This window comes from Gordonia sp. ALPHA1B1 (assembly GCF_005502615.1).
In the GTDB taxonomy this organism is placed as follows: Bacteria; Actinomycetota; Actinomycetes; order Mycobacteriales; family Mycobacteriaceae; genus Gordonia; species Gordonia hongkongensis.
Genome location: NZ_SCOC01000038.1, coordinates 1 through 44,114, shown reverse-complemented (window position 1 = coordinate 44,114; position 44,114 = coordinate 1). Strand labels below are relative to the sequence as shown.

Genomic DNA, 44,114 nt, shown 5'->3' with positions numbered 1-44,114 from the left:
GGGTGCGGGTGGTGAATTTGTATGGGCCGACTGAGGCGGCGGTGGATGTGACGTCGTATGTGGTGTCGGGTGGTGAGGTGGTGGTGCCGATTGGTCGGGCGGTGCCGAATGTGTCGGTGTGGGTGTTGGATTCGCGGTTGCGTCCGGTGCCGGTGGGTGTGGTGGGTGAGTTGTATCTGGGTGGTGTGCAGGTGGCGCGGGGGTATGCGTCGCGGGCGGGGTTGACTGCGGAGCGGTTTGTGGCGGATCCGTTTGGTGGGGTGGGTGTGCGGTTGTATCGGACGGGTGATCGGGTGCGGTGGAGTGGTGTGGGGGAGTTGGAGTATGTGGGTCGTGTTGATTTTCAGGTGAAGTTGCGGGGGCAGCGGATCGAGTTGGGGGAGATCGAAACCGTCCTCGGCACCACGCCGGGTGTCGCCCAGGTGGTGGTCTCGGTCATGGAACTCGCTGCGGGAGAACAACTCGTGGCTCACGTCACCGGAGCGGATGTCGACGTCGAGAAGCTGAGCGCGACGGCTGAGCAGCTACCCGCGTACATGCGGCCCACGTCCTGGGTCGTCCTGGACGCGTTGCCGTCGAACACCGCGGGCAAGGTGGACCGCAAGGCGCTGCCCGCGCCGGATTTCGTCGCCGCCGAACGCGTACTCCCCGAGACCGACGCCGAAGTCGCGATCGCCGGTGTCTTCGCCGACGTGCTCGGGCTGTCTGCCGCGGACTCGGTGTCGGTGACCGACAGCTTCTTCGATCTCGGCGGCAACTCGCTGGCCGCGACCCGACTCGCGGCCCGCGTCTCCCGGATGCTCGGCGTCCCGGTACGGGTGCGAGACGTCTTCGACGCCCCGACGGTCCGGGATCTCGCGCGTCGAACTCAGGCGGCAGACATCGCCGGGGCCGGAACCGCAGTCCCGGATCGGTCGACTGCACCGGCCCGTCCGTCGGTCTTGCCTCTCTCGAGCGCCCAGCGCCGCATGTGGTTCATCAACCAGTACGAGCCGGCGGTGGCGTCGTACATCATCCCGTTCGCATTCCGACTCCGCGGCACGGTCGAGGTCGAACATCTCCGTCGAGCGCTCGCGGACGTGGTCGCGCGTCACGAGGTTCTCCGGACCACCTACCCGGTGTCCCGCGACGGACGCCCCGAGCAACGAATCCACGACGTCGATCCGGAGAATCCCGGATTCGACTGGGCGGTGGCGGATTCCGAGTCCGAAGCGCTGGCCGTCGCCGCCGAGCCATATGACCTGACCCGTGACCTGCCCGTGCGCGCCCGTGTGTACGTCGACCCCGGCACGAGTGCGCTGCTGGCCGTCAGCATCCATCACATCGCCGCCGACGGCGAGTCGGGCCGGGCGCTGTCGCGCGATCTGCTCACCGCGTACTCGGCACGACGCGACGGTCGGAGCCCGGACTGGCCGCCGCTCCCGCTCCAGTACGCCGATCACGTCCTACGGGCCGCCGGACGAGCGGACGAGCACCGGCAGTGGTGGGCCCGCCGGCTCGACGGCGCCCCGGTCTTCATGGATCTGCCCACCAGCTACCCACGTCCGGCCACGCCGACGATGCGGGGCGCGACCGTCGAGTTCGTCATCCCCGGACGCGTCGCGCAGGGGGTCGGCATCCTCGCCCGCGCCGGCGACGCCACCGCATTCATGGTGCTCCACGCCGCACTCGCCGCGGTGCTGGGTCGGCTGTCGGGGAGTCGCGACGTCGTCATCGGGACCGCCGCCGCGGGCCGCGACGGCGACACCGACGACTTGATCGGCATGTTCGTCAATACGGTGGCGCTGCGGACCCCGATCGTCCCCGCACAGCCGTTCGCCGACCTCCTGCGGGTGGTGCGCGAGGTGGATCTCGACGCCCTCGATCACGCCGGCGTGCCCTTCGATGACGTCGTCGACGAACTCGGGGTGGCCCGCACCGCGTCCCACGCGCCACTGGTCCAGGTGCTGCTCACCACGTCCGATCTCGCCGCCCCCGGCGCCCTTGATGGGCAGGTCGCCGGTCTCGACGTCGAACCCGTTGCCGTCGAGGACAACTCGGCAAAACTCGACCTGACCCTCGGTGTTCTGACGGACCCGGCCGAGGGGGCTCCGTGGCGCGGTTCGCTCACCTACGCAACGGACCTCTTCGACGAATCCGCCGCACGCCGGCTCGCGGACCGATTCGTCGGCGTACTGACGTCCGCGGTTGGCGACAGCACACTGCCGGTCGGGGACCTCGAGCTGCTGACCCCGGACGAGGAGATGATCCCGCTCGTCTCGGGCGACCCCGATCCCGCCCCGGGCCTCCTCTCGGACCTGCTCACCGACGCGGCGCGGATGCGTCCGACCCACCCGGCCGTCGTCGACCCCGCCGTAGCGGACCCCGAACACGTCTGGACCTATGCCGAACTCGATTCGGCGAGTTCGCATCTCGCGACGGTCCTCATCGACCGCGGTATCGGTCCGGAGGACGTGGTCGTCAGCGCGTTCCCGCGTTCGGCGACGGCGCAGCTCGCATTGTGGGCAGTGGCCAAGACCGGTGCGGTGTACTGCCCGATCGACCCCCGCTACCCGGCGGAACGCATCGCTCGGGTCCTGGACGCCGCGAACGCCGGGCTGGTGCTCACCGACGGGAGTGTCGAGGGGCCGACCGCCGACACGGCCTCCACGTGGCCGCCGCGACTGCTGCTCGACGCGGCGCTCGTCGCCGACCTGCGCAGACGCCCGGCGCTCGACCCGCCGCGTCGCAAGCGGCCGGTGGCACCCGACTCCGGCGCCTACATGATCTTCACCTCCGGATCGACCGGGACGCCGAAGGGGGTGCTCGTGACGCACCGCGGCCTTGCGGGTGTCAGCACGGTGCTGCGCGACCGGCACCGATCCGGGTCCGACGCGCGCTGGCTGGGGATCAGCTCGCCCGCGTTCGATGCCGCCATGCTCGAGGTCCTCGGTGCCTACGGCAGTGCTGCGACGCTCGTCGTCGCGCCTCCCGAGGTGTACGGGGGCCGCGAGCTCGCCGACTTCATCACGACGCACCGCACCACCCACGCCTTCCTGGTGACGTCGGTGGCGGCGTCGTTGCCGGATCCCGGCCGCCTGCCCATGACCGACGTCCTCGTCGGCGGCGAGGCCGTCCCCGACACGGAGAAGGACCGGTGGGCCGCGCACGTGGCGTTCCACAACGGTTACGGACCCACCGAGACCACGATCATCAGCGTCACCTCGCCCCCGATCGGCGTCGACGAGCCGGTCCACCTCGGCAGCCCGGTCCCCGGCGCGAGCGCCCATGTCCTGGACGAGCGGCTGCATCCGGTGCCGCCGGGGGTCGTCGGGGAGCTGTACCTCGCCGGTCCCGAACTCGCACGCGGTTACCACGGACGGCCGGCGCTGACCGCCGAGCGCTTCGTCGCCGCCGTCGACGGGGCACCGGGCACGCGGATGTACCGGACCGGGGATCTCGTGCGCCGGGACCGCAGTGGCGGATTGGTCTACGTCGGCCGCGCCGACTTCCAGGTCAAATTGCGCGGACAACGGCTCGAACTCGGTGAGATCGAGGCCGTCCTGACCGCACACCCGCAGGTGCGGACGGCGGCGGTCATCGGGGTCGGGAACCCGGTGACCTCGCTGGCCGGTTACGTCGAACCCGTCGAGCCCGGACGGCCGGTCGAGATCTCCGCCCTCCGTGAACATCTCGCGACCCATCTGCCATCGCACATGGTCCCGGCGGCACTCACGGTGCTCGACTCCATGCCGCGCAGCCCGATCGGGAAGATCGACCGCGCCGGCCTCCCCGCCATCGAGCCGTCGAAGGCCGACGCCGAACGCGTTCCGCCGTCGACGCACACCGAGCGGTTACTCGCGGCCATCGTCGGCGAGGTTATCGGACTCGACGACGTGTCGGTGACCGCTGACTTCTTCGTCATCGGCGGCAACTCGTTGTCGGCCACGCGTGTGAGTGCCCGCGCGGGGGACGCCTTCGGGGTCCGCGTCGGTGTCCGTGACGTCTTCGAGGCGCCGACGGTTCGCCTGCTTGCTCGTCGCGTCGACGCAGCTTACGACGACGCGTCACGACCGCCGCCGCTGCGCCGTGTCGATCCGCGGCCCGCGCACATTCCGCTGTCGTATGCGCAGCAACGGATCTGGTTCCTGAACCGGTTGGATCCTAATTCGGGGGCCTACACCATCCCGATGGCCGTCCGCCTCCGCGGCCGGCTCGACCGGGGTGCGCTACGCGCCGCCGTCGTCGACCTGCTGGACCGCCACGAGATCCTGCGGACCGTGTTCCCGGCGCCGGGTGGTGAACCGCGGCAGCACATCTTGCCGATCGACGAGGCCCGGGCCCGCCTGCGGTGGGAGGACATCGCGGCTCCGCGGGAGCCCGCCGACCCGGCCGCACTCGTCGGTGATGCCGCCTTCGACATCACCACCGAACTGCCGCTGCGTATTCGCCTGTTCGCGGTCGGCGACGGTGGGATCGACACCGACGACCACGTCCTCGTCGTCGTACTGCATCACATCGCCGCCGACGGTGAGTCGATGAGGCCGCTCGTCGCCGATCTGTGGGGGGCCTATCTGGCGCGTGCCGCGGGCCATGCGCCAGCGGCGGCCGCGCCGGCGATCCAGTTCGCCGATCACGCACTGTGGCAACGGGAGACGCTGGGGGACATCGACTCGCCGGAGTCCGTTCTCGGTCGCCAGGTCGGCTACTGGGTGAATCGACTGTCGGGGATCCCCGACCTCCTCCCGCTGCCCACGGACCGGCCGCGACCGGCGGTCGCGTCGCAACGGGGCGGTCGCGTCATCGCGGCCATCCCGACCGAACTGACACAGCGGATCGCGGACACGGCCCGCGCCCACGGGGCCACCGAGTTCATGGTCGTCCACGCCGCGCTGTCGATCGTGCTGGCCAGGCTGTCCGCGACCCGCGACATCGTGATCAGCACCCCGGTTGCCGGACGGGGCCATGCGCGTCTCGACGACCTCGTGGGAATGTTCGTCAACACCGTGGTCCTGCGCACCGACGTCGACCCCCGGACCCCGGTCGGGGACTTCCTCGAACGGGTGCGCATCGACGACATCAACGCCCTCGCCCGCGCCGATGTGCCGTTCGAGTACCTGGTGGACCGGCTGTCCCCGGTCCGGTCGGAGGCGTTCGCCCCGATCAGCCAGGTGATGCTGTCGGTGCTGCACGATCAGGACACCGGAACCGTCGGGACCGACCCCTCGGGATCGGCGAAACTGACCTTCGAACCGATCGAGGCGTCCACCGGCACCACCCAGCTCGACCTGACCGTGGCGGTGACGATCCGTCCCGAAGGCGCGTGGGACGTCGAGATCGTTTATGCCACCGACCTGTTCGACGAGCGGACCGCGCGCACCGCGATCACCCGCCTGACCAGGGTCCTCGAGGCGGTCGTCGGTGCCGACGACATGGCTGTCGGTGCCATCGACCTGACCGACGCGTCCGAGCGCGCGCGGATCGCCGAACTGGTCGTGGGCCCCGATCTCTCGGTGCCGTGGTCGACGGTCACCGATGCGATCGAGGCGGCCGCGCGACGCTCACCGGAGTCGACGGCCCTGGTGGCCGGTGCGCGATCCGTGACCTACCGCGAGTTCATGGACCGGATCACCCAGCTGGCCGAGACGATGTCCGCACACGGCGTGGGTCCGGAAGTGGCCGTGGGCGTGTGTATCCCGCGGTCGGTGGAGCTGGTGCTCGCGATCCACGCGGTGGTGATGGCCGGCGGCAGCTATGTCAGCATCGACCCGTCGACTCCGTCCGAACGAGTGGCCGCGATGGTCGACGCCGCGTCGATCGCGGTCATCCTGACCGCTGAGGTGACCCCGTCCGCGCTGTCCGGTCTGTCGGTACCGACCCTCGTCGTCGACGGAAACGCCCCGCCGGAGGACCGCTCGGGTCCCCGGCCGGAACTCCGTCGCCCGCGTCCGGGCAACGCCCTCTACACGTTGTTCACGTCCGGCTCGACCGGAACGCCGAAGGGAGTCACGGTCAGTCACGGCGCCGTACTCAACCGACTCGCATGGATGGCGGTGCGTTCCCCGCTGCGTCCCGACGATGCCGTTCTGCTCAAGACGCCGGTCACCTTCGACGTGTCCGTCCCCGAGTTGTTCGAACCGCTGATGGCCGGGGCCCGCCTCGTCATCGTCGAGGACGGCCGCCACATCGACCCGGCCCATGTCCTCGCCGAGATCGAGCGGCATCGGGTCACCTCGGTGCACTTCGTGCCGTCGATGATGGCGGCGTTCGTCGAGTACATCGGCGACCACCCGCGGAGGCGCGCGGCACTGTCGTCGTTGCGGCGTGTCAACGCGTCGGGCGAGGCACTGCCGGCCGCCACCGCCGAGGCCATGGCGGCGCTCGTGCCGCAGGCGGACCTCGACAATCTCTACGGGCCGACGGAGGCGGCCGTCGAGGTGACGGCCTACCGCTTCGCCCCCGGCGACGTGATCGTGCCGATCGGGCGCCCGAACGCGAACACCACCACGTGGGTGCTGGACGACGGGTTGCGCCCGGCGCCGGTCGGGGTGGTCGGCGAGCTGTACGTCGGCGGCGATCAGCTGGCGCGCGGCTATGCCGCCCGGCCCGACCTCACCGCCGAACGGTTCGTGGCCGACCCCACCGGCCCGCACGGAGGGCGCCTCTACCGGACCGGTGACCTGGTGCGCTGGAACGCCTCCGGTGCGCTCGAATACCTCGGCCGGGCAGACTTCCAGGTGAAGTTGCGCGGACAGCGCATCGAGCTCGGGGAGATCGAGACCGTCCTCGCCCGCGTCGACGGCATCTCGCACGCGGCGGTCACCGTCCGGAGCGGTCCGGCGGGTGATGCACTGGTCGGATACCTCGCCGGCCGTGTCGATCTCGACGCGATCCGTGAGCATCTGCGGCAGGCATTGCCGCAGTACATGCACCCGACGCAGTGGGTGGTCCTCGATTCGGTTCCGGTGACCGCGACCGGCAAACTCGACCGCCGGGCCCTGCCCGCGCCGCGGAGCGAGCCGGTCGAGATGGTGCCGCCCGCCGACGCCGTCGAAAGGGCGGTGGCCGTCGTCGTCGCCGACGTGCTGGGACTCGACGAGATCTCGGTGACGACGCCGTTCTTCGATCTGGGCGGCAACTCGCTCGCCGCGATGCGGGTCGTCGCCCGGATCGGCGAGCAGCTCGGGACCGACCTCGATGTGCGCGACCTCTTCCGCACCCCGACGGTCCGCGAGCTCGCGCAACTCGTCACGCGTCGTCGGGTCTCCGACCATCCGCTCGTCGCCCGGCCCCGGCCCGAGCGCATCCCGTTGTCGTACGCGCAACAACGACTGTGGTTCATCAACCAGTTCGACGTGACGTCCCCGACGTACAACATGCCGATGGCATTCGACATCCGGGGATTCCTCGATGTCGACGCACTACGCGCCGCGGTCGCGGCTGTGATGACGCGACACGAACCGCTGCGGACCGTCTACCCGCTCGGCGACGACGGGGTGCCGCTCCAGCACATCCTCGATCCTTCGGTCGCGGCGGCCCGACTGCGCTGGGAATCGGCCGGGACGCCCGAGGACGCGATGGCATTGTGCGCGGAGGGATTCGACGTGACGACGCAGCTGCCGCTGCGTGTGGTGACATCGCTGGTATCAGCCGAGGGTGCGGCGCCGCCGGTGTGTCGAGTCGTGCTGGTACTGCACCACATAGCCGGCGATGCGGCGTCCCTGGCGATCCTGGCCGCGGAAGTCCTCGGTGGGTACCGCAACGGTCGACGCCCCGAAGACGGGTCGATCGAGGTACCGGAGATCGCATACGCCGATCACGCGCTGTGGCAACGCGATGTGCTCGGGGACCTCGACGACCCGACCTCACCGATGGCGGCGCAGTACTCGTTCTGGACCGAGACGCTGGCCGACGTTCCGGCCGCACTGGAGATCCCCGGTGACCGTCCGCGTCCACCGATCGCCGACCCCACCGGTGGTCGGCTGCCCCTCGAGATCGGCGAGGAGCGCAGCGCGGCGGTGGCGGCGACCGCACGCGTGCACGGGATGACCCCGTTCATGGTCTGTCACGCCGCCTTCGTCGCCGCACTCGCCCGTGTGGCCGATGTGCGGGACATCAGCGTCGGCGCCGCCATCTCCGGTCGCGGGCACGCGGCCACGGCCGGGCTCATCGGGATGTTCGTCAACACCGTGGTGCTCCGCACATCGGTGCACTCCGAGGACACGATCGAGGACCTGCTGCGCCGGATTCGTGACGCCGATCTCGCGGCCTTCGCGCACGCCGACATCCCGTTCGAGACCCTCGTCGAGCACCTCACCCCGGTTCGGTCCACCGCCCACGCGCCGCTGGTGCAGGTCATGATCAACTACCTCGGCGAGTCGTCCGGGACATCGACGTTGCCCGGTATCGGCGCGGACGCCGAGCCGCTCATCGTGGACGGTCTCGAGGTCGTGACCGTCGAACCGGGGCCGCCGCCGGCGAAGGTCGACCTCACCCTCGGTCTCGCGGAGCGGTCCGTCGGTGAGGCTGTCGAGTTGGTCGGCGAGATCGACTACGCCGCAGCGCTGTTCGACATCGAGACGATTGAATCGATACGCGACGTCTTCCTACGCATGCTCGACGCCGTGACCGGTGACATCGACACGGTGCTGGACGAGGTCGATGTGACCGGTGCCGTTGACGGTGCGTCGCTGATCCTCGACAGCGCGAGCCGGGCGGCACCGGCGCGGGTGCCGGGAGAGCTGTACGAGCGCGCGGGAGACGGTTCGCTGATCGCGACGGGGATGTGGGCGCGGTGGATCGACGCCTCGATGACACGACCGGAGATCCTCGGGCCGGTCGAGCGTCACCCCCGGATCGGCGGGCGGCGAGTGGATCTCGATGCGGTGGAGGCGGCACTCAACGCGGTGGCGGGCGTCGCCACTGCGGCGGTCGTGGCGCCGGCGTCCGACGGTCAGCCGACGGATGACGGAGTCGAGGTGGGGGCCTGGGTCGTGGCCGACCGCGACGGCCCCGGCGCCCCCGACCTCCGACGCGAGCTGTCGAGAGTGCTGCCCGCACACTGTATTCCGACGGTGATCAGCGTCGTCGACGCCATCCCGGTCGGCGCGGACGGCCGACCCGGACGCCGCGAGGCCGCGGCGCTCATGACCGCAGCCGGTGGGGGACGCGAGGACGCCGAGCCCGCGGCCCCGACCAGCCGCTGGGAAGTGACGGTCGCCGAAGCGATGTCGGAGATCACCGGGACTGCGGTGACCGACGCGGACCAGGGTTTCTTCGACCTCGGCGGGACCTCGCTGTCGGCGGTTCGGCTGGTGTCGCTGCTGCGACGACGGACCGGACTGCCCGTCGAGGTCGCATGGATCTTCGCCGGACCCACACCGCGCGATCTCGGCGCCCGGCTCGCTGCTCAGGCGACGCACGAGGAATCCGCCGACACCGCCGCCACGCGGGGCCAGGTCGTCGTGCCGCTACGGGCGGACGGCAGCCGCGAACCGGTCTTCTGCGTCCACCCCGCCGATGGGTTGGCGTGGCTGTTCGCCGGTCTCACAACGTATCTCGACGACCGGCCGGTTTTCGGTCTGCAGGACCCCTTCGTGGTGGCCGGCGACACGGCCGCCACGTCGATCCGCGAACTCGCCGCGCGGTATGTGGCCGAGATCCGGGCGATCGTCCCGCAGGGGCCCTACCACCTCGTCGGTTGGTCCCTCGGCGGGCTCATCGCCCAGGAGATGGCGGCCGAATTACATTCGCAGGGTGCCGAAGTCGGGTTCCTCGGCCTCCTCGACAGCTATCCCGCGACCGGTGACGAACTCGAGACCGGCGGTGAACTCGAGACCGACGGGGCGCCGGCGCGCGCCGAGGCGTCCGCGGAAGATGCGCGAGCCACGGTCGCGGACCTGCTCGGCGGGTGGCGAGCGGTCATCGACATCGACGCGGTGACCGCCTCCGACGATCCGGCCGCGATGGCGGCGGCGGTCCGCGAGCGGGTCGTCGGACTCGGACTCCTCGACGGACCCGCGTTCGACCGCATGCTCCAGCGGATGGCGACGTCGGCCCGACGCACCGTCGACCATCGGCCCCGAACCTACGACGGCGACGCGATGCTCGTCGTCGCGGCGGCGGGGGAGGCCGACCCGGACAGCACCGCCGGACGCTGGACACCGTTCCTCCGCGGGCGGGTCACCCGTGTCGACGTCGATGCCGATCACCTCGGGATCGTCGGTACCGACGCGCTCGAGGTGATCGGACCGCGGATCGACGCGGCGATCCGCGAGGCCGAGTCGCGCGGCGACAACGCCTGAGGTACGCGTTAACCCCGCTCCCCAATCCGAAAGAAGCGCATAACCCCTGGTCTCGAGCCCAAGGGGCCTTGTGAGCCATTACTCCCTGATCCGAAAGAACGGACACGACCATTGCTCCCTGAGGTGCGAGGAGCGTTAGCCGCCGGGCCGAGCAAGCGACGAAGGAGCGCGTCGAGGTCGACGAGCCACGAAGGGCCTGGTGAGACGCGTTGCTACACCCTTCGTGGCTCGCTTCGCTCGCACCTCAGGGAGCACAGAGTTCGGACGTTCACGAGTGTTCTTTCGCAGTCCACTACGGCCGCCAGGTCGCATCAACCGGGAGCGGAGCGGGGATCGCGCGCTCCTCAGCCGGCCGGCAGATCCGCGAGGGCGTCGGGGAGGTCGCCCCGATGGACGACGACGAGTCGCTGGGTCGCCCGGGTGAGGGCGACGTACAGGTCGCTGAGCCCGCGTGGTGACTGGTCGATGATCGCAGCGGGCTCGACGACGATGGTCGTGTCGAACTCCAGGCCCTTACAGCTCCGCACCGTGTACACCCGGGGCGGTTCCCGGTCGGGGAGCGTGAAGCTATCCGGCGCCAGCGCCGCATGGATCGCGTCGTGCAGGTGATCGGGGACCACGACGGCGGTGAGGCCGTCGGGTTCGGCGAGCCCGACGGCTCGGAGGACGGCGTCGGCGATGCTCCCCGGGGAGTCGTTGTCCGCCCGCAGCGCCACCGGCTCGATCCCGTTGCTGCGCAACGAGGTCGGGGCCTTCTCGCCGTTGCCGATCTCGTCGAGGACCCGTGCCGCGTACTCCATGATCTCGCTGGGGGTCCGGTAGTTGACCGACAGCTCCTTGAACTGCCAGCGCTTCGCGACGTAGGGCTCCAGGACGTCGCCCCAGGAGCGCGTGCCCGCCTCGTCGGACGTCTGAGCGGTGTCGCCGATGATCGTCATCCACCGATTCGGGATGCGTCGCATCACCATCCGCCAGGCCATGGCGGAGAGCTCTTGGGCCTCGTCGACGATGACGTGGCCGAACGTCCAGGTGCGGTCGCCGTAGGCACGTTCGGCCGTCGTGGCGCGTCGTGTCTCGGTCTGGCGGGACGCGAGCTGTTCGGCGTCGATCAGGTCGTAGGCCATCAGGATCTCGGGATCGAGTTCGTCCTCGAGGTCCTGCGGCGCCGAGCCGGTCAGGATGTCCAGTGCGTCCTGCGCCTCGGCCAACTGGCGACGCCAGCGTGCGCGTTCGGCCCGCTCCGCGTCCTCGGTGCCGTAACCGATCAGCTCGGCGAGCTCATCCAGCAATGGGACGTCGGCAGGTGAGAAGTCCGCACCCGACGTCGTGGCCGGGCGCGACGGACGGTGCAGCGCAGCACGATCGGCGTCCGTCCAACCCGGGGTGGCCTTGCGGATTGCGCGTTCGTCGCCGAGCAGGTCGCGGAGGAGGGCCTGCGGGGTCAGCGTCGGCCAGTAGCGCAGCAACGCGGCACGGATGTCGGGATCGCGGCTCATGTCGTCGCGGATGTCGGCGATGTCTGCGGGGCTGAGCAACTGCGAACCGTCGAGCAGGCTCGATCCGATGGTCGCCGCGTGCCGCGCCGCGAGTTCGGCGAGTCCCGCCTTCAGGAAAGTGTTCTGCGAGAGGTTGTGGGCGCGTCGGGTCGCGCGGGCCTTGGCGCGTGCGGCCTTGACCAGAGCCGAGTCGATCTCGACGGTGTAGCTGTCGAAATCGACTGACTCGGGCCGAGACGGCAGCGACTGCTGGGCGCGCACCGCCCGCTTGAGGACGTCGACCATGCGCAGCCCGCCCTTGACCGCGGCGGTCGTCCGCGGGTCGGCGGTGCCCGCGCGGACGCCGGGGAACAGGTCCCCGATGGTCGAGAGGAGCACGCCGGACTCGCCCAGGGAGGGCAGCACCTGGCCGATGTAGTTCAGGAAGTCGTCGTTGGGTCCGATGATGAGAATGCCGCTGCGCGACAGGTTCTCGCGATGTGTGTAGAGCAGGTAGGCGGCTCGGTGCAGCGCCACGGCGGTCTTGCCGGTTCCGGGGCCGCCCTGGATGACGGTGACCCCGCGATGCGTCGACCGGATGATCAGGTCCTGCTCGCGCTGGATCGTCTCGACGATGTCGGTCATCTCGCCGGTGCGGGCGGCGTTGAGGGCCGCGACAAGAGCCGACTCGTTGACGACGTCGCCGTGTCCGAAGTCGTCGAGCAGCGCATCGCCTGCGGTCAGGGACTCATCGCTCACCCCGCGGACCTTGCGGCTGCGGGTCCGGATGTGGCGACGGCGCGCGACGTCCTCGGGCGCGGCGGGCGTCGCCAGATAGAACGGCCGGGCCAGCGGCGCGCGCCAGTCCAGCAGCAGGGTGGCGTCGGTGGCGGTGGCGTCGAGTTCGCCGTCGTCGGCGAAACCGTCGTCGAGGACACCGATGCGTCCGATGCGCCGGATCTCGCCGTCCTCGAGGTCGAGACGACCGAAATACAGATTGTGTTCGGCGGCATCGAATTTGGCGAGATCCTCGTTGTACATCCGCTCGTAGGACTCGCGTTCGGACAGCGCCTGCGGTGTGCCGCCGCGTTCGGAGAGCGTCGACGACAACCGACGCTGGGTGGTCCGACGCATCCGGTCCAGCCTGCCGTACACGCGGTCGAGGTGCCGTTGTTCCTCGTCCACGCGGGGGTCGGTGTCCGGCGAGAGGGCGGTCATCGGCCGTCCCCGATCGACAGCGGTGCGCGGGACCCGTGGGACCGGGCCAGTCCGGCGGCCCGGATGCGGGTGGTCATCGCCCGGGGGTCGGTGGACAAGCGGCTGCAGACCTGCGACGCCGGGTCGGCGAGTGTCTCGTCGTCGAGTCGGCGGGACAGCCACTCGAGAACGTCGGTCTGTGCGCCGAAGGGGACGGGGTCACCGGTGACCGGGTCGGCGAGGACGCCGTGCCGGGACACGTACAGGTCGAAGGTCGCAGGCGGGGTCCACTCGTCCGGAAGGAGGGGAGAGGGACGGCCGAGAACGGGGTGGTCGCGCGTAGTCACTGTCTGTCGATCATAGTTGGGTTCGGTGGCGTCGAGAGCATCGATGTGGGTGGGACCCAGCCAGGCCGCGGTCGTCGTGATCGCGCCCTCACCTGCGAGGATCGGTGCGGCCGGGATGTATCCCCGGGCCGCGACATGGGCGGAATGGCCGACTGTGATGTTCGCGACGCGGACCGTGCGGAGGCAGATCCGGTCCGTCGACGGAACGTGGGCGAGCTTGCGACGTAGAACGTCGGGGGCGGCATTCGACCCGACTGCGATCACGAGCCGCGAGCCGGCCGACGGGACCGTCCCGAACGGCGGACCCGTGAGCGTCATCTCGTGCAGCGAGGCCTCTCTCAGCGCCGCGGACGCGGGCACCCAGGGATAATCCTCTGGCGGGTGCTCCGCGTCCGTGGTCGTGAGATCGGTTGTGCTCAGGGTCGTGCTCGTATCTGTTGCTCGTGCGCGTGGAGACCCCGAGGGATCAGCGACGTGCCTTGCGCAGACGCTTGCGACTCTGCTCGGCGGAGTCCTCGGCAGCTGCGGCGAGCTGGCGTGCGGTCTCGGCGAGCTCGGCCGACCGTGCGCGGGCGACGTCGGCGAGTTCGGCGGACCGATCGCGTGCCACGTCGGCGAACTCCGGTGCGCGCTTGCGGGCGGTGTCGGCGAGATCGGACGCGCGGTCGCGGGCCGAATCGGCGATCTTCGGAGCCTTCTTCTTCGCCTGCTTCTGCGCCTTCGCGGCCTGCTTCTGCGCCTTCTCGGCTCGCTTCTGCGCTTCCTTCACGAGCTTCGGGCCCCGCTTGCGCGCGGTCTCGGCGAGATCAGACGAACGCGCGAGCGCCGTGTCGGCGAGCTCCGACGACCGGTGGATAGCCGCGTCGGCGACGACCGGGGCGCGGTCCTTGATGCGATCCGCGACATCGGAGGCGGTCTCGGCGGCCTTGCCGGCCAGCTCGAGGGAGCGCTTCTGCGCGGCTTCGGCGATCTCGGGTGCGTGCTCGCGGAACTTCGCCGCGGCGTCGGCGGACCGCTCGGAGACGATCTCGGCGCCGTCGTGGGTGCGCTCGACGAGGTGCTCCCAGGTCGACGACCCGGCGGCGGCACCGATCGGCAGCGCCGCGGCGACAGCGGATGCCTTCTGGCGGCCGCGCCACGCGAGCGACGGCTTGCCCTCGGTGTCGACGGCCGCCAACAGGACTCCGCCGAGCAGGCCGACGTTTTTGATGAACGCGTTGCGCTGGGCTTCCTTCTTGGCCGGGTCGGCCTCGTTCCAGAAGTCGGTGCCGGCTGCGGTCGTGGGGATCAGGGTGCCGGCCAGGACGACGGACGCGACGCGCGGGAACTTGCCGGTGGCGAGCAGGATTCCGCCGCCGATCTGAGCGGCGGCGTTGATCTGCACCAGGGTCTCGGTGTTCTCCGGGATCCGGCCGGCCACCTCGGGCGGGAGCGACGACCGGGCCTTGTCCACGACCGGCTCTGCGGACTGCGCGATCGGTTTCGGGCTCCGGATGGCGTCCACGCCGCTGGCGACGAACGCCGAGGCGAGGAGCGGACGGGCTATACGGCGGAGAATCATCGGTCACAACCTTCTTCAGTCGGGTTTGGCTATCGAGATCCGTCGGGTGAAGCGTGTTTCTGGCCCGTTCAACGCTACCCTGTCGCAACGAATCTGCAGGTCACTCGGCGTGCCGTGACCGGTTTGCGCACCTACGGGGCATCGCGGGTCACGACTCGCCGAACGATCCGAGGAACAGGTAACCGCCCGCGACGGAGACCAAACACTCGGGAGTCGACCGGCGTCGCCCGCCTCCGTATCACCAGCGGCGCTCACGCCATTCGGGGAGTGACCCGCGCTCGGCGCCCAGGGTCGTGTCCTTGCCGTGGCCGGGGTAGACGACGGTCGAGTCGTCGAAGCGGTCGAACAGCTTCGTCGAGACGTCCTCGAGGAGGGTGTCGAAGTCCTCCGGCTTCCAGGTCTTGCCGATCCCGCCGGGGAAGAGGCAGTCACCGGTGAAGAGGTGCACGGTTCGCTCGCCGCTGTCGTCGACGTCGGTGAGTGCGAGAGCGATCGATCCCGGGGTGTGCCCGACGAGATGGATTGCCTCGAACGTGAGGTCGCCGACCTCGAGGACGTCACCGTCGTCGACGAGGCGGTCGGGGGTGACCGGCAGTTCACCGGCGTCGAGGCGCCCCGCCGCGGTCGGCACCCCGGTGGACTCGGTGACGGCGGCCAGGGCCTGCCAGTGATCGAAATGCTGGTGGGTCGTGAAGATGAGCTTCGGTGTGCCCTCGACCGCCGACAAGACCTCGGTGATCGTCTCCGCGTCGTTGGCTGCGTCGATGATCAGCTGATCGCCCGTCGCACGCGAGGTCACCAGGTAGACGTTGTTGTCCATCGGGCCGACGGACAGCTTGACGATGGTGGCCGACGACAGCGTGCGGCGCTGTGGGGTCTTCGACTCGGAGAGGTCGCCGGTGTAGTCGTCGCTGATCGGTGTCGCTGGGGAGGTCATGCCGACAGGCTATGACAGCGGGCAGCCGGAATGTGACGGTCGCGACCATGAAACCCGGCGTGGCGCGCGTATCCTGGACCATCGGTTCGACGATGACACGCGGGCGGCGAGACCGATCGCCCGGTCGTCGGACTCCGAATCTCCCGGGGCGAGTGCATGGCGACGTTTCTGTCGGTGGCCGTCGGTACTGTGCCCGTGCGCCGTCTGTGCGCCCTGTGACTCGAGAATGTAAGGACTGCAGTGGTTGATCGTCTGATCGTCCGAGGTGCCCGCGAACACAATCTGCGCGGCATCGATGTCGACCTGCCCCGGGACAGCCTCATCGTCTTCACGGGGTTGTCGGGATCGGGCAAGTCGTCTCTCGCCTTCGACACGATCTTCGCGGAGGGGCAGCGGCGCTACGTCGAGTCACTGTCCGCCTACGCGAGGCAGTTCCTCGGGCAGATGGACAAGCCGGATGTGGACTTCATCGAGGGCCTCTCGCCCGCGGTGTCCATCGATCAGAAGTCGACCAACCGCAATCCCCGGTCGACCGTCGGCACCATCACCGAGGTCTACGACTACCTCCGTCTCCTCTACGCCCGCGCCGGCAAGGCGCACTGCCCGATCTGCGGCGAGCCCATCGCCAAGCAGACACCCCAGCAGATCGTGGATCAGGTGCTCGCGATGGACGAGGGCACGCGCTTCCAGGTGCTCGCGCCGGTCGTGCGTACCCGCAAGGGAGAGTTCGTCGATCTCTTCGCCGAGCTCCAGACGCAAGGTTTCTCCCGCGCCCGCATCGACGGCGTCGTCCATCAGCTGACCGATCCGCCGAAACTGAAGAAGCAGGAGAAGCACGACATCGAGGTGGTCGTCGACCGCCTGGTCGTCAAGTCCAGCGCCAAGCAGCGCCTGACGGATTCGGTCGAGACCGGTCTGCGTCTGGCCGACGGCATCATCGTGCTCGACTTCGTCGACCTCGAGGAGGACGACCCGGAACGCGAGCGCCGCTTCTCGGAGCGGATGGCCTGCCCGAATGCGCATCCGATCGCGATCGACGACCTCGAACCGCGGTCGTTCTCGTTCAACTCGCCGTACGGCGCCTGCCCGGAATGCGACGGGCTCGGCATCCGCAAGGAGGTCGACGAGGAGCTTGTCGTGCCCGACCCGGAGATGTCGCTCGCCGAGGGTGCGATCGCGCCGTGGTCGACCGGCCACAATGCCGATTACTTCCTCCGGTTGATGTCGGGTCTGGCCGATCAGATGAAGTTCGACATCAACACGCCCTGGAAGAAGCTGCCGATCAAGGCGCGTAGGGCCCTGTTGAACGGCAGTGACCACCAGGTCCACGTCAAGTTCCGCAACCGGTACGGCCGCACCCGCTCGTACTACACCGAGTTCGAGGGCGTGCTCTCGTTCCTCGCGCGTCGCATGGACCAGACCGAGTCCGAGCAGATGAAGGAGCGGTACGAGGGCTATATGCGGGACGTGCCGTGTCCGGCCTGTCAGGGTGCGCGCCTGCGCCCGGAGATCCTCGCGGTCACGCTCGACCACCCGGAGTTCGGGCCGAAGTCGATCGCCGAGGTGTGTGCCCTGTCGGTCGCCGACTGCGCCGACTTCCTCGACCAACTGCGGCTCGACTCCCGGCAGGCCGCGATCGCGGGACGGGTCCTCAAGGAGGTCCAGGCCCGCATCCGCTTCCTGCTCGACGTCGGACTCGAGTACCTGTCGCTCGAGCGCGCCGCGGGTTCGCTGTCGGGTGGTGAGGCGCAGCGCATCCGCCTGGCCACCCAGATCGGTTCGGGTCTTGCGGGCGTGCTCTACGTCCTCGACGAGCCGTCGATCGGTCTGCACCAGCGCGACAACCGCCGACTCATCGACACGTTGACGCGGCTTCGGGATCTGGGCAACACACTGATCGTCGTCGAACACGACGAGGACACCATCCGCGCCGCCGATTGGATCGTCGACATCGGGCCCCGTGCCGGGGAGCACGGCGGACACGTGGTGCACAGCGGCAGTTACAAGGACCTACTGAAGAACCGGAAATCGCTGACCGGTGCGTACCTCGCCGGTCGCGACACCCTGCCGGTGCCGGACATCCGGCGGCCGATCGATCGCAAGCGCCAGCTGACGGTCGTCGGTGCGCGGGAACACAACCTCCGTGGCATCGACGTGTCGTTCCCGCTCGGTGTGATGACCGCGGTCACCGGTGTCTCGGGGTCGGGCAAGTCGACGCTCGTCAACGACATCCTGGCCACCGTGCTCGCCAACAAGCTCAACGGCGCGCGTCAGGTGCCCGGGCGTCACACCCGCATCAAGGGTCTGGACAACCTGGACAAGCTCGTGCAGGTCGACCAGTCGCCGATCGGGCGCACCCCGCGGTCGAACCCGGCCACCTACACCGGTGTCTTCGACAAGATCCGCACGTTGTTCGCGGCGACGACCGAGGCGAAGGTGCGCGGCTATCAACCGGGCCGGTTCTCGTTCAACGTCAAGGGCGGCCGCTGTGAGGCGTGCACCGGTGAGGGCACGATCAAGATCGAGATGAACTTCCTGCCGGATGTGTACGTCCCGTGCGAGGTCTGCCACGGCGCGCGGTACAACCGCGAGACCCTCGAGGTGCACTACAAGGGCAAGACCATCTCCGAGGTGCTCGACATGCCGATCGAGGAGGCCGCCGACTTCTTCGAGCCCGTCACCTCGATCCATCGCTACCTGAAGACACTCGTCGACGTCGGTCTGGGCTATGTCCGGCTCGGGCAGCCGGCGCCGACGCTGTCCGGCGGTGAGGCACAGCGCGTGAAGCTGGCGGCCGAATTGCAGAAGCGGTCGATGGGCCGGACGGTCTACATCCTCGACGAGCCGACCACCGGTCTGCACTTCGAGGACATCAAGAAGCTGCTCGCCGTGATCAACGGTCTGGTCGACAAGGGCAACACGGTCATCGTGATCGAGCACAACCTCGATGTCATCAAGACCGCCGACTGGGTCATCGACATGGGACCCGAGGGTGGCGCGGGTGGTGGAACCGTGGTCGGCGAAGGTACTCCGGAGGACATCGCCGCGACCCCGGGCAGCCACACCGGCAAATTCCTGGCCGAGATCGTCGACATCGACCACGCGGTGGCGTCGGTCGGCTGAGTCGCCGAACGCGAATCGCCACTTCCGTTGTAGCAGCGCTGGTTTGCGAGTGGCGCGCGTCAACGGGAGTGGCGATTTGCGTGTTCGGAGGGGGAATGCGCGGCGGGGGAGTGTGCTACGAACCCATCGATTTGCGGATCTCCTCGAGTCGCTTCTTCGCGGCCTCGTCGCGTTTGCGCATCATCTCGTCGACGGACTGGCCCTCGGCGCTCGTCTCCGCCAGCTCCTGCGACCCGATCGCGGTGGTGATGCGGTTCTCGATCTTGTCGCGCACGAAGTCGAAGGTCGGGACGCCGCTGTCGGAGTAATTCGGATCGGGAACCGCTCCGGGCACCGGGCCGGTCGGCACGATCTCCGCATCGATGATCTCGTCGGACCGTCCGGGCTCCTCGGCATTCGTCATGGGTCCAGCGTAGGCCCTCCGCTGGTCGAGTAGCGCCGGCCGAGCGGAGCGAGGCCGCCGCGTGTCGAGGCCACTACCGCCGAGGCGCGCGAACCGGGCCGGTGTACTTCTCGCCCGGGCCCTCGCCGGGTTCGTCCGGGTATGCACTGGCCTCCCGGAACGCCAGCTGCAGGCCCTTCAGGCCGTCGCGGATCGGTGCGGCGTGGATGCCGAGATCGGCTTTCGACGCGTCGACGATGCCGGCCAGGGCGGTGATCAGGGTGCGGGCCTCGGGCAGGTCGATCCGGTCGGCCGGGGTCCCCTCGGCCAGGCCGAGCTTCTCGGCCGCCGCGCTCATCAGCATGACGATGGATCGGGTGATGACCTCGATGGCCGGAATATCGCCCAGGTCACGGACGTTGTCGGGATCGGTGTGCGCCGCATCTCCCAGGTCGGCGCCATCGCCCGTCGCACCCTCCGGGGGTAACGGTGCAGGTGACGAATAGGAGTTCTCGGCCATGGCTGTTAGACTCCCATAGCACGACCGCCCTGGTATGCGCCGGGGTCGTAAGTGGAGTTCCGCTCCCACCGTTCGACGCGAGGTTCTCGCAGTTGCACGGTCCGGTTCACGCCGATCGTCGCAGATCGCATCTCTCGATGCTGAGCTGTATGTCCTCGGCAGCGTGTGTCAGCACTGGCACGCGTGGACGAACCGGTCGGTATCGGAGCCCCGCGGACATCAGTCCCGGGGCTTCCTTGCTGAGGTGTCCCGCAGGTTCTCTTGCATACGTCCCTCGCCACGACGCGACGGTTACCACTGCAGGATTGAACAAGGAGGCCCCATCAGCACTGAGACCCGCATCAACGAGCGCATCCGCGTCCCTGAGGTCCGACTCGTCGGACCCAACTCGGAGCAGGTGGGCATCGTGCGTGTTGAAGATGCGCTTCGCTTGGCCTACGAGGCCGATCTCGACCTGGTCGAGGTGGCCCCGGACGCCCGTCCGCCGGTCTGCAAGATCATGGACTACGGCAAGTTCAAGTACGAAGCGGCCCAGAAGCAGCGCGAATCGCGTCGCAACCAGCAGATGACCGTCATCAAGGAGCAGAAGCTCCGTCCCAAGATCGACGACCACGATTACGAGACCAAGAAGGGTCACGTCATCCGGTTCCTCGAGGCGGGATCCAAGGTGAAGGTCACCATCATGTTCCGCGGCCGCGAGCAGTCCCGCCCCGAGCTCGGCTACCGACTGTTGCAGCGCCTGGGCAACGATGTCGCCGACTACGGCTTCGTCGAGACCTCGGCCAAGCAGGACGGCCGCAACATGACGATGGTCCTCGCGCCGCACAAGGGTGCGAAGACCCGGCAGAAGGCGCAAGAGAGCCGTGAGCGTTCCGGTGGCCCGAAGGCCGCCCCAGACGCGAGCTGATCCGCGAGAACTGAGCGGACGAGAACTGAGTCGATCGGCCGGGCGAGAGTCCGAACCGCTCCGGCCGAGATCACGACACGCGAACACGGGTACACACCGGACCTCGCCGGGTCCGGTGCCCGAGTTCGCCCGAGAAAAGGAAGAACATGCCGAAGAGCAAGACCCACAAGGGCACCGCGAAGCGCTTCAAGGTGACCGGCAGCGGAAAGATCGTCCGCCAGAAGGCCAACCGCCGCCACCTGCTCGAGCACAAGTCGTCCCGGCGCACCCGTCGTCTCGACGGCACCACCGTCGTCAGCGAGAACGACGCCCCGCGCATCAAGCGACTGCTCAACCGCTGACGCCAGCGACCCCAGACATCTGACAAGCAAAAGGATCTAACACATGGCACGCGTGAAAAGGGCCGTCAACGCCCAGAAGAAGCGTCGGTCCACCCTCGAGGCCTCCAAGGGCTACCGCGGACAGCGGTCGCGCCTCTACCGCAAGGCGAAGGAGCAGCAGCTCCACTCGCTGAACTACGCCTACCGCGACCGTCGCGCGCGCAAGGGTGAGTTCCGCAAGCTGTGGATCTCGCGTATCAACGCCGCGGCCCGCGCCAACGACATCACCTACAACCGCCTCATCCAGGGCCTCAAGGCCGCGGGTGTCGAGGTCGACCGCAAGGTGCTCGCCGACATCGCCGTAACCGATCCCGAGGCCTTCACCGGTCTGGTCGAGGTCGCCCGCAAGGCACTGCCGGCCGACGTCAACGCGCCGGCTGCCTGATTGCGCACCAGCACCCACGACCCGCGAGTCGCGCGGACGAACCTCCGATGACGGAGGTGCTGTCCGAGCGATCCTCGCGGGTCGTGTCGTATGCGAAGCTGCATCGCGCCGCCGAGCGGCGCGAGCAGGGCCGCTTCCTCGCCGAAGGGGCGAATGCAGTCGCGTCGGCGCTCACCGTCGGCCGGATCGAGACGCTCCTGGTCGCCGACGAGGAGCAGTTCCGTCACCGCGATCTCGTCGAGACCGCCGCGGCGGCCGGCGTCCCGGTGTCGGTGATCACCGGCCGCGCCGCGTCGAAGCTGGCCGAGACGTCCACGCCCGCGGGCATCTTCGCGATCTGCCCGTTGCTCGACGTGCTGCTGGACGCCGTTCTCTCCGCCGGGCCGCGACTCCTCGCGATCGCGGTCGAGCCGCGGGAGCCCGGGAACGCGGGCACGCTCATCCGCTGTGCCGACGCGATGGGCGCCGATGCGGTGATCCTGCTCGGCGATGCCGTCGACCCCCACAACGGCAAGTGCGTCCGTGCGAGCGCGGGGAGCGTGTTCACGGTGCCCGTGGTGCGTGAGCGCGCCGTCGACGACGCCCTCGACGCCATCCGGGGGTCCGGCATCAGCCTTTTGGCGACCGCGGCCGATGGCGAGGTCGCCCTGGACGCGGCGGGCGACATCCTCTCCGGCCGCGTCGCATGGCTCTTCGGCAACGAGGCCCACGGCCTGTCGGTCGAGGTGCAGCGCTCCGCCGACCACCGCGTGTCGATCCCCATCCGTGGCCGCGCCGAGAGCCTGAATGTCGCTGCCGCGGCGGCCATCTGTCTGTACGAGAGCGCCCGTGTCCACGGCGCGGCGGGTCGCGTCTGACCGCTGTCCGAGTCGGCCGGTAGGGTCGGCGATCGTGTCAGAAACTGTGTCACCCGACTCCGCGCCCGAACCCGCACCCGCGACCCCCGGCTCGCCGGCCGCTGCACCCCAGACGGTGCCCGCGCCCGATCCTGCGGTCGTGAACTCCCGCATCGCGTCGGCGATCGCGACCGAACTCGGGGTGGGCGCCGGTCAGGTGCGATCGGCGATCGAGTTGCTCGACGGGGGATCGACGGTTCCGTTCGTCGCCCGATACCGCAAGGAGGCCACCGGCGGCCTCGACGACGCGCAGCTGCGTACCCTCGACGAGCGTCTCGGTTACCTGCGCGACCTCGAGGCCCGACGCCAGGCCGTCCGCGAATCCATCGCCGCGCAGGGCAAACTCGACGCCGCACTCGATGCGCGCATCCTCGAGGCCGACACCAAGGCGCGCCTTGAGGACATCTACCTGCCCTACAAGCCGAAGCGCCGCACCAAGGCCCAGATCGCACGCGAGGCCGGACACGAGCCGGTGGCCGATGCGCTGCTCTCGGACCCGACGACGGACCCGGCGACCTTCACCGCCGAGCAGCTCGACGGTGCCCGCGCGATCGCCGTGGAGCGGTTCGCCGAAGACGCCGACCTGGTCGGCGAACTCCGTGAGCTGATGTGGCAGACCGGAGTGCTGCGCACGGCGGTTCGCGACGGCAAGGAGTCGGCCGGCGCCAAGTTCGCCGACTACTTCGAGTTCTCCGAGCCGTTCACCTCGCTTCCGTCGCACCGGGTGCTGGCCGTGCTGCGCGGCGAGCGCGAGGAGATCCTGTCGGTCACCCTCGACGCCGATCCGGAAGCGGCCGACCGGCCCGCCGGCCCCGGACCGTACGAGCAGCGGATCGCCGCCCGGTTCGGCATCGCCGATCAGGGGCGTCCGGCCGACCGGTGGCTCACCGACACGGTGCGCTGGGCATGGCGGACCAAGCTGTTCGTCGGGCTGTCCCTCGACGTCCGGATGCGGCTGCGTCAGGCCGCCGAGGCCGACGCGGTGGCGGTGTTCGCGACGAACCTCAAGGACCTCCTGCTGGCCGCGCCCGCCGGGTCCCGAACGACGATGGGGCTCGACCCCGGTCTACGCACCGGCGTGAAGGTCGCAGTGGTGAACGCGACCGGCAGGGTCGTCGACCACGCGACGATCTATCCGCACGAGCCCCGGCGCGACAAGTCCGGCTCGCTCGCCGTGCTCGGCGCACTCGTCGAGAAGCACGGCGTCGAACTCATCGCCATCGGCAACGGCACCGCCTCACGCGAGACCGACGCGCTCGCCGGCGAACTCCTGTCGGCGATCAAAGAGGCCGGCAAGAAGCCGCCGACGAGCGTCGTCGTGTCCGAGGCGGGTGCCTCGGTCTACTCGGCGTCGGCGTACGCGTCGAAGGAATTGCCGGACCTCGACGTCTCCATCCGCGGCGCGGTCTCGATCGCCCGCCGGTTGCAGGATCCGCTCGCCGAGCTCGTGAAGATCGATCCGAAGTCGATCGGGGTGGGGCAGTATCAGCACGACATCTCCGAGACCCTGCTCGCGCGCTCACTCGGGGCGGTCGTCGAAGACGCGGTGAACGCGGTCGGCGTCGACGTGAACACTGCGTCGGTGCCGCTGCTGTCCCGCGTGTCCGGCATCACCGCGGGCCTCGCGGAATCGATTGTCGCGCATCGTGACACCAATGGCGCGTTCCGGGATCGCAAGCAGATCACCGCGGTGCCCAGGCTCGGCCCCAAAGCTTTCGAGCAGTGCGCCGGCTTCTTGCGCATCGCCGACGGCGACAATCCGCTCGACGCGTCGAGCGTGCACCCGGAGGCGTACCCGGTCGTCACACGCATCCTCGAGAAGGTGGGCACCGATGTCCGGTCGCTGATCGGCGACACCGCGACCCTCACCAAGTTGCGACCCGAGGAGTTCGTCGACGAGACGTTCGGTCGTCCGACCGTCGTCGACATCATCGCCGAACTCGACAAGCCCGGGCGCGACCCGCGGCCGGAGTTCAAGACCGCGACGTTTGCCACGGGCATCGAGAAGGTCTCCGACCTGACCCCGGGGATGGTCCTCGAAGGTCAGGTCACCAACGTGGCCGCCTTCGGCGCATTCGTCGACGTCGGCGTGCACCAGGATGGCCTCGTCCACGTCTCGGCGATGGCACACCGCTTCGTCTCCGACCCCCACGAGGTCGTCAAGTCCGGCGACATCGTGAAGGTCAAGGTCATGGACGTCGACATCGACCGCAAACGCATCGGGTTGTCGCTGCGGCTCGACGACGAACCGGGCAGTGACGGCAAACCCTCCCGCGCGCCTCGCGGGCAAGGGCGGGAGGACAGTGCTCGTGGCGGCGGCAATCAGCCGCGGAGGAACGAGCAGCGTGGCGGCGGACGGGGCAACCCGGGCGGCCAGGGCCGGGGCGCTCAGGGGCAGGGCAACCGAGGCGGGAACCGGAACGATCGACGCCCGGCACCCAGCGGGGCGATGGCCGACGCGCTCAAGCGAGCCGGCTTCGACAAGTAGGGTCGCGGCCCGGGCGGGCCGGTTGTGTGTTCGCGGATGCGGGGATTGCCGACCCCGAGCGAGTAGTTTCCCTCAGGCCGTCCCGGTCGCCGCGGTCGAGACTCGACGCCATGCCCAGCATCGTCTCGGGACGGCCGGCGTCGACCGGTCTGCCCACGCCTCGTGAACTCGCCGCCCTCACCGGGGACCGCGACCGCGTCATCGACCTGATCCGCATCATGTCGCTGGCGGTCGTGGTCGCCGGTCACTCGATCATGCTCACCGTCGACGTGACCGACGACTCGATTCATCTCGGCAACACACTCGGCGACGTGCCCGCACTGCAGCCGGCGACCTGGCTGCTGCAGGTGCTGCCGCTGTTCTTCTTCGCCGGTGCCGCCGCGGCGACCCGCGGCTGGACCTCGCGCGGCGACGGTGACACACCGACCGCCGGGCAATGGCTCGTCGCCCGGACACAACGCTTGATGCGGCCGGTGTTCTGGTACCTCGGAGCCGTCGCGGCCGTGTACACCGTCCTGTCCGGCACCGGTGCCACGGCGGCGGCCGACGTGGTCGCGCGTCTCGGGGTGCAGTTGCTGTGGTTCCTCGGCGCCTACCTGCTCGTACTGGCGGTGGTCCCGTTCCTGCAGCGCCTCCGGTCCGTCGGTGGTGTGCTGGCCGCCCTGGCGGTGTGTTGGGGGAGCACGGCGATCGTCGACGCCGTCCGACTGACGGACGGCCCCGCAGCGCTCGGCTACCTGAACTTCCTCGCCGTGTGGACGATCCCCGCGGTCCTCGGGGTCGCGTACGCCAAGAAGATCCTGCGGCCCGGGCTCGCCGTCCTCGCGGCCGCCGGTGCGCTGGCAGCCGACCTCGTCCTCGTCACGTGGGGACCCTACGAGGTCTCCCTCGTGACGGTTCCAGGCCAGCACCTGTCCAACATGAGTCCGCCGAGCCTGCTGCTCGCCGGCCACGCGATCGTGTTGTGCGCGGGCGCGATCGCGGTGCGCCGATTCCTCGCGGTCGTGGCCGACCGTCCGCGCGTCTGGTGGTGGGTGGTGCTGGGCAACCGGGGCGCGATGACGCTGTATCTCTGGCATCTGCCGGTGCTCGCGGCGATCATCGGTCTGTGCGCCGCGGCCGGCATCGACCGCGGCGACGTCGGCGCGGCGTCCTTCCCGATGATCGTCGGGGCGCAGACCGTGTTGCTGCTCGCGGGCATGGTCCCGGTGGTCGCGATCCTGTCCCCACTCGAGAACCGGTCCCTGCCGTGGTGGGACGAACCGGTCGCCCGGCGCAGCGGACCGGTGCGGAACGCGGCCCTGCTGACGGCGCTGGCCGGGCTCGGCGTGGCAGTGCTGATGCTCGCGCGCGGCGGTCTGACCGGCGACGGTGTGTGGTGGCTGATCATGGGCCTCGCCTGTGCCACCTGCTCGCGTTGCCTCGCGGTTCCCGCCGGTCGTCCGACGGCAGCGCCAGGGCTTCCCGGTGACGACGCCTCCCTGCAGGTCAGCGCCCCGCGGTAGTCGACTACCCTCGACGGGAGTCATCGTCGGCGCCGGAGGTGTCCGTCGGCCCGTTGGGTCGGCGTGCACAGCGCGACGACGATGCCGACCATCCATCGATCGACGCACGAGGAGCACGCCCACCGTGGCCACTTCCGCCGACGCAACGGCATTCCCGGGACCCGACGACCTCGAGGCGGCCGCGACGTCGGCCATCGAGGACTTCGAGGCGGCGGCCGACCTCGATCAGCTCGCCGCGGCCAAGTCGGCGCACCTCGGTGATCGCTCGCCGATCGCACTCGCCCGGCGCGCGCTGGGTTCCCTCCCCAAAGAGGGGCGTTCCGAAGCCGGCAAGCTGGTCAACCAGGTGCGCGGCCGGGTGTCGGCGGCCCTGGAGGCGCGCACCGCCGTCCTCGACGCCGAACGGGACGCGGCGGTCCTCGTCGCCGAATCGATCGACGTGACGTTGCCGAGCGGCCGGCGTCCGGTGGGTGCGCGTCATCCCATCACCGTCATCGCCGAGCAGGTGGCCGACGTGTTCGTCGGTATGGGCTGGGAGATCGCGGAGGGCCCGGAGGTCGAAACCGAGCACTACAATTTCGACGCGCTCAACTTCCTGCCCGACCACCCCGCCCGGTCGATGCAGGACACCTTCTACATCGCGCCCGAGGGATCGCGGCAGGTCTTGCGGACGCACACCTCGCCGGTGCAGGTGCGCTCGATGCTGAGCCGGGACCTGCCCATCTACGTGGCGTGCCCGGGCCGGACGTTCCGGACCGACGAGCTCGACGCCACCCACACCCCGGTCTTCCATCAGATCGAGGGACTCGCCGTCGACAAGGGACTCACACTGGCGAACCTGCGGGGCACCCTGGAGACCTTCGCGCGGGCACTCTTCGGCCCGGAGACGACGACCCGCATGCGGGCGAGCTACTTCCCGTTCACCGAACCCTCCGCCGAGGTCGACGTGTGGTTCCCCGCCAAGAAGGGCGGACCCGGCTGGGTCGAGTGGGGCGGCTGCGGCATGGTCAACCCGAATGTGTTGCGCGCCAGCGGTATCGACCCGGATGTGTACTCCGGATTCGCTTTCGGCATGGGCCTGGAGCGCACCCTGCAGTTCCGCAACGACATCTCCGACATGCGGGACATGGTCGAGGGGGACATCCGGTTCACCCTCCCGTTCGGTCCGGCCGCCTGACCGGCACCGCGCAGATCCCGCCCCGACGACTCCTCACGACGCGACGAAAGTAGTTGATACACAGTGCGTGCACCACAGTCCTGGTACACCGAGGTACTCCGCGCCGGCGACCCGCAGTGGTCGGCGACCACCGATGAGATCGACGCCGGTTTCGTCCGTGTCGGGTTCGAGATCGAGGACATCGAGGCGTTCCCGGAGATCACCGGACCGCTGGTGATCGGTCGAGTAGAGACGATCGAGGAGCTCACCGAGTTCAAGAAGCCGATCCGGTTCTGCACGGTCGCCGTCGGTGAGGATGAGCCCCGCGGAATCGTCTGTGGTGCACGCAACTTCACCGAGGGTGATCTGATCGTCGCCGCGCTGCCGGGGGTCGTGCTCCCCGGTCCCTTCGAGATCGCCTCGCGCAAGACCTACGGCCGGGTGTCCGACGGCATGATCTGCTCGGTCTCCGAGCTGGGTATCGGCACCGATCACAGCGGCATCCTCGTGCTCGCGCCCGGGACCGCCGAACCGGGCGCGGACGCCCGCGAGGTGCTGGGACTCGCCGACGCGGCGATCGACGTCAACGTCACCCCCGACCGCGGCTACGCGTTCTCGGTGCGCGGCCTGGGCCGCGAGCTCGCGGGCAGCTTCGGGGTCCCGTTCGTCGATCCCGGACTCCGGGCCGCGGACCTGGCGGACGACGGGTCGGCCCCGGCGTGGCCGGTCGCCATCGACGAGAACTCTGGGGCGATCCGCTACACCGCTCGGGTCATCACCGGTGTGGACCCGACTGCGATCTCCCCGTGGTGGATGCAGAAGCGGCTCATGGTCGCCGGTATCCGCCCCATCTCCGCGATCGTCGACATCACCAACTACGTCATGATCGAACTCGGTCAGCCGCTGCACGCCTTCGACGCCGACCGTGTCACCGGAGCCGTCACGGTCCGGTCGGCCCAGCCGGGGGAGAAGCTCACCACCCTCGACGACACCGTTCGCATCCTCGACCCCGAGGATGTGCTGATCGCCGACGAGACCGGACCGATCGCCCTCGCCGGTGTCATGGGCGGCGCGAGCACCGAGGTGGGTCTCGAGACGACGACGGTGCTGCTGGAGTCGGCGACCTTCGATCCGGTTCGGGTCTTCCGCACCGCGAAGCGCCACAAGCTGACCTCCGAGGCCAGCAAGCGGTTCGAGCGGATCGTCGACCCCGAGATCACCGCGGTGGCCTCCGACCGCGCCGCCCGGCTGATCGTCGAGATCGCCGGCGGACGCATCGCCTCACCGCTGTCCGAGACCCATGTCCATACCCCGATCAGGTCGACCATCGCCATCGCTGCCGACGAACCGGACCGGGTCGCGGGCGTCAGCTATCCGCCGGGAACCACCCTGACGCGGCTGACCGAGGTCGGTTGCGTGGTGACCGGGACCGACGAGCTGGACGTGTTCCCGCCCTCGTGGCGACCCGACCTGCGGCAACGCGCCGACCTGGTCGAGGAGGTCCTGCGCCTGGAGGGCTTGGAGGACATCCCCGCCGTGGTTCCGCGCGCGCCCGGCGGCACCGGACTCACCCCGGTTCAGCGACGCCGGCGCAGCGTGGGACGCACCCTCGCGCTCGACGGCTACGTCGAGGTCCTGCCGTATCCGTTCATGCCGGCCGGCGTGTTCGACCTCTGGGACCTGCCCGCCGACGATGAGCGCCGGCGCACCGTGAAGGTCCTCAACCCACTCGAATCCGATCGTCCCGAGCTCAACACGACGTTGCTCCCGGGGCTACTCGAGATGGCAGCCCGCAACATCGCACGCGGTCAGCGGGATCTGTCGCTGTTCACCATCGGTCAGGTCGTCATCGCCGGCGATCACGTCGCCGCGGTGGACGCGCTCGACGTCACGCGCCGCCCGACCGACGAGGAGATCGCCGCGCTCGACGCCTCGCTGCCCCATCAGCCGCTGCACGTCGGCGTCGTCCTCACCGGACTGCGCGATCCCGCGGGCCCCTGGGGTCCGGGACGCGCCGCCGACCACCTCGATGCCTTCGAGGCGGCGCGCACGATCGGTCGCGCGGCGGGGGTGACCGTCGAGCTCACCGCCGACGATCAGCGACCGTGGCATCCCGGCCGCTGCGCGCGGCTGACCGTCGACGGCCGCACGGTCGGTCACGCCGGCGAACTCCACCCCGCGGTGCTCGAGCGGGCCCATCTGCCCAAGCGGACCTGCGCTGTGGAGATCGACATCGACGCACTGCCCCTGGACGTGCGACTCCCGGCACCGTCGGTGTCGGTGTTCCCCGCGGTCCTGCAGGACGTCAACGTCGTCGTGGAAGGGGAGGTCCCGGCCGCGGACGTCCAGAAGGCGCTTCGTGAAGGGGCCGGCGACCTGCTCGAGGACATCGCATTGTTCGACGTCTTCACCGGTGAACAGGTCGGCGCGGGCAACAAATCGTTGACGTTCTCGCTGCGGTTCCGCGCCCCGGACCGTACCCTCACCGAGGACGAGGCCAACGAGGCCAAGCTGGCCGCCGTCGACGCAGCCGCCGCGCGGGTGGGGGCCCGTCTCCGCTGACCCCATCGGCGTGTCACCCCGCCGTGAATTGATTTGCAGCCTGCTGCATAATGATCACATGGCTTCGACAAGCAGGGTGAGGGTGGCCGTGGCCGGCGCGAGCGGCTACGCGGGTGGCGAGATACTCCGGTTGCTGTGCGGGCACCCCCGTCTGCGCTCCGGCGAACTCGAGATCGGCGCGCTCACCGCGGGTGGCAATGCCGGGACGCTCCTGGGTGCGCACCATCCCCATCTGCTCCCGCTGGCCGACCGGGTCCTGGAGGACACGACACCGGAGATCCTCGCCGGACACGACGTCGTCTTCTTGGGCCTGCCGCATGGCGCATCCGCGGTGATCGCCGATGCCCTGCCGCCGACGACGCTGATCATCGACTGCGGGGCCGACTTCCGGTTGCGCGACGCCGGTGAATGGACGTCGTACTACGGCGGAGACCACGCCGGGACCTGGCCGTATGGTCTGCCCGAGTTGCCCGGCAACCGGGAAACGCTCCGGGACGCGAGCCGGATCGCGGTGCCCGGTTGCTATCCGACGGTGTCGATCCTGTCGTTGCTCCCGGCCATCGCCGCGGGCATCGCCGATCCGCACGTGACCGTCGTCGCGGTGAGCGGGGCATCGGGTGCCGGTCGGTCGCCCAAGGTCGACCTGCTGGCGTCCGAGGTCATCGGGTCCGCGCGGGCCTACGGCGTGGGCGGGGTCCACCGGCACACGCCGGAGATCTCCCAGGCGCTCTCGGCCGCCGCGGAACAGCCGGTGACCGTCTCGTTCACGCCCATCCTCGCCCCGATGGCCCGCGGCATCCTCGCGACGTGCACCGCGCGCACCGGGGCCACCGCGGAGGAGGCCCGCGCGGTCTACGAGAAGGCCTATGCGGACGAGGAGTTCGTGCACGTGCTGCCGGAGGGGCGGCTGCCTGCCACCGGTTCGGTGATCGGCTCCAACGCCGTCCAGCTCGGCGTGACCGTCGACGAACGCGCACAGACCCTCGTGGTCGTCGGCGCAGTCGACAACCTGACCAAGGGGACCGGTGGCGCCGCGGTCCAATCGATGAACCTGGCGCTGGGCTGGACCGAGAACGAGGGACTGAGCACCGTGGGAGTGGCACCGTGACCGGATCGCAGGGCAGCGCGGAAACAGAGCAGGACCGGATCGAGGGCGGCGCCCCTGGCGATCACCCGCGGCTCGTGCGGAACCAGGGCGTCACCGCGCCCCTGGGTTTCCGGGCCGCCGGAATCGCGGCGGGCATCAAGGCATCCGGTGCGCTCGACCTCGCACTCGTCTTCAACGAGGGCCCCGACCACTCCGCCGCCGGCGTCTTCACCCGCAACCAGGTGAAGGCGGCACCGGTGCTGTGGTCACAGCAGGTCCTCACCACCGGCCGGCTGCGCACCGTGATCCTCAACTCCGGCGGCGCGAACGCCTGTACCGGACCGGGCGGCTTCCAGGACACCCACAAGACCGCGGAGGCGGTGGCCGACGCGCTCAGCAGCTGGGGGACCAGCACGGGCGCCGTGGAGGTCGCGGTGTGCTCCACCGGACTGATCGGCGACCGGTTGCCGATGGACAAGGTCCTCGCCGGGGTCACCGAGATCGTCCAGGACATGGGCGGCGGCCTGTCCGGCGGCACCGACGCGGCCCACGCGATCATGACCACCGACACCGTCCCCAAACAGGCTGCGCTGCACCATCCGCAGGGGTGGAACGTGGGCGGCATGGGCAAGGGCGCCGGAATGCTGGCACCGTCGCTGGCGACGATGCTGGTCGTGCTCACCACCGACGCGGTGGCCACCACCGAGCAGCTCGACACCGCCTTGCGCAGGGCGACGGCACGCACCTTCGACCGGCTCGACATCGACGGCTCGTGCTCGACGAACGACACGGTTCTGCTGCTGAGCTCGGGCGCCAGCCAGATCCCGGTCGAGCAGAGCGATCTCGACGACGCGGTGTTCGCCGTCTGCGACGATCTCGCCGCCCAGATGATGGCCGACGCCGAGGGCGTCACGAAGCGGGTCGTCATCACGGTCACCGGGGCGCACACCGAGGACGACGCGCTGACCGTCGCCCGTGCCGTCGCGCGAGATTCGCTGGTGAAGACCGCCCTCTTCGGGTCGGATCCGAACTGGGGGCGGGTACTCGCCGCGGTCGGCGCGTCGCCGGTGACCGTCGATCCCGACCGGATCGCGGTGTCGTTCAACGGCAACCCGGTGTGCGAGAACGGTTTCGGGGTCGAGGGCGCGCGAGATGTGGACCTGTCCGGCCCCGACATCGCCGTCGTCGTCGACCTGAAGCTGGGAGAGTCGGCGGCCAGTGTCCGGACCACCGACCTCTCCCATGCGTACGTCGAAGAGAACTCGGCGTATTCGTCATGAGCGAGACAAAATCGGGCGTCCACCCGATCGACCCCGCGGCCGGCCTGGCCAAGGCGAAGGTCCTCGCCGAGGCCCTGCCCGCGCTGCAGCGACTCGCCGGTGCGACCGTCGTCGTCAAGTACGGCGGCAACGCCATGATCGACGACGAGTTGAAGAAGGCGTTCGCGGCGGACATGGTCTTTCTGCGCGCCTGCGGCATGCATCCCGTGGTGGTTCACGGTGGTGGCCCGCAGATCTCGGCGATGCTGAAGCGACTGGGACTCTCGGGTGAGTTCAAGGGCGGGTTCCGGGTGACGACCCCCGAGGTCATGGACGTCGCCCGCATGGTTCTCTTCGGTCAGGTCGGGCGGGAGCTCGTGGGGCTGATCAACTCGCACGGACCGTATGCCGTCGGCATCACCGGTGAGGATGCCCACCTGTTCACCGCGACGCGGCGCACGGTGCTCGTCGAGGGTGTTCCCACCGACATCGGCCTCGTCGGCGACATCGCGTCGGTCAACACCTCGGCGGTGCTGGATCTGGTTGCCGCCGGCCGCATCCCGGTCGTCTCGACGATCGCGCCGGACCGCGACGGGGTGGTGCACAACATCAACGCCGACACCGCGGCCGGTGCTCTCGCCGAGGCGCTGGGGGCGTCCCGGCTGGTGATGCTGACCGATGTCGAAGGCCTGTACACGGACTGGCCCGACCGCGGATCCCTGGTGTCCCAGATCGACACCGACACACTCACCGCGCTGTTGCCGTCGCTGGATTCCGGCATGGTCCCAAAGATGGAGGCCTGCCTCCGCGCCGTCACCGGCGGCGTCGACCGCGCACACGTGATCGACGGGCGTGTCGCCCATTCCGTACTGGCCGAACTGTTGACCGAGAGCTCGACCGGCACCACCGTGGTCGTGCCTGAGGAGGACGCATGACCGCGCCACTGCAGCAGCGCTGGGCACAGTCGCTGATGAACAACTACGGCACACCCCCGATCGCCCTGGTGGAGGGCTCGGGAGCGTATGTCACCGACGCCGATGGCAAGCGCTACCTCGACCTGCTCGGCGGGATCGCGGTGAACGCCCTCGGCCACGCCCATCCGGCGATCGTCGACGCGGTCACCCGCCAGCTCCAGACACTCGGACACGTGTCGAATCTGTACATCGCCCCGCCCGTCGTCGAACTCGCCGAGGCGTTGCTCGGCCGGTTCGGCCATCCGGGTCGCGTGTTCTTCTGCAACTCCGGCACCGAGGCGAACGAGGCCGCGTTCAAACTGGCCCGACGGACCGGACGGCCCGAGATCGTCGCGGCGGAGCAGGCCTTCCACGGACGCACCATGGGTGCGCTCGCGATGACCGGTCAGCCCGCCAAACGCACTCCGTTCGAACCGATGCCGCCGGGCGTCCGGTTCGTTCCCTACGGTGACGTCGACGCGCTCGACGCCATGGTCACCGACCAGACCGCCGCGGTGATCCTCGAACCGATCCTCGGCGAGGCCGGCGTCGTCGTGCCCCCGGCCGACTACCTGGCGGCCGCTCGCCGGATCACCGAGGAGCGCGGCGCGCTGCTGATTCTCGACGAGGTGCAGACCGGCGTCGCCCGCACCGGTACGTTCTTCGCCCATCAGCAGGTGGGCGTGGTCCCCGATGTGATGACGCTTGCGAAGGGGCTGGGCGGTGGCCTCCCCATCGGTGCGTGTATCGCCACCGGCCCGGCGGCCGACCTGTTCGGGCCGGGCCAGCACGGCACCACTTTCGGTGGCAATCCGGTCAGTGCGGCCGCCGCGCTGGCCGTCCTGAGGGTCATCGAAGCCGACGGTCTCCTCGATTCCGTTGCCGCGGTGGGGAAGTCGATCGCGACCGGCATCGAGGACCTGCAGCATCCGCTGGTCTCGCATGTGCGTGGATCCGGCCTGTTGCTCGGTGTCGTGCTGACGCAGCCGCTCTCGCAGCGCGTCGAGGCCGCCGCCCGGGACGCGGGGTTCCTGATCAACGCACCCGCGCCCGACGTCCTGCGCCTGGCCCCGCCGCTGATCCTCACCGAGGAGCAGGGACAGGATTTCGTGCGCGCGCTACCGACACTGCTCGACACCGCCGCCACATCGAACGAGGGGGACAAGCCATGACCAGACATTTCCTGCGCGACGACGACCTGACCCCGGCCGAGCAGGCCGAGGTGCTCGCACTCGCGGCCGAGGTCAAGGCGAAGCCGTTCGACTTCCGGCCGCTGGAGGGCCCCCGCGGGGTCGGGGTGATCTTCGACAAGAACTCCACCCGCACCCGGTTCTCGTTCGAGGTCGGCATCGCCCAGCTCGGCGGTCATGCGGTCGTCGTCGACGGCCGGACGACACAGCTCGGCCGCGAGGAGACCCTGGAGGACACCGGCCTCGTCCTGTCCCGCTTCGTCGACGCCATCGTGTGGCGGACGTTCGGGCAGGACCGGCTCGAAGCGCTGTCCTCGACCGCCACGGTGCCGGTCGTCAACGCGCTGTCCGACGAGTTCCACCCTTGCCAGGTGCTCGCCGACCTGCAGACGATCGCCGAGCACAAGGGTCCGCCGGCGGGTCGGACGATGACGTACCTCGGTGACGGTGCGAACAACATGGCGCACTCGCTGGCGCTCGGCGGCGTCACGGCCGGCATGCACGTCGTCCTCAGCTCGCCGGACGGTTTCCAGCCCGACCCGGCGGTGATCGCCGACGCCGAGAAGCGTGCCGCGCAGACCGGCGGCTCGGTGACGCTCGAGACCGACCCCGTCGCCGCCGCGACGGGGGCCGACGTCCTGGTGACCGACACCTGGGTGTCGATGGGGCAAGAGGACGACGGAAAGGACCGCACGGCGCCGTTCCGGCCGTACCAGATCAACGATGACCTGCTCATGCATGCCGCCGATGATGCGATCGTGCTGCACTGCCTGCCGGCCCATCGTGGCGACGAGATCACCGCCTCGGTGATCGACGGACCCCGCAGCGTCGTGTTCGACGAGGCGGAGAACCGCCTGCATGCGCAGAAGGCGCTGCTGATCTGGCTGCTGGACCACCAGTGAGCGGACACCCACGATGACCGCCGGAGCCGAACCCTCGGAAAGCCGCCTCGCCGCCACCCGGGCGGGTCGTCATGCGCGCATCATCGAGATCCTGTCCACGCATCAGGTCCGCAGCCAGTCGGAGCTGCAGCGGTTGCTCGCCGAAGAGGGCGTCGACGCCACCCAGGCCACCCTGTCGCGCGACCTCGACGAACTCGGGGCCGTGAAGCTCAGGGCCGCCGACGGCGGCGCCGGGGTCTACGTGGTGCCCGAAGACGGTTCGCCCGTCCGCGGGGTGTCCGGCGGCACCGACCGGCTCGGCCGGCTCGTGTCGGACCTCCTGGTCTCGACCGACAGCAGTGGCAACCTCGCGGTGTTGCGAACGCCCCCGGGCGCCGCGCACTACTTGGCGGCTGCGCTCGACCGGGCGCGCCTGCCCGACGTCGTGGGGACGATCGCCGGGGACGACACGATCTTCGTCGTCGCGCGCGAGCCGCTCGACGGAGCGGAACTCGCCCGCCGGATCGAGGGCCTCGTGTAACCCTCGCCGCATCGACATTCTCGGTTCCGCCTCCGCGGAACCGGCAGACCACACCAAACGAACAGCCGAGATGCCGCCAACCGGATACCCGGGCGGTGTCGTCGGAACACCGGGGCCGATGATGGACTCGGTCATCGCGCAGAACAGGAGCTTCACCTCATGGCAGAACGTGTCGTACTCGCATACTCGGGCGGCTTGGACACCTCGGTCGCGATCAGCTGGATCCAGAAGGAGACCGGCAAAGAGGTCGTCGCCGTGGCACTCGACCTCGGTCAGGGCGGCGAGGACATGGAGGTCATCCGCCAGCGCGCACTCGACTGCGGCGCGGTCGAGGCCGTCGTGGTCGATGCCCGCGACGAGTTCGCCGACGAGTACTGCCTCGGCGCGATCACCTCGAATGCGCTCTACATGGATCGTTATCCGCTCGTCTCGGCGCTGTCGCGCCCGCTGATCGCCAAGCACCTGGTCACGGCCGCCCGTGATCACGGCGGCACCGTCGTCGCCCACGGATGCACCGGCAAGGGCAACGACCAGGTCCGCTTCGAAGTCGGTTTTGCCACCCTGGCGCCCGATCTGCAGGTGCTCGCGCCGGTCCGCGACTACGCCTGGACCCGCGAGAAGGCGATCGCCTTCGCCGGGGAGAACGACATCCCGATCAACGTGACCAAGAAGTCGCCGTTCTCGATCGACCAGAACGTGTGGGGACGCGCGGTCGAGACCGGCTTCCTCGAGGACCTGTGGAACGCGCCGACGAAGGACGTCTACGACTACACCGAAGACCCCACCGTCAACTGGAACTCGCCCGACGAGGTCATCATCGGCTTCGACAAGGGCCGCCCGGTCAGCATCGACGGCCGCCCGGTGAGCGTCCTCGAGGCGATCCAGGAACTCAACCGTCGGGCCGGCGCCCAGGGCGTCGGACGCCTCGACGTGGTGGAGGACCGCCTGGTGGGCATCAAGAGCCGCGAGGTCTACGAGGCGCCCGGCGCCATGGTTCTCATCCGCGCACACGAAGAACTCGAGCACGTGACCATCGAGCGCGAGCTCGGCCGCTACAAGCGCGGCACCGACCAGAAGTGGGCCGAGCTGGTGTACGACGGTCTCTGGTTCTCGCCGCTGAAGCGGTCGCTGGACGCGTTCGTCGCCTCCACGCAGGAGCACGTGACCGGCGAGATCCGGCTGACCCTGCACGGCGGCACGATCGCCGCGACCGGCCGCCGCAGCTCGGAGTCGCTCTACGACTTCAACCTCGCGACCTACGACGAGGGCGACACCTTCGATCAGTCCGCGGCCCGCGGCTTCGTCGAGCTGCACGGCCTGTCGTCGAAGATCGCCGCGAAGCGGGACCTGAATCTGTGAGTGCGGGCACCGGCGGCGGCAGCGGCCCGGAGACCGGCGGGACGACCAACCAGGGTTCGCTCTGGGGCGGTCGCTTCGCCGGTGGTCCGGCGGAGGCGATGGCCGCGCTGAGCAAGTCGACCCACTTCGACTGGGCCCTGGCCCCGTTCGACATCGAAGCGTCCAAAGCGCATGCACGGGTGCTGAACAAGGCCGGGCTGCTCACCGCCGAGGACCTCACCGGCATGCTCGACGGGCTCGATCGCCTCGCCGCCGATGTCGCCGACGGCAGCTTCGGGCCGGCCGAGTCCGACGAGGACGTCCACGGCGCCCTCGAGCGCGGCCTGATCGAGCGCGTGGGTCCCGAACTCGGGGGCCGGTTACGCGCGGGACGGTCACGCAACGACCAGGTCGCGACCCTGTTCCGGATGTGGTTGCGCGCCGCCATGCGTCGGGTCGCGCTGGGCCTGCTCGACGTCGTCGACGCGCTCACCGCGCAGGCGGCGGCCCATCCCGACGCGATCATGCCGGGCAAGACGCACCTGCAGGCCGCACAGCCGGTCCTGCTGGGGCACCATCTGCTGGCGCACGCGCAACCACTCCTGCGCGACATCGACCGGCTCGCCGACGCGGATCGTCGAACCGCGGTGTCGCCCTACGGTTCCGGCGCCCTGGCCGGCTCCTCCCTGGGCCTCGATCCGGCGGCGATCGCCGCCGACCTGGGCTTCGACGCACCCGCGGAGAACTCGATCGATGCCACCTCATCGCGCGACTTCGCCGCGGAGGCCGCGTTCGTCTTCGCGATGATCGCAGTCGACCTCTCCCGGTTGTCCGAAGAGGTGATCATCTGGAGCACACCGGAATTCGGCTACGTGACGCTGGCCGACGCGTGGTCCACCGGCAGCTCGATCATGCCGCAGAAGAAGAACCCGGACGTCGCCGAACTCATGCGCGGCAAGGCCGGTCGTCTCATCGGCGACCTCACCGGACTGCTGGCGACACTGAAGGCGCAACCGCTGGCCTACAACCGGGATCTGCAGGAGGACAAGGAACCGGTCTTCGACGCGGTGGCCCAACTGGAGCTGTTGCTGCCCGCGGTGACCGGCCTGGTCGCCACGCTCGAGTTCCACACCGACCGCATGGCCGAACTCGCGCCGGCGGGTTTCACCCTGGCCACCGACATCGCCGAATGGATGGTCCGACAGGGCGTGCCGTTTCGGGTGGCGCACGAGGCCGCGGGTGCTTGTGTCCGCGAGGCCGAGTCCCGGGGCGTCGGCCTGGACGAACTCGACGACGCGACGCTGGCCGGTGTCCATCCGGCGTTGACGCCGGCGGTGCGTGACGTCCTGACCGTCCGCGGTTCGGTCGAGTCGCGCAACGCGCACGGCGGCACCGCACCCGGACAGGTCCGGCGGCAGATCGACGTCGTCACGGCTCAGACCGCCGATCTCCGGACACGCTGGACCGCTGGGCACGGCGGGCGCCGCTGATTCCGCACGACTGGGTACAGTGACCTGTGTCACCGGCGCCGCGTCAGTCAACGCGCTGGTGAGGCCGGTACACCGACGACGGGAGGATCGACACGATGGCGGTGTGGGACGGGGGCCCCGATCTCGTGGGGGCGGTCGGCAGAGTGTTGGCCACCGCGCAGAACGGCCTCGAGGTGCTGCGGTTCGGTGGACTGGAGACCGGTACCGAACCGGCGCCTTTCGCGGTCGTCGAGACACACAAGATGTTCCGGCTGCGTCGGTATTTCCCGAACGATCCGTCGACCGGCCCGAACATCGTCCTGGTGCCGCCGATGATGGTGTCGGCCAACGTCTATGACGTCACCGAGCACAACGGAGCGGTGTCGATTCTGCACCGCAACGGCATCACGCCGTGGGTCGTCGACTTCGGGTCACCCGACTCCGAAGAAGGCGGGATGGAACGCAATCTCGCCGACCACGTGGTCGCGATCAGCCACGCGATCGACCTGATCGTCGAGGCGACCGGCCGTGACATCCACCTCGCCGGGTATTCGCAGGGCGGGATGTTCGCCTACCAGACCGCGGCGTACCGCCGGTCCAAGGGGATCGCGAGTCTGATCACGTTCGGCAGCCCCGTCGACGTCCTCGCCGCACTGCCCCTGGGGCTGCCCGCGGGACTGGTGGCCCCGGCGGCCGAGTTCCTGGCCGACAAGGCGTTCTCACGCAATCTCTGGGTGCGGGATTGGATGGCGCGCACCGGCTTCCAGCTCCTGGATCCGGTGAAGACGGTGCGCAGCCGCATCGACTTCCTGCGCCGTCTGCACGATCGTGAGGCGCTGCTCCCACGGGAGGACCAGCGCCGCTTCCTGGAGGCCGACGGCTGGGTCGCATGGTCCGGCCCGGCGATCGCCGAGCTGCTCCGGCAGTTCGTGGCGCACAACCGCATGGTCTCCGGCGGCTTCGTGATCAACGGCGATCTGGTGTCCCTCGCCGAGATCACCTGCCCGGTGCTCGCGTTCGTGGGCGATGCCGACGACATCGGGCAACCGGCGGCGGTACGGGGCATCGTCCGCGCCGCGCCCGACGCGGAGGTGTACGAATCCACCCTGCCGGCCGGACATTTCGGACTCGTGGTCGGCAGCGCGGCCGGTGAACACACCTGGCCGACGACCTCCGACTGGGTGAACTGGCTCTCCGACAACGGTCCGCGCCCCGAACTCGTCTCCGAGATGTCGCTCGTCGAGCCGGGTCACGGCGGCGGGGTCAGCCTGTCGTCGCGACTCACGCACGGTGTGGGGTCGGTGGCCGACGCCGGCACCGCCGCCTCACGCGAGTTGCTCGGCCTGGCCAACTCCCTGCAGCGCACCTCGCGGGCGGTCGCCTCGGAGTCGGTGCGGACCGTCCCCCGACTGTTCCGGCTGGGACAGATCCAGAGCGGGACGCGCATCTCCCTGTCGAAGCTGATGGCCGAGAACACCAAGCGCGGCGGCGACAAGGAACTGTTCCTCTTCGAGAACCGTGTGCTCACCCACGCCCAGGTGAACACGCGTATCGACAACGTGGTGGCCGGGCTGGTCGACTGCTGCATCCGCCCCGGTCAGCACATCGGCGTCCTGATGGACACCCGGCCGAGCGCCCTGGTCGTCATCGCGGCGCTCTCGCGTCTGGGCGCGGTGGCGGTGCTGCTCGCCGCGGACGCCGACGTCCGCGAGATGATGCGGCTCGCCGACAGTTCGGTCATCGTCACCGACCCCACCAATCTCGATCTCGCCAGTGCCGCCTCTGACCGTGTCCTGGTGCTCGGCGGCGGCAGTGGCGACTCCCGGGCGATCGACGGTGCGGACGGCACCTCGATCGTCGACATGGAACGCATCGATCCCGACGAAGTCGTGATGCCGACCTGGTACCGGCCCGACCCCGGCCTCGCGGGTGACCTCGGGTTCATCCTGTTCAGCCGGGCTTACGGCAAGCTCGTTCCATGGCCGGTGACCAACCACCGGTTCGCGATGTCGGCCTTCGGCGCCGCGGCCGCGGCGGCGCTCACCGACCGCGACACCGTGTACTGCCTGCCGCCGCTGCACCACGCGTCGGGGCTGCTCACGACCCTGGGGGCGACGGTGGTCGGGCGGTCGAGGATCGCGCTGTCGAACGGCATCGATCCCAAGAACTTCGCCGTCGAGGTGCAGCGCTACGGCATCACCGTCGTGTCCTACACCTGGTCGATGCTCAGCGGCATCGTTCGCGACCCCGACTTCCACATCAACCAGCACAACCCGATCCGGTTGTTCATGGGCTCGGGTATGTCGGCGGGACTCTGGGAGGACGTGTGCTCGAGTTTCCCCCGCGCGCGCATCCTCGAGTTCTTCGCGACCGCCGACGGCTCGGCGATCCTCGCGAACGTCTCCGGGGACAAGTTGTCCTCCGTCGGCCGGCCGCTGCCGGAGACGAACCCGGTCGAGGTCGCGGCCTACGACATCGTCGGCGACCGGTTGCTCATCGACGACTCGGGCTTCGTCCGCCGGGCGGAGACGGGGGAGCCCGGTCTGCTCCTCGCCAAGGCCAAGCACAAGTTCGACACCAACGGGACGGTGCTCCGCGACGTCTTCACGACGCGTGATCGGTGGGAGGTGTCGGGTCACTTGTTCGTGCGCGACGCCGACGGCGACCTGTACTTCCTCGGAGCGACCGACCGCGTGCTCCGGACCGCGGACGGCCCGGTGTTCATCCCCCCGATCGCCCACGCCCTGTCCCGACTGAAGAGCGTCGACCAGGTCGTCGTCTACGGGGTCGGCGAACCCGGCCACCAGGTCGTCGTCGCGGCGATGACCCTCCGGCCCGGGGTCACGCCGGACTCGCTCACGGTCACACAACTGCGGATCGCGCTGGGGGAGTACCGGGCCGAAGAGCGCCCTCATCTCGTCCACGTCGTCGACGACATCCCGCAGTCGGCGTCGTTCCGCCCGCTCAGCACCGGTCTGGTCGAGGACGGACTTCCGAAACCGGGTGCGCGCGTCTGGTATCGCGACGACGAAGGGCGCTATCGCAGGTACACGAGGACCGTGGCGGAGAAGCTGGACTGGAGCGGGTCCTCGACGCGCAATGCCCTAGGCTGATCCGGGTGACGACACGCGCTGAGGCCATCGACCCGATCGTGCGCGAACGCCTGGCCTGCCCGCAGGACCACGGTCCGCTGGTCGACGCCGGCGACGAGCTCTACAACCCGCGGCTGCATGTCGCCTACCGCATCGACTCCGACGGCATCCCGGTGATGCTCGTCGACGAGGCGCGCACGGTCGACGACGCCGAGCACGAGCGCATCGTCGGTTCTCGGCCGGAGTAGCCCGCCAACGGGAGTCACCTCGACCGCACCTCGATCTCGTCGGATGACAAGATCGAGGGGTGAGTGCTGACAACGTCGAACCCCCCCGACCGGCCGAGTCCTCCCGGCCGACTGCCGTCCCCGCCACCGTCGACATCCTCGACGAACTGCAATGGCGCGGGCTGATCGCCCAGTCCACAGATCTCGGTGCACTGGGGGAGGCGCTCGCGAACGGACCGGTCACGTTGTACGCGGGCTTCGACCCGACGGCGGCGAGTCTGCACGCCGGCCACCTCGTCCCGTTGCTGACCCTCAAGCGTTTCCAGTTGGCGGGTCATCGTCCGATCGTCCTCGCAGGTGGTGCCACCGGTCTGATCGGTGATCCCCGCGAGGTGGGGGAGCGGACGATGAACTCGGCGGACACCGTCGCCGAGTGGGCCGCGCGTATCGATGCGCAGCTTCGGCGGTTCGTCGACATCGACGACACCCCTACGGGCGCCGTGGTGGTGAACAACCTGGACTGGACCGGCAAGCTGTCGGCGGTCGAGTTCCTCCGCGACCTGGGTAAGCACTTCTCGGTGAACGTGATGCTCGCGCGCGACACGGTGAAGCGACGCCTCGAGGCCGACGGCATGAGCTACGCGGAGTTCAGCTACCTGCTCCTGCAGTCGAACGACTTCGTGGAACTGAACCGCCGGTACGGATGTGTGCTGCAGATCGGTGGTTCCGACCAGTGGGGCAACATCGTGGGCGGCGTGGATCTGGCCCGTCGACTCGACGGCTCGGCACTGCACGGGATGACGGTTCCGCTCGTGACCTCGTCGGATGGCAAGAAGTTCGGCAAGTCCACGGGTGGGGGCAGTCTGTGGCTCGACCCGGAACTGACGAGCCCCTACTCCTGGTACCAGTACTTCGTGAACACGGCGGACGCCGATGTCATCCGTTACCTGCGCTGGTTCACCTTCCTGGGGCGCGAGGAGATCGACGAACTCGAACGTGCCACCGCCGAGACCCCGCACCTGCGGCGCGCACAGCGCACACTCGCCGCCGAGATGACGACCCTCATCCACGGTCAGGCCAACACCGATGCGGTCCAACTCGCCAGCCAGGCACTGTTCGGGCGGGCCGAGCTCGATGAACTCGACGAGGCGACCCTCGCGGCCGCAGTCGGGGAGACCTCGATCGCCGAATACGGCGAGGCCCGTCCGACGATCATCGAGTTGCTGGTCGACACGAAGCTATCGGAGTCCAACAAGGCTGCTCGCCGTGCAGTGTCCGAGGGCGGCGCCTACGTGAACAACACCAAGATCACCGACCCGGAGTGGCAGCCGGCCGACGCCGATCTGCTCCACGGGCGGTGGTTGGTGGTGCGTCGCGGCAAGAAGAGCTTCGCCGGCGCCAGACTAGGCCTCTGACCTGGCGATTTGACGCGTTGTTCGCGCCTGTGTAACTTAATCGACGCACCGCAGAGAGCAACTCCCCCGGAGCCGCAAGCCCCGGGGAAGTAACAGTGCCCGAGCCACTCGCTCAGGCCGCCTGTGCGGGCCACTCCCGAGAACAAGATCGCGAGTATTTTTCGCGCTCTGGGAGAGCTCATCGGAGCCGGCTTCACATCGAAGGCGTCTGGTGGGTGTGTGTTCTTTGAGAACTCGATAGTGTGTTGGTGGATTGTTTGATGCCATATTGTGGTGTCAGATGGTTTGCTTGGATGATGTGTCCGCGGCTTTGATTGTCGCGTGATGCTGATGAGTTTATTTTTTGATGCCAGTTTTTTTGAGGATTATTTTGGTCAGGTTTTGCTTTCCTGGTTGAAGATTTTGTGTTGAAACGCCGGCCTTTCGGGTTGGTTTGGTTTCTACATTTTTTCATGGAGAGTTTGATCCTGGCTCAGGACGAACGCTGGCGGCGTGCTTAACACATGCAAGTCGAACGGAAAGGCCCAGCTTGCTGGGTACTCGAGTGGCGAACGGGTG

27 protein-coding genes and 1 rRNA gene are annotated in these 44,114 nt (G+C 69.3%); 22 read left to right on the top strand and 6 right to left on the bottom strand.

Annotated elements, in window-relative coordinates; translation table 11 throughout:
- Nucleotides 1-2 precede the first annotated feature (2 nt).
- On the top strand, nt 3-10,283 hold the full coding sequence (locus tag FFS52_RS19745) for an amino acid adenylation domain-containing protein (RefSeq protein ID WP_349291725.1): 10,281 nt from the start codon (nt 3-5) through the stop codon (nt 10,281-10,283).
- A 344-nt stretch (nt 10,284-10,627) separates the two neighbouring features.
- Here FFS52_RS19745 and FFS52_RS19740 read toward each other — a convergent pair whose 3' ends face one another.
- The 4 genes from FFS52_RS19740 to FFS52_RS19725 form a co-directional block, all read right to left on the bottom strand.
- Complete coding sequence (locus FFS52_RS19740; RefSeq protein WP_137810683.1) at nt 10,628-12,976, bottom strand: AAA family ATPase; 2,349 nt, start codon at nt 12,974-12,976, stop codon at nt 10,628-10,630.
- Nucleotides 12,973-13,662, bottom strand: a complete 690-nt coding sequence (locus tag FFS52_RS19735; RefSeq protein WP_137810682.1) for a hypothetical protein — start codon at nt 13,660-13,662, stop codon at nt 12,973-12,975. Before FFS52_RS19735 ends, FFS52_RS19740 begins: the two co-directional genes overlap by 4 nt.
- Before the next feature lie 106 nt (nt 13,663-13,768).
- Nucleotides 13,769-14,863 carry a DoxX family protein gene (locus FFS52_RS19730; RefSeq protein WP_137810681.1) on the bottom strand — a complete coding sequence of 365 codons (1,095 nt, stop codon included), beginning with the start codon at nt 14,861-14,863 and terminating at the stop codon, nt 13,769-13,771.
- Nucleotides 14,864-15,101: 238 nt separating this feature from the next.
- Complete coding sequence (locus FFS52_RS19725) at nt 15,102-15,800, bottom strand: MBL fold metallo-hydrolase (RefSeq protein ID WP_137810680.1); 699 nt, start codon at nt 15,798-15,800, stop codon at nt 15,102-15,104.
- A 240-nt stretch (nt 15,801-16,040) separates the two neighbouring features.
- Between FFS52_RS19725 and uvrA the strand changes: the two genes are divergently transcribed.
- Complete coding sequence (uvrA, locus tag FFS52_RS19720) at nt 16,041-18,923, top strand: excinuclease ABC subunit UvrA (RefSeq protein ID WP_137810679.1); 2,883 nt, start codon at nt 16,041-16,043, stop codon at nt 18,921-18,923.
- Nucleotides 18,924-19,038: 115 nt separating this feature from the next.
- Here the strand turns inward: uvrA and FFS52_RS19715 are convergent, their stop codons facing one another.
- Both FFS52_RS19715 and FFS52_RS19710 read right to left on the bottom strand, forming a co-directional pair.
- Nucleotides 19,039-19,326 carry a PspA domain-containing protein gene (locus FFS52_RS19715; RefSeq protein WP_065632023.1) on the bottom strand — a complete coding sequence of 96 codons (288 nt, stop codon included), beginning with the start codon at nt 19,324-19,326 and terminating at the stop codon, nt 19,039-19,041.
- Nucleotides 19,327-19,399: 73 nt separating this feature from the next.
- Nucleotides 19,400-19,825: a DUF1844 domain-containing protein gene (locus FFS52_RS19710; protein ID WP_058253854.1), complete on the bottom strand. Its 426-nt coding sequence runs from the start codon at nt 19,823-19,825 to the stop codon at nt 19,400-19,402.
- Between the two features lie 265 nt (nt 19,826-20,090).
- Between FFS52_RS19710 and infC the strand changes: the two genes are divergently transcribed.
- The 20 genes from infC to FFS52_RS19610 form a co-directional block, all read left to right on the top strand.
- Nucleotides 20,091-20,732 carry a translation initiation factor IF-3 gene (gene infC / locus FFS52_RS19705; protein WP_162540013.1) on the top strand — a complete coding sequence of 214 codons (642 nt, stop codon included), beginning with the start codon at nt 20,091-20,093 and terminating at the stop codon, nt 20,730-20,732.
- A gap of 146 nt (nt 20,733-20,878) precedes the next feature.
- Nucleotides 20,879-21,073, top strand: coding sequence for a 50S ribosomal protein L35 (rpmI, locus tag FFS52_RS19700; RefSeq protein WP_012834577.1), 195 nt, complete (start codon nt 20,879-20,881; stop codon nt 21,071-21,073).
- A gap of 43 nt (nt 21,074-21,116) precedes the next feature.
- The gene (gene rplT, locus FFS52_RS19695; RefSeq protein WP_010844357.1) at nt 21,117-21,497 is read left to right on the top strand and encodes a 50S ribosomal protein L20; all 381 of its coding nucleotides are present in this window, start codon (nt 21,117-21,119) and stop codon (nt 21,495-21,497) included.
- 47 nt (nt 21,498-21,544) lie between these two features.
- The gene (locus FFS52_RS19690; protein ID WP_065632024.1) at nt 21,545-22,354 is read left to right on the top strand and encodes an RNA methyltransferase; all 810 of its coding nucleotides are present in this window, start codon (nt 21,545-21,547) and stop codon (nt 22,352-22,354) included.
- A gap of 46 nt (nt 22,355-22,400) precedes the next feature.
- Nucleotides 22,401-24,881, top strand: coding sequence for a Tex family protein (locus FFS52_RS19685; protein WP_137810685.1), 2,481 nt, complete (start codon nt 22,401-22,403; stop codon nt 24,879-24,881).
- A gap of 110 nt (nt 24,882-24,991) precedes the next feature.
- Complete coding sequence (locus tag FFS52_RS19680) at nt 24,992-26,386, top strand: acyltransferase family protein (protein WP_065632026.1); 1,395 nt, start codon at nt 24,992-24,994, stop codon at nt 26,384-26,386.
- A gap of 124 nt (nt 26,387-26,510) precedes the next feature.
- Nucleotides 26,511-27,563, top strand: coding sequence for a phenylalanine--tRNA ligase subunit alpha (gene pheS, locus FFS52_RS19675; protein ID WP_065632027.1), 1,053 nt, complete (start codon nt 26,511-26,513; stop codon nt 27,561-27,563).
- A 63-nt stretch (nt 27,564-27,626) separates the two neighbouring features.
- Nucleotides 27,627-30,104 carry a phenylalanine--tRNA ligase subunit beta gene (gene pheT, locus FFS52_RS19670; protein ID WP_137810678.1) on the top strand — a complete coding sequence of 826 codons (2,478 nt, stop codon included), beginning with the start codon at nt 27,627-27,629 and terminating at the stop codon, nt 30,102-30,104.
- A gap of 58 nt (nt 30,105-30,162) precedes the next feature.
- Nucleotides 30,163-31,212, top strand: coding sequence for an N-acetyl-gamma-glutamyl-phosphate reductase (gene argC, locus FFS52_RS19665; RefSeq protein ID WP_137810677.1), 1,050 nt, complete (start codon nt 30,163-30,165; stop codon nt 31,210-31,212).
- Entirely contained in the window at nt 31,209-32,471 is a 1,263-nt protein-coding gene (gene argJ, locus FFS52_RS19660) for a bifunctional glutamate N-acetyltransferase/amino-acid acetyltransferase ArgJ (protein ID WP_137810676.1), read from the top strand. Before argC ends, argJ begins: the two co-directional genes overlap by 4 nt.
- Entirely contained in the window at nt 32,468-33,385 is a 918-nt protein-coding gene (argB, locus tag FFS52_RS19655; protein ID WP_137810675.1) for an acetylglutamate kinase, read from the top strand. The genes argJ and argB overlap by 4 nt, the downstream gene beginning before the upstream one ends.
- Nucleotides 33,382-34,575, top strand: coding sequence for an acetylornithine transaminase (locus tag FFS52_RS19650; RefSeq protein WP_137810674.1), 1,194 nt, complete (start codon nt 33,382-33,384; stop codon nt 34,573-34,575). The genes argB and FFS52_RS19650 overlap by 4 nt, the downstream gene beginning before the upstream one ends.
- Nucleotides 34,572-35,495 (top strand): ornithine carbamoyltransferase, encoded by a 924-nt coding sequence (gene argF / locus FFS52_RS19645; RefSeq protein ID WP_137810673.1) that lies wholly within the window; start codon nt 34,572-34,574, stop codon nt 35,493-35,495. The genes FFS52_RS19650 and argF overlap by 4 nt, the downstream gene beginning before the upstream one ends.
- Nucleotides 35,496-35,508: 13 nt before the next feature.
- Nucleotides 35,509-36,015 carry an arginine repressor gene (locus tag FFS52_RS19640; RefSeq protein WP_010844368.1) on the top strand — a complete coding sequence of 169 codons (507 nt, stop codon included), beginning with the start codon at nt 35,509-35,511 and terminating at the stop codon, nt 36,013-36,015.
- 159 nt (nt 36,016-36,174) lie between these two features.
- Nucleotides 36,175-37,374, top strand: a complete 1,200-nt coding sequence (locus FFS52_RS19635) for an argininosuccinate synthase (RefSeq protein WP_058253842.1) — start codon at nt 36,175-36,177, stop codon at nt 37,372-37,374.
- Entirely contained in the window at nt 37,371-38,843 is a 1,473-nt protein-coding gene (argH, locus tag FFS52_RS19630; RefSeq protein WP_137810672.1) for an argininosuccinate lyase, read from the top strand. Before FFS52_RS19635 ends, argH begins: the two co-directional genes overlap by 4 nt.
- Nucleotides 38,844-38,938: 95 nt before the next feature.
- Nucleotides 38,939-41,935, top strand: coding sequence for an AMP-binding protein (locus FFS52_RS19625; protein ID WP_137810671.1), 2,997 nt, complete (start codon nt 38,939-38,941; stop codon nt 41,933-41,935).
- 5 nt (nt 41,936-41,940) lie between these two features.
- The gene (locus FFS52_RS19620; RefSeq protein WP_137810670.1) at nt 41,941-42,162 is read left to right on the top strand and encodes a Trm112 family protein; all 222 of its coding nucleotides are present in this window, start codon (nt 41,941-41,943) and stop codon (nt 42,160-42,162) included.
- 59 nt (nt 42,163-42,221) lie between these two features.
- Nucleotides 42,222-43,556 (top strand): tyrosine--tRNA ligase, encoded by a 1,335-nt coding sequence (gene tyrS, locus FFS52_RS19615; protein ID WP_137810669.1) that lies wholly within the window; start codon nt 42,222-42,224, stop codon nt 43,554-43,556.
- 449 nt (nt 43,557-44,005) lie between these two features.
- Nucleotides 44,006-44,114 (top strand): 16S ribosomal RNA (locus tag FFS52_RS19610); the annotation flags it as partial.

Coding starts and splice junctions, on each gene's coding strand:
- FFS52_RS19710 (WP_058253854.1), bottom strand. CDS start 19,825: ATGGCCGAGAACTCCTATTCGTCACCTGCACCGTTACCCCCGGAGGGT.
- argB (WP_137810675.1), top strand. CDS start 32,468: ATGAGCGAGACAAAATCGGGCGTCCACCCGATCGACCCCGCGGCCGGC.
- FFS52_RS19715 (WP_065632023.1), bottom strand. CDS start 19,326: ATGACGAATGCCGAGGAGCCCGGACGGTCCGACGAGATCATCGATGCG.
- rpmI (WP_012834577.1), top strand. CDS start 20,879: ATGCCGAAGAGCAAGACCCACAAGGGCACCGCGAAGCGCTTCAAGGTG.
- FFS52_RS19690 (WP_065632024.1), top strand. CDS start 21,545: ATGACGGAGGTGCTGTCCGAGCGATCCTCGCGGGTCGTGTCGTATGCG.
- argC (WP_137810677.1), top strand. CDS start 30,163: ATGGCTTCGACAAGCAGGGTGAGGGTGGCCGTGGCCGGCGCGAGCGGC.
- FFS52_RS19650 (WP_137810674.1), top strand. CDS start 33,382: ATGACCGCGCCACTGCAGCAGCGCTGGGCACAGTCGCTGATGAACAAC.
- argF (WP_137810673.1), top strand. CDS start 34,572: ATGACCAGACATTTCCTGCGCGACGACGACCTGACCCCGGCCGAGCAG.
- FFS52_RS19740 (WP_137810683.1), bottom strand. CDS start 12,976: ATGACCGCCCTCTCGCCGGACACCGACCCCCGCGTGGACGAGGAACAA.
- FFS52_RS19725 (WP_137810680.1), bottom strand. CDS start 15,800: ATGACCTCCCCAGCGACACCGATCAGCGACGACTACACCGGCGACCTC.
- rplT (WP_010844357.1), top strand. CDS start 21,117: ATGGCACGCGTGAAAAGGGCCGTCAACGCCCAGAAGAAGCGTCGGTCC.
- FFS52_RS19730 (WP_137810681.1), bottom strand. CDS start 14,863: ATGATTCTCCGCCGTATAGCCCGTCCGCTCCTCGCCTCGGCGTTCGTC.
- FFS52_RS19635 (WP_058253842.1), top strand. CDS start 36,175: ATGGCAGAACGTGTCGTACTCGCATACTCGGGCGGCTTGGACACCTCG.
- FFS52_RS19640 (WP_010844368.1), top strand. CDS start 35,509: ATGACCGCCGGAGCCGAACCCTCGGAAAGCCGCCTCGCCGCCACCCGG.
- FFS52_RS19625 (WP_137810671.1), top strand. CDS start 38,939: ATGGCGGTGTGGGACGGGGGCCCCGATCTCGTGGGGGCGGTCGGCAGA.
- FFS52_RS19680 (WP_065632026.1), top strand. CDS start 24,992: ATGCCCAGCATCGTCTCGGGACGGCCGGCGTCGACCGGTCTGCCCACG.